Source organism: Paenibacillus urinalis (assembly GCF_028747985.1).
GTDB lineage: Bacteria > Bacillota > Bacilli > Paenibacillales > Paenibacillaceae > Paenibacillus > Paenibacillus urinalis.
This window is the reverse complement of record NZ_CP118108.1, coordinates 1,033,529-1,091,199: the sequence shown is the minus strand read 5'-3', so window position 1 is coordinate 1,091,199 and position 57,671 is coordinate 1,033,529. Positions and strand designations below refer to the sequence as shown.

The following is a 57,671-nucleotide window of genomic DNA, read 5'->3' as shown; positions in this document are numbered from 1 at the left end:
CTTATCCTTCCACCAAGCCGCAACCTTCTCATCGAGCGGGTCAGCCGTAGTTATCCCTGCAAGCTGAATCGGACTGGCATAATTGGCACTAAGAAACGTCTTAATCCCATACGCTCTAAAAATCCCCGCCACTTTCGCCACATCCGGCAAAAATTCCGGTGTGATCAGCCGTGTTTCCACCTCATGTACGTTCACGTTGTTAATCGCAATACCATTGATTCCAATCGACGCCATCAGGCGGGCATAATCACGAATTCGTGCATCATCAGTAACAAACTGATGATCCTTGAAGAAAATAGATCTACCCGCATAACCCCGCTCAATGGAACCGTCCATATTGTCCCAATGGTTCATCATTCTCAGCTGGTTCTTCGGATTCTCTATAATGTGAAGCTCACTTAAATTCTCTCCCATTTGTAGCAGACGAAGCAAATGGAATGTTCCATACAGCAGTCCTTTATCGGTCTTTCCCACAACATAAAGAGAATTTATTGCTGCACTGTTATCGGAAAAAGACTTTAGTACGTATCCTTCCTTATTAAGCTCTTGCGCCCATGGAGCTGCACCAAGTTCTTGCGGTAGCTCCTCATGGACGACAGCTAAACGAATACAGCCTGTTGTTAGCGTATCGGTAGAGTCCAGTACTTCAGGAAGTACACCGAACATTTCCGAGATGCCATATTGCAGCTCCCGAATGGCTGATTCTGTAATTTGAGAACGTTCCCTACATCCAATTTTAGAAATTTCAAAAGAACCCTGCCATGATGCCTTACTCTCGTATCTAAGCCAGCCGCGGTCCGCAGCAGAATGTGGAAGCTGTGTGTTCTGTGCCATGACGTGAAACTCCTCTCCCTTACCTTGCTTGAAATTGTGCCTAGCCTAAAGCGTTCCTCACACAAAATAATGCGGGTATTTCTCACGCAATATATCCTGATCTACAACGACAAGCCGCAGATGATTCTCCATCATTTTTCTGGCCTGTTCTCTCTCCTTCTTCACAATCAACTGATAGATCTGCTTGTGCTGCGAAATGATGTCCTCCCAGTTGGAATCCGATAGCAGCCGGAGCAGTCTTAGGCGATTGAAGTGAATGTTTAGCTGCTGAAGCATCTTCCAGGTCCGCTGCTTTCCGGTGCCGTGAAAAAGAATCTGGTGAAATTCTTCATCGAGCTCGAAGAGCTTCTGGTAGTTTTTCTTATCTGCACATACGTCCTGCATCGCAATGTTCGTTTCCAGCTTGAACTTGAATTCCTCAGGAAAATGCTCACAGCACAGCTCGACGATTTCCTTCTCCAGCTTCTCCCTGATAAATCTGCCTTCCTCTACATGAGCAAGATGAATTCGGGAGACCAGAGTACCGCTCTGTGGAATTATATCAAGCAGCTCCTCTTCAGCCAGCTTCATAAACGCCTCGCGGACCGGAGTTCTGCTGACATTCAGTTCATCGGCAATTTCTTTCTCTGAGATCTTCGTTCCTGGTGGAAGCTCCAGGCGTAGGATGCGATCCTTCAATAAATAGTAGGAATAGGCTCTGGTCGAGCCCTTGATCTTCTGCTCAGTCGACATACCGTTACCTCTTTCTTCGAAGCTATTTGGTTCCGTTCTTGTTATACTACCTGGAAGATGGGGGCAACTGGAATAAAGTGAACCGGCACATTCGGGAATTGCTGACGAATCCTGTCTGCGATTCGACTCATCCCCGGCTCCTCGCTGGCCGCATGCCCTGTGAGAAGCAGTGATTTGCTGCCTCCAAGGGTCATCGCATCCCGTATATATTCAGGGGTCTCCCATTCCGGTCCCTCGCCTGCAATAATGAGCTGCAGCTGTTCATTCTCATACAAGGGAATCAGGTGCTGACCTCCGCCTCTGTATCCTACTGTGATACCGATGCGTTCACATATAACATCCAGACCTCCAATAACTCTAACATGAGAGAGCTGAAGCTTCGCCTTGAGATGCTCCGCAATTTGCCTTACCGTTTGACCTGCCGGCAGATGAACAATCGATGCTGTGGACAAGTGCCGAATAGGGTATCCATCATAACCAATGGCTTCAATCAGCCCATCTGTAATTTCATCAGGAGAGTATCGGTGCGGATAATCATGAAATCGATAAACGGTTAGATGCCTCTCCTCAATAAGCGCCTGCTTGGCTTGGTATACCGGGTCTAACGTCAGCATTTCTTGTGCTCCTTCGTGATGACTGTAGAACAATCCCTCATGAGTAATAAACAGGTTGGCTCCAAGCTCTGCCGCTCTATTCAGTGCTTCATACGTTGCGGAGAAGGATACTGCAATGCCCTGGACGACTTCAGCAGAACGACCGCATACAATCTTGTCTACTGTCGATTCAAGCACACCAGCCGGCTCCTCCAGACTGCGGATCACATCCTGTACCGTGACATCCAATATTCTCACTCTCCAGTATCTTGATTATTGCAGTTCAGTTCGTCATCAATAAAAGAGGAGGCAGCCTTTTCGTAGGCGAAACGGCTGCCTCCTGCGATAACCTTAAACTTTTTGCTCGCCTGAACGTTTATTCCCCAGCTTTTTCCTTATATTCCTTGTACGTTTCATTCGCGATTTCTAGATATTGAGACACACCTTGGCTCTCCAGCTCCGATACGAAGGTATCGAATTCAGACAGATCCCGTTCTCCGAGAATGAACTTGAACGTATTTTGATCTGTGTAATCTTTAAGCGGAGTGCTGAGCAGAGTGACTCTTTCACGTTCTTCAACTGAATAAGGAATTGGCGGTTCAGCAGGAACGACATCCTTAACTTCCTTCATATCATTCTGGAATTTAAGCTCTTCTTCGCTGAACATGGAATGGAGCAGATCTGTCGTGCCTCCGTATGCAAATACACCGCCGGAGAAGCCGTACTCAATACGCAGATCCTTGGTTCCATCCGGGTTCAAACCATTATAGTTAATATCTTCTACAAGCTTGCGAACGCCATTCTCCTTCGTGAAGGTCTCGCCCTCTACGCCCCATTTTGCAAATTCCTGACCTTCGTCACTATAGTACAGCCAGTCAATGAATTGAATGATCGCCTCAAAGTTCTCGCTTTCTTTGGCTTTGGAAGAGATCATGACGCCGTTCTCCAATCTAGAACCGGACATCAGCTGCCCTGCAGGGCCGCCCGGCACAGTAATCTTCGCGATGGAATAGTTATCTTTACCGAGTGTCTTATCCATATCGTTACGATGCATTACTACCGTTTGAGAGTTGCCGTTGATTACAAAGGACTTGCCGGATACGAACTTTTGAATCGCCTGCTCATCATCCTGAGTGAAGCTTTCTTTGTCCAGAAGGCCTTCCTCTACTAGCTTATTGAAGTACTCCAGCATTTCTTTATATTCTGGTGTGGTTGCTGTATATACGAATTCATCCTGATCTTCCTTGTAAGTAAGTCCGTTGCCATAGCCCCAGCCGCCTTTGGTTCCAAATCCTGTTGCAGCAATATTCAGCGTGCTGTTGAATTTGAAGCGGTCAGAGAATGGAATGGAATCCGGATACTCTTCCTTCAGCTGCTTAAGTGCTGTATACAGCTCCTCCCAAGTTGTTGGAATGGCAATGTTATGCTTCTCAAAAATGTCCGTTCTCACAATAAGGGTATAGTCTGGCCATACTTCTTCATGGAGACCCGGAAGCAAATAATATTTACCATCCTCCTGCTTGAGTCCCTCAAGCTCGTCTTCCAGTCCCCATTTCTCCACCTTATCCTTATAGTTCGGCATAAGATCAACGTAATCGCTTACAGGAAGTGCTGCACCGGATGCGACGAATGGAGCTTCTTCTCCTGGATAGGTCTTAGGAATAATAAGCGGCGCATCGCCGGAGCTAATGAGGAGTGAGCGCTTCTGGCTGTAATCACTCATCGGTACAATGGTAGGCTCCAGAGTCACCCCTGTGATCTCCGTAATTTTCTTGAACAGCATCCAGTCTTGCTTGATCGGATAAGCCGGGTTGTCGTTGTACATAATCGATAGGTTAAATGGTTCGGTTGCTTTGAAGGTATCCCCTACGGCATAAGACTCCATTGCACCTTTGTTCTGAACTTCCGCTTCCTGAGTGCCAAGGCCGTTGCTGCATGCAGCCAGAGACAAGCTCAGTAATCCTGTGAGCAATACTTTACCCCATTTTTTCTTCATCTCAACATCCCCCTACGATTTGTAATCTCGCAATTAGTGGTTCTCTAAGCCTTGTGACCGAGAGATAGCAATCCTTACCCTTTGACAGATCCGAGCATGACACCAGAAACAAAGTACTTTTGAACGAAAGGATAAATCGTCAGTATAGGTAAAATGGTAAGAACCATGGTCACCGATTTGATGTTTGCTGATATCTGAGTCAAATTATCCGCAGAAGTCGCACCAACTGCCGCACCGCCTGTCGCTGCAGCGATCATATTCCGCAGATAGATGGTGACAGGGAACAGCTCCTTCTTATCCAGATAGATGAAAGCTGGGAACCAGGAATTCCAGTGTGCTACCGCATAGAAGAGAATCATTGTAGCCAGCACGGCTTTACTTAACGGAAGCACGATGCGGAGCAATATCCCGTATGTGTTCAGTCCGTCAATTGCAGCGGCTTCCTCCAGCTCCTCCGGCATATTCTCAAAGAAGGATTTCATTATAAGCATGTTATAGATGCTGATCGCACCTGGAAGAACAATCGCCCACATGGAGTTCGCCATTCCAAGGGTGTTAATCAGCACATAGTTCGGAATCAGACCGCCGTTAAAGAACATCGTGAACACAGCGAACACCGTCAAAAATTTGCGTCCCATCAGCCGCTTTCGGGATAAGGCGTAAGCAAAGATCGTAGTCAAGAACATCGATATCAGAGTTCCGACGACAGCGTATATGATGGTGTTCTTATAGTTGGTCCAGAACATGGAGTCGCTTGCAACCTTCTTGTAGGTCTCAATATTGAAGCCTCTCGGAATCAGATTGACTTGACCGGAATTAATATAGGCTTCACTGCTGAAAGATTGAGCAACAACGTTGAGAAAAGGATATAGCGTAATGAACACGATGAATATAAGAGCTGATGCGTTAAATACCTTAAAGACCTTATACGATACAGATTCCTTCATGTGGCTGCCTCCTTACCATAAGCTTCTTTCCGTTACCTTGCGTGAGATCGCATTGACGGATAATACAAGGATAAGTCCGATGATGGATTCAAATAATCCGATCGCTGTCGCGTAGCTGAAGTTACTAGATCCAAGGCCTACGCGATACAGATAAGTCGAGATCACGTCGGATGTCTCATAAATCAGCGGATTGTACAGGAGTAGAATCTTCTCAAAGCCGACAGCCAGGAAGCTGCCCATGTTCAGAATCAGTACAGTAACGATCGTCGGCAATATCCCGGGAATCGTTACATGCAGCGTCTGTTTCCATCTGTTAGCGCCATCAATTCTGGCTGCCTCATAGAGGGAATCATCGATCGTCGTCAGCGCAGCGAGATACAGAATTGCGCCCCAGCCCATTCCCTGCCATATTTCAGATGTGACATAAATGGTGCGGAACCAGTCGGCCTGCTGCATAAAGTTGATCGGGTCTCCACCGAAGAATTGGATCAGTGAATTGATCGAGCCATTCAAAGCCGTCAGCTGCAAGATCATCCCTGCGACAATAACAATGGATAAAAAGTGCGGCAGGTACGAAGCCGTCTGAACAAACTTCTTGAACTTCTTGTTCTTGACCTCATTAAGCAGTAGAGCGAATACGATCGGCATCGGGAAGGTCAGCAGCATCGTAAGTCCGCCAAGGATAAGTGTATTGCTAAATACTCGCCAGAAGGTTGGATCCTCGATAAACATGCGGAAGTAATGAAGTCCGACCCACTGCTCTCCAAAGATGCTGCCCCCGGGCACAAATCTTCTAAAAGCGATAACATTACCAATCATAGGCCCGTATTTAAAAATGAGCAGGTACAGAATCGGCAGAATTAATAGAGAATAGAGCTGCCAGTCTTTACGCAGGAGATAAAGGATCGTTCTCCGTTTACTTTTTCTCGCGACCTTCATCTCCGGTATGGGTGGATTTACAGTCTTCGGTTCCATAGCTTATTTCACTCCTATCCGTATAGACAAGTTAATAAACCGCTTTCAATTCTAAAATGAGCTGTTATTTACCCATTTCGTTCTAATCCGGATCTAGACCCCCTTCTGATATTGAAGCGCTTACAAATGTAGACTAAAATGATAATGTGAATTGATGCGACAAGTGGAATTGCGATCTGTAGCTGACATTGAAGCTGGATATCCAGCTGGGAAATGAAGCTATGAAAGTGAAGTGGCAATTGCATACTAGTCATACTAGTATGGTAGTTGCTCTTATTGTAATGAAGGTCCTTTATGAATTCAATACATTTTTATTAAATTTTGCTATATCTACTTTAAAACGCATAAAATGGGTAAATCTGAGCCATATAAAGACATGATTATGAAAAGACAAAAAAATAACGGCTTCGCGATCAGATCTGCGGAAGCCGTTATTCATGAGCTCTTATATGTTGTGATCTGCTATGTTAACAGATACAGGTTTTACGTTTCTTGAACAGCTTCCCCTTTTCTTCCACCCTGCGGATATACTCCTCTGCGAGCGGTATTTTGCAAGCTGTATTCCCCACATCCACATGGACTTTGCCAATCTCTTGCGCTACATCCCTTGCCTGCTCATGGAGTGGCTGGACATAGCTGCCCACGCTGATGACAAAGCCATTCATCACAGACCTCACCCAATTCTGTTCCTCATGTATCGTCGATCTTACACGTTCCAGCAAACCAGCCAGTTCTCCCAGATCAAGCTCATCGTCTGGTGTAATGGATACATAATTCGAATAGGTACTCCAGCCGGCCGTTGCAACCATCTCTTCGTCCGATTGGATCCATTTCATCGCCAGTTCTGTGGCATAAGGACTCTCTGCGGTCAACCACGCCACCGGATATTCTGCTATCATGTACCAGTACGCCTGCTGCACCCAAGCTTCCAGCAGCTCCTTCGAGACCAGCTTCGGATTCACGGTAAGCCCTGCCAAATACATGGCATCACTATTACCTGTGCTAAATAGAGACTGCGCTACCTCCTGATCCTTCTTCACTTCCTTTACGAGCTTCTTCTTCATGTCTCCCACTTTGACGCCGAAGAATGGCTCACGAGCCCCGTGCCGTAGGAATGTCTTCTTGGTCTGCTCTGTCCCCAGCTCCTCCAGCGTGCTCATCACTTGATCCAGTGTTAATGCTCCCACACCGCTTCACCTTCTATCCTGTCATATTTTTGTTCAATCGATTTATGTCATGGCCTCTTTCTTGATCTGACTGTGAAACAAATCACTGTAGAATCCTTCTGCGGCAAGAAGCTCATCATGTGAGCCCTGCTCAATCAAGCGCCCATCCTTCAGCACCAATATCTTGTCTGCCTGACGGATTGTATTTAAGCGATGGGCAATGACAAAGCTGGTTCTACCTTTCATCAGCCTTGCAAGACCTTCCTGAATTTTGATCTCCGTCACCGTGTCAATACTGCTCGTCGCTTCATCGAGTACAATAATCGCCGGATTTGCAAGCATGGCGCGGGCAATGGCAAGCAGCTGCTTCTGTCCTTGACTGATCCCGCTGCCGTCTGCACTCAGTACTTGATCGTAGCCCTTTTTAAGCCGGGTAATAAAGGAATGCGCATTCGCCAGCTTAGCAGCTTCCTCCACCTCTTCATCGGTCGCACTCAGCCGGCCGTAACGAATATTTTCCCTTATCGTTCCTTCGAACAAGAAGGATTCCTGGAGCACAAAGGACATATGAGAACGAAGGCTCTCACGCGATATCTTGGTTACATCCTGTCCATCAACAGAGATCTGCCCTTGATCAGGATTGTAGAATCTCGAGATCAGCTGGATCAGTGTGGTTTTGCCAGCACCGGTTGGTCCCACAAGCGCAACCATCTCTCCCGGCTTGGCAGAGAAGGATATGTCCTGGAGTGTTGCCCCTTTTTCCTCATAACCAAAGGACACTTGCTCAAATCTTACCGCCCCTTCGACATGATTCAGCTTCTCTGCTCCGACCTCGTCCTTAATCTCCTCATCCTCATCCATGACCTCAAATACACGCTCGGCCCCTGCAATGGCAGACAGAACGGTATTCCACTGATTCGCGAGATCATTAAGCGGCCGGGTAAACTGGCGTGCATACTCTGCAAAGATAATGATTACCCCGATGGTTATCATATCGTTAATGACCATGATACCGCCGATTCCGGCAATGATCGCAAAGCTCAGATTGTTCAGGCTGTTCATCAGCTTCGGAATAAACCCTGATATCGTCTGCGCCCAGAAGCCTGAGAGTCTGATCTTATCATTTTTCTCCTGGAAGGAGGTAATCACTCGTTCTTCCTGTGAAAAAGCCTTGATGATCCGCTGCCCGGATAACGTCTCCTCTATGTAACCGTTCAGATCACCCAGATTCTTCTGACGCTCCTTGAATAAAGGTCCCGTACGGCGGGTAATCCAGCGCATACCAAGTACCATCAGCGGAACGACGATAAATGTAAGCAAAGTAAGCAGCGGACTGAGTGTCAGCATAACGGTCACTACCCCCACCAGCGTGAGGATACTTGAAGTCACCTGAATAATGGACCCATTCAGCGTCGCACTGACATTCTCAATATCATTCGTGAGCCGGCTCATAATCTCCCCTTGCTGCCGTTTGCCGAAGAACGGAATAGGCAGCCGGTGCAAATGGGTGAATAGATCATACCGCATACGATAGACCGTTTCCTGAGCAACCTCAATCATCCATATGCTCTGCAGAAAGGCAAAGATCGGATGCAGCAGATACACTGCCCCTAGTGCACAGAGGAAGTAAATCCATTGCCCACCCGACTCTCCCACAAGATAAGTATCAATGGCAACACCAATCAGATAGGGACCGAGCAGGGCAAGCGCTGAGGTAAGAACGACCATAAACAGAACCAAAGTAAGCTTAAGCCGTCTCTTCGCAAGATAGGACCATATTCGCTTCAGCGTCCAGGACCAATCCTTGGCCTTGGCGGTCTTCTTAGCCGCTCCCTTCCCGAGCGCTGCTTTGTCCCTGAGTACCTCGGAAGGCGGCTGACGAAAGGGTTCAACCAGTTGTTTAAGCATGCTTAGCCTCCTGTCCGAATTGGGATTCATATATTCGTCTATACAAATCTGAATCTTGCAGAAGCTCTTGATGTGTCCCTTGTGCAATCAATCTACCTTCATCCAGCAGCAGAATCAGATCCGCCGACAAGGTTGATGAAATCTTCTGCGTAATCAGAAATGTCGTGCATGACAGCTCCGACAGCTCGTTAAGGAGTGCAGCCTCTGTCTTAACATCAAGTGCACTCGTGCTGTCATCGAGTATTAAAATTTGTGGATTCCGGACAAGGGCTCTTGCAATGGACAGACGCTGCTTCTGCCCACCCGACAAGTTAACTCCACGCTGGCCAAGCATCGTATCATAACCGTTCGTGAGCGACTCAATCGTTTGATGGATCTGGGCTTTGCGCGCAGCCTCCTTCACTTCTTCATCACTTGCCAGCGGATTTCCCCAAGCAATATTCTCCCTCACACTGCCTGTGAAGAGCACGGCTTCCTGGGGAACATACCCGATAAAGCCGCGCAGATCATCCACCGGATATTGCTGTACATTCTTTCCGTCAATACGGATTATCCCTTCATCCGGATCATATAAACGAAGGAGCAGCTGTACAAGAGAAGTCTTGCCAGAGCCGGTTGCTCCCATAATCGCAATACGCTCCCCTGCCTTCGCTTCGAAGGACACGTTCTCCAGCACATGAAGGTCGCTACCCGGATAGCTGAAGCTTACCTGCTCGTACTGCACACTCTGTTTTACAGCACAGTTCTTGCCTTCTGTTGATATTGCAGCAGTACGGCTTCCTTCCGCTGCCTGAACAGACTCGAACCCAGTCTGATCCGTATCGAGCACCTCACTAACCCGGTGACGCGATGCACTTGCCCGTGATAATGTAGCTACGATCCATGAGAGCATGGACAAGGAGCCCATCGTTCTTACCGCATAATTGACGACGGCTACAACCTCTCCCATCGTTGCATCACCTGTGACGTTAATATCATTTCTCCCGAACCATAGAATGGTCAGAATGCTTGTATTCATAACAAGCATAATGAACGGCATGGTCGTTTCTGCGAAACGCTGGGCCGCCATCGTTGAAGTCATCAATTGGCGAATCGAGCGTCCGAATCGTTCAATCTCATGGCCCATGCGGACGAACACCCGGATTAAACGAATGCCGATCAAATTCTCCTGTGCGACGCCATTGACTTCATCCAGTCTCTTCTGAACGGTGCGGAACATGAGGGACACTTTTTTCATAATGTAAAAAATAAACAGCAGCAACACAGGCACCGTAACCGCTAGAAATAATCCCAGCTTCACGTTGACAACCAGTGCCATGATGACGCTTCCGATCACGACGAGCGGAACACGGGTCGCAAACCGCAGCCCCATAAATACCGTGTCCTGAAGCTGGGTGATATCCCCTGTCAGCCGGATAATCAGCGAAGAGGTAGCGAACCGGTTGAATACAGCATAAGAGAACGACTGTACCTTCTTGTACAGAGATTCCCTAAGATCTGCGCCAAAGCCCTGGCTTGCATGGGCAGCATAGAACGAGCTTGAGATCCCGGCAGCAAATGCAATGAAGGCACTGATCAGCAGCACACCTCCCCAAGTCCACACCACAGAGAGATTCTCCTGCTGAATACCGTCATCAATAATCTTCTGGATCAGATAGGGCTGAATCAGCTCAACCATAAGCTCAAGCAGCAGCATGAACAATGCTGCAATTGCTGCGACCTTGTACTTCCGCAAATAACTGAATATTAGAGCCATGTACATTCCTCCGATGATTCACTGATTACTCCCAAAAATACACTCATATGTATATTATAACGTAGATTGATTGTTCTCTACCTCTCTATGAGCAAAAAAATAACCGCACCTATGCGTAGGGTGCGGTTATTCCAGTTCACGAATTCATCCATTCGGTTGATTTACGGTTTTTTTACAACAGGAATCCAGATCTCACTCCGATAATTCGGCAAGGAGGTATCCTTGCTCTCATTCCACAGCATCTCGGGTCCTGGCGCTGCTTCATAATTAGAAGAAGGGAACCAGTCTGCATAGATTCGGCCCCAAACCTCCTGCAGTTTATCCGGAAAATTACCCACCGCTTCAAACACGGCCCACGTTTGAGCAGGTACTTCAAGGACATGATAGTGCGAAGGCGGTGCCAGTGTCGTTGCTGCTCCAATATAATGATCCAGCTCTCCCTGCTCCTCCATTCTCCCCTCGGAGAATTGCGTTGAGGCACTGATCAAGCCTGCTGGCTCAATGTTGGATAATGCCTTAAGCTCTGTTATACGCTGTTCGTTAAGCTGGCTCCACATGGAAGCAATCTCTGGATTCACTCCGTGAAAGACGATAGGAACCCGCTTATACAGCCCGACAATGCGAAAAGCCTCTTTCTCTACAATTCGATAATTCATTTCTTCTCCTCCTCTAATTGACAAGTAGAAGCTCAGCTTGGGATAGGCTTTGAGATTTTTTCCGGTATGGAGGACTTCCGACGGCAGTATGCCATGCATGCTGTGAAAAGCACGAGTGAATGAATCTGGCGAGTTATATCCGTATTTGAGCGCTACATCAATAATTCTGAGCCCCGGCTTTGCCTCCATTAATTCCTGCCCTGCCAGCGTCAGTCTTCTGCGCCGAATATATTCAGAGATCGGAAGTCCGGCGAGAAAGGAAAACATCCGCTTAAAATGATATTCAGAGCAGCCCGCTGCCCTTGCTGCCTGTTTATAATCCAGCTCATCCAATAAATGTTCTTCCATATATTCCATTGCACAGTTCATGCCTGCAAGAAAATCCATACCCACACTGGCTTCCTCCTTCGCATTTAGATTAACAGGAACATAGAGAGACTCTCTCGACTTATGCTGCACGCATTGTGCAGGGTCTGCTTCAACCTTATCTTAGCAAAAAAGCTGTCCAAGCGAATCATCGTTTGGACAGCTCCTATTGAACCCTGAGGGATCGCCTATTGCTGGAAAATCAGCACTAGGGTACTAAGTATGCTATAGATTCAGCAGCAGCCATTACTTCTGCGCTCTTTGCTTCTCCAGTTCTCTCAGCTCGATCCGGCGGATCTTACCTGAGCTTGTCTTGGGAAGATCTGAGATAAACTCAATCCGGCGCGGATATTTGTATGGAGCGGTAATGCTCTTCACATGCTGCTGCAGCTCCTTAACAAGCGCATCTGAGCCTTCCACACCATCCTTCAATACGACAAAGGCTTTGACAATATTCCCGCGGGTTTCATCTGGACTCGCTACCGCCGCGCACTCCTTCACGGCTGTGTGCTTCATCAAGGCTTCCTCTACCTCGAATGGACCAATCGTATAGCCTGAGCTGATAATAATGTCATCACCGCGGCCTTCAAACCAGAAATAACCGTCCTCATCAAGGCTAGCCCGGTCGCCGGTGATGAAGTACTCTCCGAGAGTATTGGCCGGCTTGCGTTCCGGATCCAGATAGTAGCTGCGGAACAAGGCAGGCATTTCAATATGAACCGCGATATTTCCGACCGTGCCTGGTGCCACCGGCTGACCTTCATCGTCCACCACTTGTACGAGACCCGGCGAGATCGATTGCCCCATCGCACCCTTGCGGAATGGCATTCCCTTCAGATTCCCGATGAGCAGCGTGCTCTCCGTCTGTCCGTAACCGTCGCGAATCGTAATGTTAAAATATCGTTCAAAGGTGCTGATGACTTCCAGATTCAACGGTTCACCTGCCGATACCGCACTGCGAAGAGCAGACAAGTCGTATTGCTCCAGACCATCGGATTTGGCCATCAACCGGTACTCTGTCGGCGTACAGCAGAGCACATTAATCCGGTATTCCTGCAGCAGTCTGAGATATTGGGAGGAATCAAAGGAGCCGCTGAATACAAAGCCGGTTGCTCCATGTCCGAGTACAGATAGGAACGGACTCCAGATCCATTTCTGCCATCCCGGTGCGGCGGTTGCCCACACGGTGTCTTCCGGCTGAATATCCAGCCAAGGTGAAGTGATACGCAGATGGGCGTAACCCCAGCCGTGTGTATGTACAACCCCTTTGGGGTTGCCCGTCGTACCGGAGGTATAAGTCAGAATTGCAATGTCATCCCGGTGTGTTTCCACGGCTGCACGCATTTCAGGCTGATTCTCCATCAGCTGGCTCAGCATGGACCAGCCTTCTTGCTGTTCTCCTTCCTCAGCTGAGACAGCAATGCGGAAATCAAGCGCAGGCAGCGGCTCTTCGATCCGATTCACTTCATCTGTTACCGTAGACCATGCAATGACAGCCCTAGCCTTGGAATGATCCAGACGGTAAGACAGATCCTTCGATCGCAGCATTTCCGACGAAGGGATGATAACGAGTCCCAGCTTGAGACAAGCAATATAAATCGCATAGGCGATCACTCTTCGAGGTACCATGACCAGAACGCGATCACCCTTGGTCAGACCGAGACTCTCAAGTCCGCCTGCAATCTGGTTCGCCTTCTTGATCAGCGCTCCATATGTGATCTCTTCGTATTGATTGTGCTCATCCAGGCATTTGAGTGCAATCTTATCCTCACGATGCTGCTCCATTTCCGAAGTCATATTATATAGTTCAGGGGAAACCCAATGTTCATAATTCACGTTCATCTTCTCCTTCGTGACCATGTTGTTTGGGTTATTATAACATGTCCTAGTACCAGGTTCTAATCTTTTTACATCTTACTGAGACCAAGATGGGAATTATTGTAGACTGCTCTCTAATGGTCCACTTTTGCCTACCGTATTATGCAGGCTCTTCCCTTCCTTAATCTGGATTCTATGACCAAGGATGAGGAAGAGACGGCAAACATTAATTTCTGATCTTAGGACCAGATTTTCTTCAAAATAAAAACACCCTGCCCCCAACCCCGGAGTACCGAGCTTGAAGACAAGGTGTATGAACTTAGATCATATGTAGGCTTGCAAGAGTATCGCCCTGCTAGGACAGCATTCCCTTATATACACCGGGTACTGAGCCTTCAATAACTGTGGCACCCGTTGTTTTGGCATAGAAATCGACAGGTCCTGCTCCTCCAATCACTGCATAGCCATATCCATCCTGCTTCATGTAGTCAAGAGCATAGAGCAGCAGCATTTTGCCGATTCCGCGGCCACGTTCATGCTCATCTACTCCCGTTGGTCCAAAGAAACCTTTAACCGTTGCATCGTAGCAAGCAAATCCAAGCAGCTTGCCGTTCTCGACAGCAATTAGACAAGTGATGGGCGACTTGGCGAACGCAACCTCACATTCACTTACCCACCCTTTTCCAAAATGGGCTCCGACCCATTCACTTACAACATGCTTCTCCGGTGCAATCGCCCGGCGGATGGTGACTCCTGTTCGCCCCTCATAGCTGGCTCTCCCTTCCACCTCAGGCAAATCATACAGCTTAACGAGCATATCCGGCATAGTGTCCTCCCTATTCGTCTGTTTCGGTAAAAACAGAATGATGTGCTACCTAGAGTATAATGGAGATCTGCCTGCAAATGCTTGAGCTAATTCGCTCAAAATTTTCAAAAACTTGCTGTTTCGGGTCAATTCCATCATTTATTAGAAAGGTTCATGTGCATAATGTGTGGTCATTTCACAAACCATGATACAACAATCACCGAAGAAGGAAGGGGTCCCTCATGGAGAACACAGACAGCTACAAATTTGCCGAGCTGAATGATCAAGGGGATGCTGTAGAACTGATTCAACGTACTGAGGCGCTGCTAACTGAACAGTATGGAGCACCTATCACCCTTATAGCTTATGAAGTAGAAAAGGATAAGGATTCGGCTGCAGACTAACTTTCTTAGATTGACTTCTCTAGAAAGCAAGGGTCAGCATAATCATCATCCAGCGAACAAACTCGGAAGGATCAAATTCATCCCAATTAAATGATATTCCGTAATCGACTGAATAGTTAGGAGGCTCGGGAGCAGGTTCTTCAAGGTCATATTGCTCCATGAGTCTCTGCTGAATTTCCTTCGACGTTTCACTTTCCTCAAGACTTAACGGGCCATTGGTCGATTGATCAGCTGATACAGAAGCTGCGTGAGTCTGATCCGCTCCATATGCATCTGCATGAACACCCGATGCGAGGGAAGCGGATAATAGGAGCGTCATAATTACTGCGGTGCATTTTCTTTTTAACATCAAATGAGTTCATCCATTCTGTCTTCATACTTATGTAGTCGAATTCTATTTTAGCAGAAACCGGTAACTTGCACACTTAGGATAAATGAAGTAAACACAGACGAAATGGTCCTTTTTTCACAACAACAGGATCGCTATAAGATGTAGAACAGCAAGGTAAAGATATGCTTGATATACTGTGCCCACACAGTCAAATTGAGGTCCATTTGGAAGTTTGCTCCTAGATCTCCTATGAAGGATAATATTGAATCGTTAGTCGGGACTGGCTCTTCCAGTCCATATATCTCTCTAAGTCGCTCCTGTTCATTTTCTGACACGGCAGCAGCCTCTTTTCATTATTGGATAACATCCAAATTATACCATATAAGAAGACAAAAAAGGCCCTCATATCCCTATGAGTGCCTCGGTGACTCCATCATTTTTATTAACCCGCCTTCTAATTATCCTACCTTCTGTACCCTTGCTTTTCCTAAAATCCCTTTCATCCGGCTGCCGCATTTACAAGAGATGCTGTGCTTCAATATTTTTAATTCTCCGCCGCAGACAGGGCAAATTGAACGAACAGAACTCATATCCAAATGTAAATCCTCCTTCATTAAAGATGTTATGCCATTATTTAAATCATTCGATGCTCGGTATTGCCTTGTTCAAAAAGAACAGCTGGCTCCTGTCGCTGAATAGAATAGAATGTTGTATGCTATAGCTTGTTGCATAGAAATGCTTTATAAGCATGTGATATAGAAATTATTCATAAAAAGGAGCATTGAATTCATGAACACACCTGCAGTCCAGCTTCAACCGCCTTACTATGCCGTGATCTTCTCCTCCAAGCGTACAGAAGGGGATAACGGGTACGGCATCATGGCGGACAAGATGGTAGAGCTTGCTTCACGTCAACCCGGCTTTCTTGGTGTTGAATCGGCCCGTGATGAAGAGCTGGGAATCACTGTATCCTATTGGAAGGATCTCGAATCCATTCGTACCTGGAAAGAGCATTCAGCGCATCAGATCGCACAAGAACGAGGCAAAAAGGAATGGTATCGCTCCTTCTCGCTCCGGGTGGCCTTAGTGGAAAGGGATCGTTTTTTTGAAATGTAGCACGCTAATTCCATACATAGAATAACATCTTCTGTTTCAAAAACTCCTCATATTCGTAATATCTTAATATACTCTTCCCTAAACTCTCATACTAAGCTTCTGAATGAATGTTTTATGTAAATCAAAGAATACTATTTAAAGATGGCCCTTGTGACTAGAGGACAAAACAGGCCATCTTTTCTTTGATATTAAGATAATCTTTCCTTAAAATTTGAGTTAGCAGCTTAGCTAGCTCTGCATTTATATTTCCAGCCGGTTAATGATACCGTTTTCAAAATAGTGGTAAAGGTCTGCCTCAGCTGCAGTAAACAGAAAAGGAGCGTGAAGATATGGAGAAGCCCAGTAAGCGAACCGTGCTCATCGTAAGGTTTCTTCTAGCTTCACCCAGCCGTTATACCACTGTCCGTGAACTGTCGGATGCACTTGATGTCAGTGAACGAACAATTAAACGCGAGCTGCCCCTTACTGAAGTGTGGCTGGATGAACAAGGAGTCACCCTGACACGTAAACCGGGCTACGGACTTATGATCGAGGGCGACAGCGATACTCTCGCAGCACTTGAGGCTGAGATGGAGTCGATATCAGTAAGTCCTACATTCTCAAGAGAGGAGCGCCGCTACTTTATTATTTCGGAGCTGCTCCTTGCTTCTGAGCCGATTAAGCTGTATGCCTTTGCTTCCAGGTTCAAAGTAACGGAAGGGACACTGAGCAATGATCTGGATCGGATTGAGGAATGGCTGAGCGGCTTTCGTATTGAACTCATACGCAAACCGGGATATGGCGTATACGTTCATGGCAATGAAAAAGACGTCCGTACTGCCTTAATCCACCTGCTGCATGAGCATTTGGACGAATATGAATTAATCCATCTCATCAGGGATCGGGATAAAGAAAGTGAAGACAATCTGAGTAAAGTGCAGTCTCATATTCGCAATCGTCTCCTAAACCTGGTTGAGGAGAGCACGATTGTGCAGCTGGAGAAATATTTAACCGAGCTGGAGCAGCATATGCAATTGAAGCTGACCGACAGCGCCTTTATCGGCCTTGCCGTCCATCTGGCACTTGCAATTGAACGAATGAGGACAGGTCAACGGATTACCATTCCGGCACAGGTGCTTCAAGAATTGAAGCGTCACCCTTCGTTCAAGGCTGCTCAAATGCTGGTGAATCGGCTTGAGGATGCTTTTTCCCTGACCATTCCCGAGGATGAAACCGGCTATATTACGATGCATTTAAAGGGTGCGGAGATTAAGCTCGATGCCGAAAAGGAAGCGGATTATGAAAATGTCAGCTTTGAGCTGGTACGGCTGGCACGAGACATCCTGAAAAAGGCTGAGGCTCTCACCGGTCTTGAACTGAAGAGCAACAGCCGCCTCTTCTTTGGCTTCATTAATCATCTAGGTCCTGCTGTTGAACGGTTAAAGCTGGGTCTGGATATACGTAATCCGCTGCTTCGACAGATTAAAGAGCAATACGCAAGCGTGTACGACATTGCACGTAATTGCTCCAAAGTACTTGAAGATTATGTCGGGCTGCTCATACCAGATGCCGAAATCGGCTATATCGCGCTCCATCTTGGAGCCATGCTGGAATATGCAGAAGCCAAATACATGAAAAATTCTTTGCAGGTATTGGTTGTCTGTGCAAGCGGAATTGGCACTTCCAGTCTGCTCCAAACCCGAATCCGCAAGGAATTTCCAACGCTTCACATTGCTGCTGTTGTATCTGCTGCTGAAACAGAAAGCTATGAAGCTCAGGTTGACCTCATCATCTCAACAGTGGATCTCGTCAGCCGGCTGCCCGTCGTGCGCGTGTCCCCCTTGCTTGGTGAAAGAGACATCGAAAAAGTCAGAGCCATGCTTGAGGACACATCACCAGATACGGACCGGGTACCACTGAGTAAAGAGTCCTCGGCTTCACTCGCTGAATCACTGCAGAAGCAAAAAAGGCTGATTGAAGGCATTCAGGATCTGCTGAATAACCTCGTTATCCAGGATGGAGCTCACTTTGGTTCGATTGACGAGCTGATTGAGAGAATCGCCGGAAATTATGCCAAGGATGAAGCCGGGACGTCCCAGTTAATTCAAGAGCTGCACGAGAGAGAGAAGCTGGGTGAGACAATTCTGTCCCAGGAAGGTATCTTCCTGCTTCATTGCCGCTCAACCGTCGTTACGAAGCTGGCGCTGAGCGTTCTCCGATTCACTGAGCCGATCACGTATGGCTCGGATAAGGAGTCTCAATTGTCTGCAGCCATCGTACTGCTCGCTCCGCGCGGCAGTGACCGAACCTACCTTGAGGCGGCCAGTGAAGTCAGCAAGTCACTGATTGACCGTCCCGGCTTTGCCGCCCGCCTGACAGACGGCACATCGGCAGCATTAAGCCTGGATATCCAGGGCATTATGAAAGACCTGTATTTACGAAAAATAGAACAATATACAATGGAGGTAGAACAATTATGAGTACGCTCGAACAAAGCGCTCCGGCTCCGAAGAAGACCGGAGGAGTCAAGCAGGCCACACAGAAGTTCGGCCGGTTCCTCAGTGCCATGGTCATGCCGAATATCGGTGCATTTATTGCCTGGGGCTTCCTGACGGCACTCTTCATTGAAGCCGGATATCTGCCTAATGAAGATCTGGCTTCTCTTGTAGATCCCATGATTAAATACCTGCTTCCTCTGCTAATTGCCTACAGCGGCGGTAAAGCAATCCATGATCATCGCGGCGGTGTGCTTGGTGCCATTGCAGCGATGGGGGTTATTGTCGGTGCAGACATCCCGATGTTCATCGGTGCCATGATTATGGGCCCGCTCGCCGGTTATGTTATTAAGCAATTTGACAAGTATATTGGCAGCAAGACTCCTTCCGGATTCGAAATGCTCGTCAATAATTTCTCCGCAGGGATTATCGGTATGCTGCTGGCCATTGCCGGATTCTACGGCGTCGGTCCTGTGGTATCTGCCTTTACTGATTTACTGGCATCCGGAGTGGATGCAATTCTGGGCTGGGGATTGCTCCCGCTCGCATCGATCTTTATTGAGCCAGCCAAAATCCTGTTCTTGAACAACGCGATTAACCATGGCATACTCAGCCCGATCGGGATCCAGCAGGCTGGTGAGTTCGGTAAATCGATCATGTTCCTGCTCGAAGCGAATCCAGGTCCTGGTCTTGGACTGCTGCTGGCCTACTCGATCTTTGGCAAGGGCTCGATCAAAGGCTCTGCGCCAGGTGCAGCCATTATTCATTTCTTTGGCGGTATTCATGAAGTGTACTTCCCGTATGTCCTGATGAAGCCAATCATGTTTGTATCTGTCATCGTATCCGGTATGGCAGGGGTATTTACCTTCAGCCTGCTTGATGCAGGACTGATTGCAGCCGCTTCACCCGGCAGTATCATTGCTCTTATGCTCATGTCTCCAAAAGGAGGCTACATTCCGGTTATCGCAGGTGTGCTTGTAGCTACCGTGGTTTCCTTCCTGCTCTCCTCCCTCTTCCTTCGCAGATCTGCTGCGACAGACGAGGATCTTGACAAGGCAAAGGAAGCCGTATCGGATCTGAAGAACAGCAGTAAAGGCATCAGTACAAATGAAACGGCTGGTACTGCTGATCTGAGTAACAAAGCACACATTAACAAAATTATTTTTGCATGTGATGCAGGTATGGGATCAAGCGCAATGGGCGCTACTTCGTTCCGTAAAAAAGTGAAGAATGCAGGTCTACCTATTGAAGTTACCAACACGGCTATCGAAAATATTCCGCTGGATGCAGACCTTGTTGTCACGCAGCAGAATTTAACACCGAGAGCGAAGGCCAAAGCTCCAAATGCAATACACGTATCCATTGATAATTTTGTAAACAATCCGATTTACGATCAGCTGATTGAAGACTTGAAAGCAAAGGCTGAACAGCCTGACACTTCTCCTGTTCCGGAATACGCACAGGAGGATGTAACAGAAAGCCTGGATAAGACTTTCCCTGAGAATGCTGTGAATACAGAGAATAATGACGAAACCGATGGCAGCGGAGTGCTTCGCAAAGAAAATATCGTCCTCCAGCTTCCATCTGTAAGCAAAGAGGATGCAATCCGCCGCGCGGGTGAATCCCTCGTCTCCGCCGGATATGTGCAGCCGCATTACGTGGATGCCATGATTGAACGGGAAGGTGTAGCAACGACATATATTGGCAATGGTGTAGCGATCCCTCACGGTGTAGGTGAGGCGAAGAAGGAAATCAAGACGAGCGGAATCGTCATCCATCAGTATCCGGAAGGTGTCGAATTCGAAGGCGGCACGGCATATCTCGTCATCGGTATTGCTGGAGCAGGCCGTGAGCATCTGCAGATTCTTACCAAAATTGCTGAGGCTATCGAGGATGAATCTACCGTGACAAGACTGGCCAAAGTTACAGATCCAGACGAACTGTATAACACTTTCGGGGTATAAGACTTACATTAAACGCAATCTTCATATAAAGGCGGGAATAACAATGAAAAAAGCAATACAATTTGGGGCAGGTAATATCGGGCGCGGCTTTATCGGCGCCCTTCTCTCCCAGGCAGATTATCATGTCGTTTTTGCCGATATTAACGAAGAAATGATCAATGAATTGAACCACAAGAAGAGCTATCAGATCCACATCCTTGATCTGGAGCAAAGACAAGAGACGATTACCAATGTATCCGGCGTATTGTCCAATGGACCTGACATTGTAAATACGATTGAAGAAGCCGATATCATTACGACTGCAGTAGGTCCTAATGTGCTGAAGATCATCGCCTCAACCTTAGCTGCCGGTATTGAAGCACGCCGTGCTTCCGGACAAGGTACACTCAATATCATTGCCTGTGAAAATATGGTGGGTGCAAGCAGTCATCTGAAGGAACAGGTGTATACGCATCTGTCGGCTGAAGCAAGAGCTTATGCGGATGAGCATGTCGGCTTTGCCAACTGCTCCGTAGACCGGATCGTGCCTCCTTATGAGGGAGAGAACATACTAGATGTCGGCGTGGAATCCTTCTATGAATGGATCGTTGAAGAGCCTTCCCTCAAGGGGGAAACACCTCACATTCCAGGAATGAAGCTGACAGACAATCTGCTGGCTTATGTGCAGCGCAAGCTGTTCACCTTGAACACGGGGCATGCCATCACCGCTTATCTCGGTTTCCTGGCAGGAACAGACACGATCGAGGAGAGCATTAATAACGAAGCAATCCGTCCGGTCGTTCGCCAGGCGATGGAAGAAAGCGGCGAAGCTCTGATCAAGAAGCATGGATTTGATAAGGATGAGCATTACAAATACATCGACAAAATCGAGAACCGCTTCAAAAACCCATATATTCGGGATGAAGTCATCCGTGTAGGACGCGAACCGCTGCGCAAGCTAGGTAGAAATGACCGTCTCGTAGGTCCAGCCAACATGGCGATCGAATATGGGCTTCCGCATGAGGGGTTGCTGACCGGCATTGCTGCGGCCTTTCATTATGACAATCCGCAGGACCCGCAATCGCTTGAACTGCAAAGTCTGATCAAGTCCAAAGGAATTGAAGCTGCCATCACAGAAGTGACGGGAATTGCTTCTGGCAGTGAGGATCATCAGGCCATCCATAAGAAATATTTAGAACAAACCAAATAAGTTGTTATTAAGAACGCCCTTCTGAACTGTGGTTCAGGAGGGTTATTTTTATGATTACGCAGCTGGATATCCACTGTTTTTTGCATATCTCGCTTCTTTTGAACTATGGTAAACTGTTGAAAGAGCGGTATTACAATTATTGGAAGGGGTTTATTTCATTCATGCCTAAGATTCTCAGCTGTTATCCAGAAGGTAAATTGAAAGCGCTAACGATGAGTTATGATGACGGTGTCGTCTCAGACCGGCGTCTGGCCGCTGTTTTTAACGAAAATGGCATTAAAGGTACATTTCATATCAATTCAGGTATGTTCGGGGATACAAAATATCGTGCCCGTTTAACTGAGAAAGAAGCGCAGGAAGTCTATCAAGGTCATGAAGTCTCCGTACATACCGTAACTCACCCATCTATTGCCCGCTGTCCCAGAGAGCAGGTGCTCTATGAGATCATGGAGGACCGCAAAAACCTTGAAGCACTATTTGGTTATCCTGTCCGTGGCATGTCCTATCCTAACGGCTCCTATAGCCAGGAGATTATCGAGATGCTCCCTGTGTTCGGCATCGAATATGCACGTGTCGTACAGACGTCGGGCGGCTATCAGCTGCCGGAGAATTTTCTCGAATGGAAGGCGACCTGTCACCATAACCAGAACCTGATGCAGCATGCGGAGACTTTCGTTTCTCTACCGCGGAAGAACATTCACCTGATGTATGTCTGGGGCCACAGCTATGAATTTGATGATCAAGATAACTGGCATGTTATCGAGGAGTTCAGCAAATATATAGGTGGACGCGAGGACATCTGGTTTGCGACGAATATTGAAATCGTGGATTATGTGAAAGCATATAAGAGCTTAAGATTCTCGGCCGATCAGCATTTGGTGTATAATCCTTCTGCTGCGAGCGTATGGGTGCTGCTGGACGAACAGCCTGTTGAGATCAAGGGCGGCAGTATCACAACTCTATTCTAGTATTTGAGCCAATGACCTCTTCTCTATGCTCATCAAAGCTATACCTCGTTCTGAACCTCCTCCCCTTAAATAAAAGAATAAGGACATGCCGATGACAATATCGGCCCCTCCCCCTTCTCTTCCTTCCATGAACTTACCAAGCACAAGCGATGCCGTATAAATATAAACAAATCCAGACGATGCAACCACAAACTTCTATGTACGGCAGTTTATATTAAGTTTATTTACTTGTGCTAGAGTGAGAGCGATCAATTTAGGAGGGGGAATAACAGTTGAGAAGAATACTAAGTCCCATCACCGACTGGGTCTCAACCAAACGGGGGATGTGGATTACCATTGTGGTCTGGCTGGCAGCCATGATTGGCTTAAGCGCAGGCCCCATGCTGAGTGAGTACAAGGTGACCAACTTCCAGTCGCTCCCGGATGAAGCTCAATCCATCATAGCAGAGCAAAAATTAGCGGAAACGTTTCCTAATGAACAAGGAGCCCCAGGAATCCTCGTTTTTCATAACGAATCAGGGGTAATCGACGTTGATGAAGTGAGGCAGATTCTGAGTGGAATCATCTCGGCTAATATTGAAGGCGTCGATTCCATTGTCGATATCAGCGCATTGCCGGATCAGGCGCTGTCAGGCTTCACCTCGGAGGACGGATCCACCATGATCGTTCCTATGAGCCTGGAGGCTGGAATTGGCAACAGCCAATACTCAGAAATTAATGATGAAGCCTATGTAATCGGCAGTGAAATTGCCAAAGATCTTGACACCAAGTTTTATATCACCGGTCCCGCCGGAATTGCCGGCGATACCGTCAAGCTGTTTGAGCAGGCTGACCTCGTCTTGCTGCTTGCCACAATTGTTATCATCCTTATTTTGCTGATTGCCATTTACCGCTCTCCGCTTCTGGCCATCATTCCGCTGCTTGCTACGGTCATTGTATATCAAGTAGCGAATCAATCGATCGCTCTGATGGGTGCAGCCGGGCTGGAAATTAACAACTCGACGACCTCGATCATGAGCATCCTGCTGTTTGCGGCCGTAATCGACTACTCGCTGTTCGTATTCTCGCGCTATCGTGAGGAATTGAACAAATATGAAAGTAAATATACGGCGATGCAGCACGCCATGCGGGCAACGGGTGAACCCGTGTTTTTTGCAGGTGGTACTGTACTCGCAGCTATGCTCATTCTATTTTTCACGGATTTCCGCGATTATCAAAACTTTGCGCCTGTATTTGGGCTGGCCATGTTTATCATTATGCTGGCTTCCGTGACCCTGGTACCTGCCTTGTTTACGCTGTTCGGGCGTAAAGCTTTCTGGCCTAAGGCTCCTAAAATCGGGCAGGAGCATGAAATGAAGCACGGCATTTGGGGCCCGATCGCCAAGTTTGTCGTCAACAAGCCGCTGTTAACTGGCGGAATTGTCGCTGTCTTTATGGTAATTACGGCGCTGAATGTGTTTAACCTGAGATATGAATTTGACACGGTCAAGAAATTTCCCGTTGATTTACCTTCACGCGTAGGCTATGAAATCGTCGAAACGAAATACAACAAGGGCGAGCTTGCCCCTTCCACAATTCTGTTGGAATCCGAGGCTGCTCTGTCTGAGGATCAGATCAATCAATTTCTAGGGAAATTGGAGAACTACGAAGAGATTAACTCGGTTCGTACTTCTGGTGTCACGGAGGATACCACGGCTGCCAAGTTCAGTGTTGCTCTGACGATGAACCCCTACTCTACAGAGGCCATAGACTTTGTTGAAGAACTTCGCAGCCAATCCGAAGCAATCCTTAACGAATTATCCTTGCAGGGGGACGTTTACTTCGGCGGTGTCACAGCCAAACTAGTCGATGAACGGACTATAAACAATAGTGATATCGTTAGGGTCGTCATTCTGGAAACTATTCTGATTCTGGTACTTCTCATCGCATTAACTCGTTCGTTAAAAATGTCGATTTACATGATAGCGACCATTCTTATTTCTTATGTGTCTGCTCTGGGGCTTGGTCTATTCCTGGTGGATGTGCTGTTTGGATATGATGCAATCAGTACCCGGGTTCCCGTTTATGCGTTTATTTTCCTGGTGGCGCTCGGCATTGACTATAACATTATTTTGATTTCACGCTTTCTCGAAGAGAGAAAAACACGGAAAGTTAAAGATGCTCTCGAAGTAGCCATTCGCAATACCGGAGGCGTTATTTCCTCGGCAGGTGTCATATTGGCTGCAACGTTTGCCGCCCTGACGACGATGCCGATTGCCGATCTCTTTGTGTTCGGGTTTATAGTTGCGATTGGAATATTAATTGATACGTTTCTGGTAAGAGGTATGCTGCTGCCATCCTTAATCTTGTTCTTTGAAAAAGATAAGGATATGTAGCAACCCTCATCCTAAGCGCAGAAGGTATGGAGGGGATTCTCGTGAAAATTTTAGTCGTGGATGATGATTATGATATCCTGCAGCTCGTGACGATTCATCTAACCCGTGAAGGCTACGAGGTTATACAAGCCCAGAACGGACAGATTGCCCTTAAGCTGCTAGAGGAGACGGAGGTTAACCTGGCAATTGTGGATGTCATGATGCCCGGGATGGACGGCTTCTCCCTAACTAAAATTTTAACAAAAGAGCTGGAAATCCCCGTCATTCTTCTAACTGCAAAAGGACAGCTGGCCGATAAGGAGCAAGGGTTCAAATCGGGTACTGAGGATTATCTGGTGAAGCCGTTCGAGCCGAAGGAATTGCTGTTTCGGGTAGCTGTAGTTTTGCGGCGCTATGGCAGGGCCCTGGAAAGTATCCTGAAGGTCGGGAATGTAAAAATCAACCGAAACGATTTTGAAGTCGTGATTAATGAAGAAACGATTCTGTTTCCTCTAAAAGAGTTTGAGCTGCTGACGATGCTCGCAACCCGAGTTAACAAGGTTACACCCCGAACTCTTCTGCTCGATCAGGCGTGGGGCGAGGATTATGAGGGCAATGAGCAGACATTAAATACACATATGAACCGGATCCGCGAGCGGCTGAAGCGATATGGCGCTGCAATTGAAATTCAGACGATCCGCGGGGTCGGTTATAAGCTAGAGGCGACCGAATGAGAACCTTATACCGAGAGTTTATTTCAGCGATCCTGCTTATTCTAGGAATCAGTGTATTCATCGGATTTGTTCTGGCTAACATTGTTTACCTTGTATTCACCAAGGACGAAATGACCGAGCAAAATTTAGAGGTTGCCGAGCAAATTGTTTATGTTCTCGAAGAAATGCATGTGGAGTCCTCTTCCATCCGGCCCTATCTGCAGTCTGTTGGACAACTAGGCTATCAGATCTATCTTGTTGACCGAAATGGAAATGTCATTACCTTTGGCCAGCCCTTTGAAGAGAGCAGCCTGCCCGATCAGACGCTGGAGCGGGTACTGCAGGGGGAGAACTATATGGGCAAGGAAGGCTTTTGGAATCAGCTCTGGATGATGGGCCATTTCTCGAATGATATCAGAAACACGGTTGGTCTTCCCTTACAGATTGATGACCAGTCTTACGCATTGTTTATAAAGCCGAACAGCAAAATCTTGTTCTCTGATATTCATATGATGCTGGCCGGATTCATTGTTGCCATTGCCTTTGTAAGTGTGGTGGGTGTGATTATCATGACCAAGCGGCTTATTCACCCCATATCCGAATTATCGGAGGCGACCAAAGCGATTGCCAATGAAGATTTTACGTATACGCTGAAAATTAACCGGCAGGATGAGATTGGCCAGCTGGCCGATAACTTCCTGCGAATGCAGCAGCAGCTCATGCATAATGATGTTGCAAGAAAATCCTTCATCAATAATGTGTCTCACGACTTTCAGTCCCCTTTGATGAATATTCAGGGATATGCGGAGCTGCTCCTCAATCCGAAAATGGATGAAAAGGAGCGGCTTCAATATGCAGGCATCGTCAATGATGAGGCCAGAAGATTATCCAATCTGACGAAGCAGCTTCTGCTGATTACGTCCCTGGATCAATCTGGCTACCCCATAAAGAAGAGCTGGATCCGGCTGGACTTGCAGATTAAGGAATCCATTAAGAAGCATCAATGGAGCCTGCAGGACAGGAACCTGACCATTTCATACAAGCTAGACGAAGTCATGTTCTTCTCGGACCCGGAGCTGCTTGCGACCGTATGGGACAATCTACTTACGAATGCTATTAAATATAATGAACCAAACGGACATATCTTTATTTCATGTAGTACAGATCAGGATCAGATTATACTCACTTTTCAGGACAGTGGTGTGGGCCTGTCAGAAGAGTCAGCCGGGCAGGTGTTCGAGCGTTTCTTCCGGGTGGATACGACTCGCAAAAGAGACGGGACGGGCCTTGGCTTGTCCATCGTGAAGGAGATCATTACGTTATTAAACGGAAGCATCACGCTTGAGAGCGAGCTGTCGAAGGGCTCCACCTTTACCGTGATATTTCAGAAGGAAGGAAATGATTAATAATTGGAGAAAATCTGGAGCATACGATTAATACGCTTTGCAGCGTTGTTCGGCATACTCGGGACCTTTATCGGGTCCCAAATGTCCGGCAGTATGGATTATTCCATGAGACCGATTCATGCTCACATATTGCTGGTAGGCTGGCTGTCCGTGTTTGCCTGGGGAATTTTTTATAAGGTATACAAAGTAAAATCTAAATTACTGGTCGCTGTCCACAGCTGGCTGGCTATGCTGGGCGCATTCGGCTTAACGTTCGGGATGTGGATGTACAATTTAAATCCGTTCCTATGGGACGAGACCCTAGTGATGATTCTCTTCATCGTAGGTGGTTCGCTTCTGCTGGTTGCGTTCTTGTTATTTGCCATCATTACTTTTCTAATAGAAAAAGAATAGAATAATAATGCAGCCCTGACGCTCTTAATGAGATCGCTGCTATTCTTTTGTAATAGGATAAGAACATACTTAACCTGATGTTATGAGAATAATCTTTATCCCCTGCAATTTTGCAGGGGATTTGTGTTTTCTGCAGAATGAATAATGTATTCAATTCCCCTTTACATACGAATCTAATCCACTCTACTGCCTGCATACGAATTCAGTGCCACTCTACTGCATACTCAACAAATTACAGAATCTCCTTGTTTACAGGTATATACATTAGGTCTTAAGTCATACTGATTCATAAGAGCGAAAATGATTTAATACTAAGTAAGCGATTTCAAAAATATATCTTCATTTTTCTCTCCCTTCTACCGACATAGTTATTATGAACTAAAGCATGCGCGAATGGAGGAATCCATATGATTCAAGAACTACGAAAGGCCGAACGAAAAAGATACAATGTACACTTATCTCTAACGGACGGATCTACTTATTCCGGTATCGTAAGTTTGAATATGGGTCAAATGAAGCTTAGGCTAAAATATCGTGGAGGCATCGTTACCGTTCCCTTCCATGAGATCAAGCACTGCTCGACACTCATCCCCATGTCAGTATAGCCGCTACACAAGATGCAGGTTATTGAATGAAGAAACAGCTCATTCTTAATGAGCTGTTTCTGTGGTCAGTTGACGATCCAACCGACAATGTTGAAAATTCCACATTCCACTCCAACGAAATGATCCAACTTGAAGCTGCAGTTATTCTGCCTAGCTCCCGATAAAAAATAGTGCAGCTGCCCCCACGGCGAGCAGTATGAACGACACAACTGCGGTCCACCTTCTATACTCTATGTATCGAATGACATACACTAACGCCATCACTACAAAGAACCATCCCAGTGAGAACCCCGGATTCATGAAACCAATAACCAGCATGATAAAAGCAAGCACAGTCAGCCCTGCCTCCAGCTTTGCCAGCATCGGATTACGCTCCTTCTTGTCCTTCGGATTAAAAATTCAAATCACCTCCTCAGCGAATTTCATGATGTCATTTATTGACCGTCGTATCTATTAAATACACTCGATCCTCAAATCCGCCACGTAGTTTTTGTTTCTCCACCCTTTTGTTCTCCAATGCTTCAGGTGTTGAGCCATGTACCTTTGACAATGCCCTAATGACTTCCAGTACATCTGCCAGTTCAGCAAGAGCCTCTTCATCATGATCTGTTGCATAGTATTCCTCTATCTCTTCCATAAGCTTGATTCTCAGCTCAGCTCTATATTGTTCGTGATCAAGCACTGTAATTCTGCAAGAATCCCCCTTCGAAGCTATAATCGTGGGAATTTGATCACGTACAAGCTTATTATACGTTTTTTTCTCTCCGGCAAAAAAAGCTTCTGATTGTCCTTCATTCCCCACGATCACTACTTCATTGTCTTTCTCTTCGCTAAATACCGATGAAGATTCTGAATCCCATGGAATTCCTTAAATCGTTCTCCATTTTTGTATAAATCAATTTTATAGGCCATGCTCGAGTCTCCCCTTATGCTGAAGAATGTAGATCACCCGTGATTAAATCCAATTATACCATTTCCACATAAGGCTTTTTACCTGCTTCAAGTAGTCTACAGCTTTAACAAAAAAACAACCGTTCCCGACAAGCAGTATAGCGTAAAAAAACCTGCTATATGCCCGAAGAACGGTTGTTTGTAAGCATCATGCTTTTGACACGAATGCCTAACGTCTCAGTACTTTACTCATCGCCTCAAGGAGAGTATGGGAAGCATCGCATTTATACTCCCAGAACATGATGCCCGCAAGCTCCTGTTCAATGACATACTCACACTTTGCTGTGATAGATTCCGGATCATCGTAAGAGATGAACGTGCTGCCGTTGAACAAATACGGTGCCTTCGCCTCGTCATCCCAGTATCTCGTGTATCCATCATTATTGATATAATCTGCTGACAACTCCGTATAATCCGGTCCATATCCTCCGGTCGTCGCTGCCATCTGGTGCAGACCGTTATTCCGCGCCGGAACCCCTGCCCACTTGCGGGAATAGAACGCAGCTCCAATGACGATCTTATCCATGGGAACGCCTGCCTTGTGGAACATGCTCACCGAAGCATCCGTGCTGATCCGGTACAAGTCCCCTGTCGCCGTATAAAGACTCGTGTGATGCCCGGTCAGCACTTGGAAGCCTCCGCGCATGTCATAAGTCATTAGCTGCACGTAATCAAGATAGGGCACGATGTGCTCCAGCTCCGTACCGTCAATATAATATTGATCCGCACCGGCAGCAATGCTTAGCATGTAATGCCTGTTCTCCTGTTCACCCAGCTGATCCAGCTCTTCCCTGATCGTACTCAGCAGCTGCGTGAAGTTCTGCTTGTCCATGGGAGAGGCAGCAATGCCTGCCTGACCATAACAAGGGTATTCCCAGTCCAGATCTATGCCGTCCAGCGAGTAGCTCTTCACGACGCGGGCTGCTGATACTGCCAGCTTCAGCCTGCCTTCCTCGGTTGCTGCTGCTTCAGAGAAGCCGCCGCTGCTCCACCCGCCTACCGACAGAATGATCTTCAGATCAGGATGCTTCTCCTTAATGACCGGGATCTGTTTCATATGTAGCAGATGGCTGGTCTGAATCACGCCCTCCTGAATGACGCCAAAAGCAATATTAATGTGCGTCATCCGGCACAGATCCGTTTCCGTGACTTTATCCAGATCTTGATGACTGACATATCCGATGATCCATTTGTTGTTCATTTTCGCTTATCCTCCCGTCTGCTTCACTTCGCGAAGCTGCCGGTTCAGCTGAGAGCTGACCTGAATGGCTTCCCTTACGGCACCGATGCGATAGCCGGACGAAGCATAACGAATCTGACTTGCTTCATCCAGTACGACTAGATGGGGATACCCGGATTCTATGGCAGAAGGAGTTCGGAACAGCTCGGGCAATGAAGAAGGATCACCTTCAGCTATATGAACCTGTCTTGGAAGCTTCTCCAATTGCTCATTTCTCAATTTCATTTGGTTCCCCGTAGAGCCGGTGATTAATACGATTGAAATATTTCGTTCCGCCAGCTCCACCTTAAGATCGATCAGCTCTTTAATTAAGTGCATGGTCGGTTCTCTCTCAGGCTCAATCCAGGCAGCAAGGATGCCTCGATCCGTATCAGGCAGCTGCTTATTAGGCATAGCGGTTGCTGTACCATCCTGCAAACTCAGTGGAACATTACTGTTTACCGTCCCCAGAACGGGGATCTCTTCCTCACTGCTGCGGAAGGTGATATTAGCTTGGGTTTCCTTGCCTTCCTCCACTTCAAAGTAAGTACATCTTGCTCTCACAGTACCGTCTTTGAGACGAACTCCGGTAACCATACGGTAGTGGCCTGCTTCGACTTCCAGTGGCTCTGCAAACCAGTCCTTCTCGCCAAACGGAAAATGCAGAGTCACATATTTCCCTTGAACAAGCCGAGCGATAGAAACATTCTCATAATAAGCAGCTCCTGTCGTACCTTCTGGTGTCTCTCCCAGCTCAAGGCGCAAGGAACCCGTTCGCTCGTTCACCTCATCGTTACTGCCTAGATCCGCATAGATCCAGCTTCCCTTTTGCCAATACTGCGGTTTTCGCTCGTTCGGATGCAGACGAGAAGGAATTCCGAAGCTGCGGCACATGGCAACAAACAGGATAGCGAGAGAGTCCTCATCACCGGCCATCAAGCGGTAAGTCCCAGCGACTGTACCTTTACCTTTCAGATTCGGCAGATGTTCTGAATACAGATACTGTTCTTGCAGCTGTTCGGCCAGAAGCTCAGGCCGTTCTATAATGGAGGCTTGTTCATCCCGGCTATAGGCAGTCTGGAACTGCTCTCTGTATAGACCAAGCATCTCATAAGCTACACGCGGACAGAGCACATAAGGAATGAACAAGCTGTCAGGCAGCATATTTCGTAGCGGGAGAGCCCTTCTCAAATGTTCGTGAAGCACAGGACGAAATGTATCAATTAAATCCTTGCTATTCAGCGACTCCAGTAGAATAAGGGGCCACTCTCCATTCTCAGGAGAGCTTTCCTTGAGAAATTCCGCGATTTCGTGACTGTTGCCGCGAGCCTTCTGCATGACTTCCCACACTCTTGCCTCTGGTAAACCCAGCTGCTCAGCGAGATTTCTACTCTCGGCCGGGGAGACAAAGCTGCCTTCAAATGCTGCACGAATAGCAGCACCTTCCTTCATTCGTTCCTGATGCATGGATTCCGCCTGCTCCGTCAGCTCCGGGAGCACCTCGCCTTCCAGCTCAGGAGGAGGAACCATATCCAGATCCATAACGCCGCTCTCTTGTACCTGCGGATCAGAAAGATTCAGTATCAGCTCTACCTTGTCCGTCTCGGCAACACTCACCTTGCGCTCCTGCCAGTGATTCTGGTATACAGCACGAATCAGCAGGTCTCCGTAACCTGTCTTGAAGAAGACTTCCCCTCTCTCATCTGTTGTAAGCTCTGCAATCGGATAAAACTCCGCCATGTTATATAATTCAAACCGTACCTCCGCACCCTGCACGGCCATTCCATCCTGATCCTTGACTGTAACCGCGAGCTCCTTCGCAGGAGCATAGTTCTTAAGAAGATTCAACTCCGTAAACCACGGCTTGGCTATCGTAATATCCTCTGATCCATGGTAGCTGCCCAGCACCCTTGTGTTCATCAGCATTGAGCGTCGTGCCGGCGGTGTAAACCATCCTTGATTAAGGCGTGCTTCCGGTTCGCATGCACCAATATAATACCAAGTGCCATCCGCCCAAGCTTCTACCCAGGCATGATTATCATCACAATGGGCCCACCTCGGCGTATATACCTGACGAGCAGGGATGCCGATACTTCGCAGGGCAGTAACGGCAAGCGTAGATTCTTCACCGCACCTCCCCCGCGCACTTCGAATCATAGTCAGCGGCGAAGCGGTTCTCAGATCGCTGCCGATATAAGTTGCTTTTTCGTAGCACCAGTAATTGGTTTCTAGAATGGCGTCTTTCATGGATAATGAACGGGTACGATCCGCAAGCTCTGCATAAAATAGGTCCCGGCAATCCTCGATATTCTCGGTATTCACCCGCGCCGGCAGCACAAAATGCAGAAATATTTCATCAGGGACCTGCATCCCCCACGGAACCTCTTGCCGGATTCGTAATACGGACCGTACATGACTTAGAAACACCGAGCCTGGAACATCTGCAAGATCCTGCAGCGGGCTGTATGCATACACATACTTCAGCGCCCATTCCTCTTCTAAAGACATCGGCTCCTGAAAAACAGCAAATATCTCATCCGCTCTGGTTCTGACAAGCTGCTGCTTCATACGAAGCTGTTTCTCCATATCCTGCATTCTCTCAGGTGTAAGTGAAAATACCGAGGTATGTGTATTCATATCCGATAACTCTCCTTCCACAGTTTACCGTCCTCACGAATAATCCACGTGCCGCTTCCGTCTGCTGCCGCAGTCGTAATTTGGAACAAACGCTCCCCTGCATAAACCTCTGGATCGATCACCAGCTCCGAGGACCAGCCAAGCCGTGTTAAATCCTCCGTATAGCTCCCCGTCTGTTCTGCGAAATTACGCTGCAGGTAGTAGAGCTTTCTCAGCTCCCACTTTATTCGTTCATCCTCAGAGATACAGAACGCATCTGGACCCTCATCATCTGCAAATACGACATATCCCCACAGCTCAGGATAATGCATATTGATCAGTCCCATAGGGGACCAGACCCAGTTATCCTCCGGGTAAGGCTTGCCCGTATCCGGATGAATCACTTTGCGGTAAGCTCCATCAACAACCTCTGTCTTCCACTCCACCCTGGAGAAATTTACTCTCCAGAACTCACCTGGCAGCGGAGCGCGGTGTTCCTTCGCACATTCCTTCAGACTGGTCCAAGGTATAGCCACTTCAACAGACCATTTGCGGTTAACTGCCTCCGGATTATTGAGCTGGCCGTCAATATGCACCGCAGTTTTCAGCCCTTTCATGTCCCAACTGTCCAGTGGAGGGCCACCGTCTCGATAAGGCTTGATAAGGAGCAAATCCCACACCGTATTCAGAGCATTGATCTCAAACTCATAGTACCCGTGACTGTCTCCATCCGGATCAATAAAAATCTCGAAGTCATTGTCATAGAAGATCACCGAGTCACGTTCTGTCAGCGTAGCCCAGATGCTGTCCTCCCAGAGCTCAGCCCCTACATAAAAATAGTCATCGTCCCATAGCATCTTCACTCGTGTATCTTGCCTTGGCTGGGGACGGATATCGCCTTCAATATCGACAAACTTATCCGTCCACGCTGCTCTGTCCCAGAATGGCTTGTCGAGTCTTCCGTCAAGTGTTGCCTCCCCCTTCGCACGCTGGCAAATATAATGCTTCGGTTCATACGCTCCGATCTGAGGGACAGGTACCCCGCTTAGGCTCATGATGTCCCCTCCTCATCCAAAATTCCATCCTGCCAGGCCTGATAGATAAATTGTGAGAACAGACTGTTCGACCAGGCGAACCAGGATCTCGTATAATTGTGCGGATCATCGGCATGAAAGCCTTCGTGCATATATCCCGTATCCGCATCTGTTGCTTCCAGCATTTGTATAAGGGTCAGCTTCTCTTCAGCAGACCCCGCAGTGATTCCCTGCATAGACAGCGCCATATGCCAAATAAATCGGTCTGGCGTATGCGGGCTTCCTATCCCCCGTGCATGACTCCCTTCATAATAGAACGGGTTCTCCTTAGAGAGGGCGAACCGGCGTGTATTCTGATAAATCCGATCATCTGCAGTGCAGTATCCAAGATAAGGGATAGATAAGAGCCCCGGTGTGCCTGCATCATCCATCAGACAGTAGTTCCCGTATCCGTCTGTCTCATAGGCGTAGATCGGGCCGAATTCCGGATGGCGGTAAATACCGTATAGAGAAATGCCGCGGTCAATTTCGGCTTCCAGCTGTTTGAGCTCCTGTACAAAATGATTATCCCTGTAAATCCGTTCTGCCATTTCCTGCATATAGCGGAGCACCACAACCGCAAACATATTTCCGGGAATGTTATAGTGAAAATCACAGGCATCATCACTGGAGCGGAATCCAGACCATACCATCCCTGTATAGTTGACCGGCATACCGAGTCCCTCATTTGCGAGCGTATCTTCAGATATCCCGTTATGACGCATGAATCGATAGGGAGATCTCGCTTCATGATGCTGCTCGGTCCGGAAGAGATCATATATAATCCGCATCGCCGACTTGAACTCAGCATTATAGACCGCCGTATCTCCTGTCTCTTGCCAATAACGATAGGCAAGACGCATCGGGAAGCAGAGTGAATCAATCTCGAATTTGCGTTCCCACACCCATGGGGACATTTCGGTTACGTCAGCTGTGTTCCAATGCCAATCGCTTGCTGATTCATTAAATGCATTGGCATATGGGTCCAGATGAATATACTCGACATGCTTCTTAATGAGACCGCTTATTATTCTTCGAAGATCGGCATCCTCCTTCGCGAAGGGTACATAATGAATGACCTGTTCGACTGAATCCCGAAGCCATGATGCCGGTATGTCTCCCGTTATAACAAATGTCGTCCCGTCATCCATCAGCTTGACCGTTGTCTCCAATGTATTCGGGAAACAATTTCGAAACAGCCTGGAGAGCTTGGGCCTGTGGGAGAGCGCCTGCTCCGCCTCACCCAGCACCTGCTGGATAACTTCAGGCAGCGGAATTTTTGGAATGTGTATGCTTGGTAGTTGAAAAGAATCCATGAAAGTATAAAGCTCCTTTCTCGACCGTATCGTGAGGTATCTTAACCATGCAGCCCTAGTACCGCTCACCCATTTAGTTATGAGTGACCACCGCACCAGAACCGCCGTACATTTCAACTTCTTCATCGAACTCCAGCTTGACGACGGTAGTCAGCTCATGCGTATCCTCATGTGTCAGATGAATCCAGGTTGTACCCGGAATTTGAAACCACGGAACTCCGCCATGAATTTCGTACGTCAGCTCCTTGCCCGAATGGAGCACCGATGCCTTCTTAATTTTGTTACACAGCCCTTTGAGACAAATACTGCCCTTCGGATCTCCATGCACAAATAAGTAAAGCGTCTTACGATCTGCGGAGAGCGTACTCCCTTCACCGTAGTAACGGCTCATAATTCCTTCCCTTGTCCCGTATACTGCTTCCTCATGAGCTCTGATCCACTTCCCAAGCCCGAGCAAAATAGCTTCCTGTCTGTCGTCAATGTTACCGTCTTCTCTTGGTCCAATACCCAGCAGCATATTACCGCCCATCGAGATACAGTCGCAGAACATACGGACAATCTGATGCAGTGATTTGTAATGCTGATCCGTCGGCACATAACCCCAGGAGGTATTGATCGTCGTACAGAATTCCCACGGTCCTTCCGGACGCGTAATCGGCAGCCCTTGCTCCGGAGTCTTATAATCTCCGTGTCCCGCAAGGCGTGAATTGATAATGACATCGGGCTGCAGGGATTTCAGGTAATGCTTGAATGCAGGAAGATTCCACTGCTCCGCACTCCGTTCCCAATCCCCGTCAAACCACAGCAGGTCTACCTGGCCATATCCGGTAAGCAGCTCTTCAAGCTGATGATTGTTGAACTCAAGAAATTGGCTCCACTTCGCCTCGTCCTGAATTCCGTTTACCGGATAAGAATACTTATTCACAGAAGCCTTGTCCTCTGGCACCTTGCCCCCTTCATATACACTTGGATAATCCGGATGAGACCAGTCGATCAGCGAATAGTAGAGTCCTAGCTTTAGTCCCTTGGCCGTAATGGCATCCGAATATTCCCTTACAATGTCGCGATGCGCAGGCGTGCTCTTCACCGTATTGAGGTCACTGTACTGTGTGTCCCACAGGGCTACACCATCATGATGCTTAGTAGTGAGCACCGCATACTTCGCTCCCGATTGTTCGATGAGATCAGCCCAAGCCTCGGCATTAAACTGGGAGGCTGTAAAGCCGTCCAGCTGCTTCATATAGTCGTCGTAAGTCATTCGTCCGTTATAAAAGGACCACGATTCCGCAACTCCGTCTACCGCATAAATTCCATAGTGAATAAAGATTCCCAGCTTCGCATCCTCAAACCACTTCTGCATATGGATCTGCACCTCTCGATTTATGAGATTCTGAATACATGAGCGATCGGTGCGGCACCGGTCAGCTCGCCTTCCGGCAATTCAACTTCAATCCCTTCCCCTGTCTTCGTAAACTGGATCTCCTCAGCTCCCGCCACCAGATCAACCCGGGCAACATCCTGATTATTTAGTGGCAGCACCACCGTGGGTTTAACCTCCTGTTTCTCATCCTCATAGAGATAAAAAGCATAGGTCTGCTCATTTTTTTGCGTAAAATGAATATTACCGATCGAATAGGGCTCACAGACCCTTGTTCCATATATGGATTCGCCGTAAGCCTTCAGCCATGTCCCCATGCCCTCAATCCGGGAGATGGCTGTTCTGGACAATCGGCCGTCTGGCTGAGGTCCGACATTCAGAGCCAGATTTCCTCCCTTTGCAACAATCTCAATCAGCATATGAATCAGCTGCCGTACGGTTTTGTAGTCATCGTCGTAGCGGTAAGAAAAGGAGGTTCCCATCGTTATACAGCTCTCCCAAGGCACATGAAGTGCACGTTCCGGCATCGTCTGCTCTGGTGTGATCAGGTTCTCGTATGGTCCCCCCACCGTTCGATCTGCAGATAGTAGCCAAGGCTGTAATTGACGGGCCTTCTCCACCACTTCGCCGATGCGGATATTTTGAACCCTGTAATCGTTAACCCATCCGGCATCCAGCCATAGAACATCGATTCGTCCGTAGTCTGTCATCAGCTCCATAATCTGCTCATGCGTAAACTGTACAAATTCCTCCCATAGCCAAGGGTACTCCTTGGGGTTATAGCTCGGACCACGGGATGTCTTGATGCCTCTCTCCATGCCTTCCGTCCAATAATAAGGAGAATGCCAGTCTGCCTTGGAGAAATAAGCCGAGATTCCAAGCCCTCGCGCACGGAATGCCTCAAATAGATGCTTGGTAATATCCGCATACTGATGCCTTGAGAAGGGACAATCTCTCCCAGTAATCCGATATTCGGTTGTACGGGTATTCCACATACAGAACCCATCATGATGCTTCGTTGTAAAGTTCAAATATTTAAATCCATTATTTGCGGCCAGCTCTGCCCATTTCTCTGGTTCAAAACGAATCGGGTTGAAGGTTTTGTTCAGTTCGAAATACTCCCGTTTCATCTCTTCACCGTCAATATCCCAATCAATATCGGCACGAGACCAATCTGCATCCTCATCACTAAGAGCCCAAGACTCCACAATGCCAATCTGAGAATAAGGACCCCAGTGCATCATCAGTCCGAGCTTCTGATCCTTGAACCATTCCAAACGTTCCAGCAATAACGGATCTTCAGGCTTGACCCACTTATCCTCGCTGCTGTAATTATGAACGCCCTGCTCTACGGCAGGTGAAGCTTCTGTCTGCGTCTGATCTTGACTCATCATGTATTCCTCCTATTTAGCGAGATTTGTATGTCCAAATCTTTTTTTTATTGCTATCATGTATAAGAAATGACCATTTCATAGGAAAAGGAGGCGGCATTTCACCTTGAGAATGGACTATTTCAAATCCAAGCTGTTTCTGAAGTACATCCTGTCCTATCTGTTCATTCTGTTAATCCCTCTCGTACTCATGACTGTGTTTATTTATGAAAATGCTGTAGAAACCCTCCGTACTGAAATTGAAAGCTCTCGTCTTGCCCAACTCTCTCAAACGAAAGTAACCATTGATGGCCGAATGAAAGAGCTCAGTGACATTGCTTCACGGATCTCTTATGACGATCGGCTCTCGTCTTATCGTGTGAACAATACACGTACCAGCCCGGAAGCGATTCGCGCTCTGGATCAATACAAGGCGACCAGTTCCATGATTGATGAAATTCATTTATACTTCCACAACGACAAACGCATATACTCCAGCAAGGGTCTGACTGACTTTGAAGTATTTGCAGACAACTTCAGCTTTGCAAGCTGGGACAAGCCGTCCTTGTATCGTGATCTGAATGAAGTGAAGCATCCGACGGTAAGACCTGCTGACCTGGTAACCAGGATCGGAGGTGTGCAGGATCGCAAGCTGGCCTTTCTCATTCCGATTACACCCAACAGTCTTAATCCTCATGCCACCGTTATGTACTTCATTAAGGAGGCAGAGATAACGAATCTGATCGACTCGATCCTTGGCAACTATCAAGGTCTCACCTTCGTTCTGGATGCAGAAGGCCAAGTACTGGCTGCGAATCGTCAAGGTGATACCCTGAGCCAGGAAGCTTCACAAATCTTGTTTAAAGAAACGGCTCCAGGCATCCATGAACAAACACTGGATGGAAAAGAGCATTCCATTGTATCCGTTCAATCCGAATCCAATGGATGGACTTATATGACGGTCATGCCGAGCTCCCAGTTCTTCAGCAGTGTGATCGATGTCCGCAGCGTCATGATTATGATCAGTGCGCTCGTGCTGCTAATCGGAGCTGTCATCGCGCTTGTTCTGGCACGAATGCAGTATCGTCCGATCTCGTCGCTGGTCGAATTCGCATCCTCACGTTATCCTGAGACTCAGAATAATGGAAAGCACAGCTACCGTAACGAGCTGGAACGGATTCGCTCTGCCCTGCAGGATTACAGCTCCCGCATGGATATCCAGGAGCCTTTTGCCCGGAATCACTATCTGTCCACACTCATAAAGGTTGGAAATACCGAGCATCTGTCTCCTGAACTTACGCAGCTGTTTGATCTTAATCTAAATAAACAAAGTCTGTTCGTGATGGTTATCGGCTGGAATGAAGCTAAGCCCTCTAATATGGATCATCGCAGCCGTATTATTCATCACCTGGCTCGCTTTGAACTGCCCGAGCTGCAGGCAACGGGTTATGGAGTAGAACTGACGCAGCTGGATCAATTCGCTATTATTATTAATTTTGATACCGTCGAAGCACTGGATGAACTGGCGCAAATGAAGCAGATTACTGAACAAATACGCAGCATGCTGATGAATACATTTGCCATAACACCTATGATCGGTACAGGCAGCTGTTACCATCATCTTCATGAGCTGAATCAATCTTATATCGAGGCTTGCTCTGCCTTTGATCTACTCGTTCCAGGGGAATTCGGGTCTGTAGCGCTGTTTGCAGACTTGTCGAAGACACCAAGTCATTCCTTCTGGATACCGAATCATGTTCAGCTCAAGCTCACACAGAGCCTTAAGCAGGGCAACTATGAGATTGCTTCCCAGATGATCCGCTCGTCAGTGGACAGTCTTACGACTTCCAAGCTGCCAGCCCTTCTCGTTCGCTGCATCAGCTTTGATCTATTGAACACCATATTAAAGACCGCTACTGAACTCGGAGAGCATCATATGCTGCAAAGAATCGCACCAGGCATGGTATTCAGCAGCTCACTTAAGGAGCTGGAATCTGTTCTGCTCTCTCTTGCCTCCCAGGTCTGTACCGAGGTGGAACAGGATTCGAAACAGGAAGAACAGTCCTTAATTGACCGAATTATTGAGTATATCGATACTCACTTTACAGATCACAACTTGAGCCTGGATACGATTTCCTGTGAATTTGAAATCTCACCATCCCATGTCAGCCGTTCATTCAAGGACAAGACAGGCATCAATTTCGTTCAGTACATTTGGCAGAAACGGCTCGATCGAATGATCCATCAGCTGAAGACAACCGATACACCGCTGAAGGATCTCATTCAGGAGGTCGGTTATCTGGATACACCGAACTTTATCCGTAAATTCAAGAAGGAAACCGGGCTAACGCCAGGACAATATCGCAAGAGCACCGCAATACCGCTAATGATGAAGAAAGCGGATCCGCCAGCTAGTGTGCGAAAAAAGCCAACATCCGTAAACTACGGTCTTTCGTAGAGGATGCTGGCTTTCTTCTTTTTTCACACTAGAGCAAGAGAATCGGTTTTATTGTCCTGCAGCATTCCATGTATCGTATACTTCCTGATAAATCTCCTGGATGCGCTCCCCGCCCATCTTCTTCACCTGCTCCACGTAGCTGTCCCAATTGGACATAGGCTCTTCCCCGGTTACAAACTTTGCTTCCATTTGTGTTACATACGTGTTGAGGTCGGAGAGAAGTGCTGAGGCTTCATCCTGCTGCTCATTCGTCAAGTAAGCATTCGGAAAAGGTGCTTTACCGATTGGTACGAGCTTCTCCTCATTCTCCTTGGCAATCCAATCATCAAAATCTGTTCTAAGGCCATTGGTCAGCTCAGGAGTGTTATATCCAGGAGTCAGCATGCCAAAGTTTGGCGTAATCGTCCCTCTGTACTCCTCGCGATCTCCACCGCCTGGAACAGGAAGCCACTCTTTTTCATACGTATCCTTATTGGTATACTTCCACAGTGTTCCTTCAGGGCCTTGGTTGAACAAGGTCTGCCCTTCAATCGTATACAGGTAGTCAATCCAGCGCATAGTCGCTTCCGGATGCTCATTCACACTCGTAATCGCAAAGGTTCCGTTAGCAGACAGTCCTGGATGCATTCCATAGACTGGAGAGCCCTCAATCTCGCTCGCAACCGGAGTCATCAGCGGATTATTCATCGCGTCATTCGGATCTCCGCCCAGGGTGAAGTAGGAGTAGTAATCATTAAAGACCGCAATCTGATTATTTTCTCCTTTGGCTTTCTTCTGCTCAGGCGTCTGAGAGAAGGTCTCATGATCCAGCAGTTCCTCTTCCCATAGGCGGTTCATGAATTCCAAATAACCCTTGTAGCCTTCCTGCATCGGACTATAAAAAACTTGATCCTGCTTATCTACATAAACGACCGGATCATACATGCCCCAGAAGCCTAGGAAGTACATCCGCAGATCATCCAGCTTGACCGACGTCAGCGGAATTTCGTCAGCCTGACCGTTGCCGTTCGGATCCTCTGTCTTCACTCTTTTCAGAAATTCATACAGCTCCTCTGTTGTTCCCGGAAGCTTGTCTACACCAAGTGCTTCCAGCATTTTGCCGTTATACCACATTGGACTGCGGTACCAGACAGCAGCACTGTCGATGAATGGGAGGGCGTATATATGTCCATCAGGTGTTGTAAAGGATTTGCGAATGTCGGGATTCTCATCGAACAACTTCTTAATGTTCGGTGCATAACCCCCATCAATGTAAGGCTCGAGCGGGATAAGAGAACCTTGAGTCCCGTAAGTCACTTGCTCTGCCGGTGTGAGATCTGCTGCGTACAGAACATCTGGCAGATCACCACTCGCAAATACAAGGTTCTTCTTCGTTGCGAAGCTGTCAATCGGTGTAAGCTGATATTCGAACTTAATGTTCGTGAGCTTCTCTGCTTCCTGCAGAACCGGCATATTGCTCCAGTCCGCTACACCAGCATCCTGGGACATCATGGTCATCGTGATCGGCTCGTCCACAATCGGAAAGCCTTCCTTCTTAACACCAGTCTCCTCCGGGGTACCGGGCTCCGCCGTCTCGCCTGATTCAGATGGTGAGGTTCCGCATGCGGCAAGCATGCTTGCGGAAAGGATCAAACTGAGAAGAACCGCTGACTTCTTACGAACTCTCTTCATGACAACAACTCCCTTTTCTGATGGTTTATATGGTAACGATCAGCCCTTTACGGAGCCAATCATAACACCCTGTACAAAATAGCGTTGCAAGAATGGATAGATAATGATGACCGGCAGCGTAGAGACGATGATAACGGCATAGCGGACAAGTGCTGCTACCTCCGCTTTGTTATTGAGCGCTGTAGCGGATGTGCTGTCCATCATGCCAGAGCCTTGGGCCGACATTTCCTGCAGAACGAGAATCTGTCTTAACACGAGCTGCAGTGGATATTTATCTGAATCATTGAAATAGATCATGGCGGAGAAGTAGCTGTTCCAGTGTCCTACCCCATAGAAGAGCGCCATGACGGCAATGATTGGCATCGAGAGCGGTAATATAATCTTGAAAAACAGCTTCAAATTTGAGCATCCGTCGATTTGAGCTGCTTCATGAAGCTCGCCTGGGATCGTCCCCTGGAAGAAGGTGCGGGAGACAATAATGTTCCATACCGACGCAGCGGAAGGAAGTATCAGCGCCCACATGCTGTTGATCATGCCCAGTTCCTTGATCAGCAGATAGGTTGGCACCAGGCCTCCTCCGAAGAACATCGTGACCATGAACATCCCCATAAAAAAGTTTCTTCCTACAAAATCTCTTCTGCTGAGTGCATAAGCTGCAGGTATAGTGACCATCAGATTCACCGTAGTACCGACTACGGTATATAGAATGGTGTTTGCGTAACCTGACCAGATTCGTGTATCCTGAAACACGCGCTGATACCCCTCAAAGGTAATATCTTTGGGAAAGAGCCACATCGCTCCGGAAGCAACGGCTTTTGGATTACTGATCGAAGCACTGATCATATAGACCAGCGGATAAGCGACAACAAGGAATGCAATCGTGACATAGAGATAATTTAGTGCCAGAAAAATTTTGTCTTGTCTCGTTTCTTTAATACCGGTTAGCATTGTCCAGCCCCCTCCTCTACCACAGACTATTCTCACTTGTCCTGCGAGCGATCTGATTGACCACAATGAGCAAAATGGCATTGATTACAGAATTGAACAGCCCGACAGCCGTTGAGAAACTATACTGCGCATTCTCAAGACCTGAACGATATACAAAGGTGGAAATAACATCCGAGGATTCCATATTCAGCGGATTCTGCATGAGGAGAATCTTCTCAAAGCCGACACCGAGCAGACTTCCCATGTTGAGAATGAGCAGAATGGTCATCGTTGGCAACAGTACAGGAATGTTAATGTTCCATATGCGCTGCAGCCTGTTCGCCCCATCAATGATAGCTGCCTCATGAAGACCGGGATCTGCAGCTGACAATGCAGCCAGATAGATGATCGTTCCCCACCCGGCACTCTGCCATACTCCCGACAGTACATAGACCGTCTTAAACCAGGCTGGACTTGTCAGAAAGGCTGGAGCATCAAAACCAAGCCATTCAATAAAATGAATAAGAATCCCCGTTGAAGGTGAAAGGAATGAGATAATCATCCCGACCATAACGACCATGGAGATGAAATGAGGTGCGTAAGTGATGGTCTGGGCGAGCTTCTTGAAGCGCTTATGCTTCAGTTCATTGAATGCCAGCGCCAGAATAATCGGGATTGGGAAGCCAACAGCCAGCTCATATAAACTGATCGTCAGCGTATTCCACATTAAATCCCAGAAATAATAAGAATCAAAGAATCGAATAAAGTGATCAAAGCCGATCCAAGGGCTGCCGAATATCCCGCGAACCGGATTGTAATTCTTGAACGCGATCTGGATGCCGTACATCGGTCCGTAATGGAATATAAGAAAATACAAAAATGCCGGTGCAATAAACAAATACAGCTCCCAGTTTCTCCAGATCTTCTGCCATTGCTTTCTGCTGCTTTTTGGTTTCGACATGGTCTGTTGTCTTCTGACCGTCTTGATCTCCTGCACACAGGTTCGCCTCCTTCTGTCATCACTCATCTTGGTCTTGCGCCAGGGGCAAGCCTCCAAATACAAATCCTGCTATGTCAGTTTTGTTGGCGCAGCTTTAGGATAACGATAGTGGATAACGCATCATTTCGTAAACATGTCATTTTGGCACATGGCAAAAGCGTTGATATATCAAGGTTTTTTCAGGTTGTGACCAATCATTTACAATTCAAAAATGTGTTATTTTCGCACAAAAGAAAGCGTATACATATGTAAAAACGGAAAAATACCAATAGAAAATGACCGTCTATTTTGATCTAACTTTACATATATTTTACTTCATTTTATTTGTAAGCGATTTTACGGTGTAAAAGTAAGTGACATTCGTACTTAAAAAAACAAAAAAATATCTTCGGCCCGTAATTAACTTAACATGACCGAAGATACTGTCCAAGACTATTTTATTTTTATCGTCTTAATTTCATAGGGCCGGAAGCTGAGATCAATGACTCGCTCCTGATGATTCAGCACACTCCGTTCTTTCTCCAGTGCATCGGATTCAAACACCTTGCTCAGCTTGCCAGGCCAGTTAAGACTTGCCTGTCCACTTCCACCAGAAGCTTCATACATTCTGACAATCCAGCCTGTACCGTCTTCTGCCGGTTTGAGTGTATCCAGAATGACATGCTGACTATGAAATGGAAGCAAAGAATATACTTCTGGCAAAGTTCCTGAAGAATTAGGGCGTGCCTTACTCACCTGAATATCGGTATTCAGCTCCGCTGCCTTGCGAAGGGTTCCTGCCTGCTGCCAGCTTCCTTGATGCGGATATAGCGAGTAAGTAAAGCTATGCTCTCCCAAATCCGCTGTGAGATCCGGCCACTTCGGAGCTCGCAAGAGAGATAAACGAATCGTGCTCTCCTGAATGTCATATCCGTATTTGCAGTCGTTCAGCAGGCTGACGCCGTATCCATGCTCTGACAGATCAACGAAGCGATGTCCGCACACCTCGAACTGTGCTTGTTCCCAGCTCGTATTCCGATGAACTGAACGCTCAATGGTGCCGAAAGGAATCTCGAATACCGCCTTGTTTGTCACGACTTGCACTGGGAACGCAGCCTTAAGCAGCTTATGCGCTTCATTCCATTCCACATGGGTCTTGAAGTCAATACGCTTGTCGTGATGATAAAAAATAACGTCCTGCCAAATCGTCGACTGGCTCAGCTTCCAAGTGAACCGGAATATGTCCTGTACCTTGCCATGACTGAGCAGCTGTCGATGGACTAGGATCGGATCATCCGCCTTCTGCTGTTCATACCGAGGATCAATATCCCAAGCATCCCAATAGGTCGGCCGGTCGTGATACAGCTCCAATCGGTTGATCTGCTCTCCTGGCCTTACAATTTCACGTGCGGCTTCCTTATCCCATAGACTTGTTATTTCTCCATTTGCTCCAAATGTCACGGAATAATAGGTCGTTTCCCACTGATCAGGGAATTCTGCGGGTGGAGACGATGCCTGTTCCTGAGCAAGGTCGCTCCCGTTCACGATTTCCTTCTCTTTTAACCAAATGGTTCGATAACCAAAGGCTGGAATATCCTTCACAAGCACATGTAGACGCGAAGCTGGTTGTCCCTGCTCCTTCTGCTGCTTATCCTGCTCTTGCTCGCTATCCGGCTGATCATCCTGCTCGCTATCCGGCTGCTCATTCCGTTCATATTGCAGAACCTGACCCGTCTCATCATAAGGAATCATATTTGCACCATGTACATCAATGTCCACGATCGCATCTCTGGCCCATCCAAGACTGTTACATACGACATAGGGAATTCCATCTCCATCAAGGGAAACGTGCTCTGCGATTTGCTGCAGACGTTCAGCTAAGACTTCCGAGCCGATGTTAAAAATCTGCTCATACTCCTCAGAAGAGGTATCGTAAGTTTCCGTAATGGCAGAGCCAGGGATGATATCATGGAATTGATTCAGCAGAATCAGCTTCCACCCTTGCTCTAAATTGACGGATTCCACATACCCATCCTTATCCCCTCCCGCTGCCAGCTTACTCAGGCTGTGCCATACTTCAGCCTCTCTATACAGAACTTCAGCCTTTCGGTTAGCCCGTTTATTCCTGGCATGTGTCGTATAGGTACCTCGGTGCAGCTCCAGATATAGATCGCCATGCCATTTGGAAAGCCGGCGCCGGACTTCTTCTGTCGTCTGGAAGAATGCTGCTGCGGTGCTGTACCGAACCTCCGGCTGGCCAACGAGCAGCTCACTGCGGTCCATGTATTCCAGCATCTCCCGGGTTACCCCGCCTCCGCCGTCTCCATGTCCATAGAGCAGCATCTGCTGTGGATGAACAGCACGCTGCCGATAAGACTCCCAGTGCTCTTGTATATCCTTCGGCGATGTATCCTCGTTCAGTCCATGATTGAGATAAGAGAGCATCGGTGTACCATCAATACCGACCCATTGAAACAGATCAAACGGAAATACATTGGTGTCATTCCAGTTCAGCTTGGTCGTCATGAAATAATGAATACCGCCATGCTTCAGAATCTGGGGCAAGGAGGCACAATAACCAAACGTATCAGGGAGCCACTCGATCTCCGAAGTACGTCCGAATTCTTGTTCATAGAATCGCTGTCCATAGAGCATCTGCCGCATCAGCGACTCACCACTCGGAATATTCAGATCCGGTTCCACCCACATCCCCCCGACCAGCTCCCAGCGGCCTTCTTTAATGCGCCGTTTGACCCGTTCATATAGTTCAGGGTCATGCTCTTTCAGGAATTGATACAGGATCGGCTGACTCTGTGCGAATTGGTACTCAGGATACTCATCCATCAATCGATCCACGGTGGAGAAGGTTCGGCTCGTCTTACGTACCGTTTCCCTGACCGGCCAGAGCCAGGCAATATCAATGTGTGACTGACCGACCATATGCTCTATCCCTTCCGCACTTCCACCGATCTGCTTCACTAGAGCAATGAGCTGCTCCTCCAGCTCCCTTATCCGGCTTCCTTCACGAATGTCAGCTTCACTCATTCCGAGATAACCATCCATCGTCCGGAACATCGCTTCACGTAGTCTGACTCTCCGCATATCACTCTCTGCCAGCTGCTGCGCCGTGCCCAGCAGTGTTCGAAGGGTATACATTAAGCTCTGAACTGGACGATTCACCTTAACTAACAGGCTCGTTATGCTGGAGATCGGTGCAGGCCTGTTCGCCTGATGGTTCAGCGGGTCAATTGGCTCTGGGATCGGGTCATAGAGCTCAATCGTTAATTCCAGCTTTGAATTCTTCTCGGCATATGCCGGGTCAAGTGTCACATAGGTATGGTTCCGATCCAAGCCCTGATAAGAAGCCCCATTGACTCTCAGTAGTCCTTCCCCGCTCCCGGCGTTAAACACAAGGCCGATCCCTTCCTTCCCCCAAGTCTCAGGCCAATCCAGCTCTTTTCTGAAGAAATAGGTGATTCCGTGCTGACCGGGAAACTGCGTAAGTGCTGTCCCCTCTGGAAGGGAGGTCTCCTCATCATATTCCCCAGGCATGTGATACGTTGTGCTCGTCATCTTCCAATCGTTAATCTCAGTACTCTCCAGCCACTGTCTCTCTGATAGTTCCCGAATCATTCTTTGAATTCGCTGCATTTCGCTTAACCCTCCAGTACAGTAAGTTCTGTGCTCAGCGTGTCATTTACATGTCTGCCAATCCTGATGTGAAAAAGTCCTGGCTCAACATCCAGTTTATGATCTGCTCCAACATACTCCAGTTCTCGGCGTCCAATAGCGAACGTTATGCGTCTCTCCTCACCCGGTTCAAGCTCTATCTTGCGGAACCCTTTCAGCTCAAGCTCCGGTCTTGTATACAGACTTGCTGCATCCGAAATATACAGCTGAATAACTTCTGCCCCTCGGCAATCTCCTGTATTCTTTACAATGACTTCGGCTTCGACCGTATTATCTATATACATCTCGGAAGCAGACAAACGAAGATCGCTATATGTAAACGAGGTGTAGCTGAGTCCGTAACCGAAGGGATACTTCGGCTTACTGTCCTCCTCCAAATATCTTCTCCCGCGTGAGCGCTTGCCCCGGTAATGTACGGGCAGCTGACCGACATGCTTCGGTATCGAAACCGTCAGCCTTCCTGATGGATTAACATCACCAAATAATATACCGGCTGCAGCATGACCTCCCTCCTGTCCAGGGTACCAGGCTTCGAGAATGGCATCCGCATGTTCATCAAGCCAGGGCTCTGTTATCGGACGGCCATTAATATAAATAACGATCAGCTTCTTGCCCAGCTTATGAATCTCCTGCGCCAGCTGCAGCTGTACACCCGATAAAGTCAAGGTCATCCGGTCAATTCCTTCTCCACAGTCCATATCATTCCATGTATCTGTAACGACAGAAGCGCCGGTCCGAAGATCAATGGTCCCTTCTCCAAAATCTCTTGCGCTCGACCCGCCAAGCACAAGCACAACTGTATCTGCCTGGGCCGCACAGGCAAGAGCCGCCTCGAAGCCTTCACGGCTGTCTCCTTGAATTCGGCAGCCCGGCGCATACAAGACCCGCTCGGGATGATCAGCAAGCTTGGCCTTGATTCCGTCCAGCACTGTCGTTACAGCCCCATCCGGCTGTGGAGAAGTATAATCACCGAGCTGATTATAGGCTTGATCCGCATTGGGCCCGATGACGGCGATTACACCGTTCGTCCTTGAGAGCGGCAGGGTCTGGCCCTTATTTTTGAGCATAATAATTCCTTCGGCTGCCACCTGTCTTGCCAGCTGCTTATGCTCTAAGCTGCCGATGACCTCCCTGGCCTTCTTAGGGTCGCAATATGGATGATCGAACAGACCCAGTCTGAATTTCAGCGTCAGTACCCGCCGCACCGCACGATCCAGTACTTCTGTATCTACCCTTCCTGTCTCTACGGCTTCTCCCAAATACTTCGCAAACATCTCACCGGACATCTCCATATCAATACCGGCTGTGATCGCTTGAACTGCGGCAGACAGTCCATCCTCCGCGGTATCATGACCCCAGGCCAGCATGTTGATCGCACCACAGTCAGTAATGACCATACCGTCGAAGCCCCACTCTGTGCGAAGAATGTCCTCCAGCAGTTCTTTATTCGACGTGCACGGTGTACCATCAATTTCATTGTAAGCCGGCATAATAGAAGCGGCTCCTGCTTCGACTGCCCGGCGAAACGGATACAAATCGACCTCTCGCAGCTCGCGCATTCCCATATGAGCAGGACCGGCATTTCTTCCGCCTTCTGAGCTGCCATACCCGGCAAAATGCTTCAGCGTAGCAGCAACACTGTTCTGTTGCTCGAGTGAATCGCCTTGTAGTCCTTTCACGGAGGCCACAGCAAATTCACCAATCAGATAGGGGTCCTCACCGAAGCATTCTTCTGTTCTCCCCCATCTCGGATCACGCACCACATCAAGCACAGGCGAATACGTCACCGCTCCGCCCTGACTTCTCGTCTCCAGGGCAACAGCACGGCACATTTCGCTGTACAGCTCGGTATTCCATGTGCTGCCGATTAACAGGGGGACGGGAAATACAGTCGCACCAATGGCCATATGACCATGAGAGCATTCCTCTCCGAACAAGATCGGAATGCCGAGCCGCGAGTGCTGGATCGCATAACGCTGAATTTCATTGACCGCTTCTGCCCCCAGCTCAGGTGATAGTCCGTTCTCTATCGTTACCTCTGTCCACGGGTCTGCCCTGAGAACACCATAGAGAGAGCCAATACCGCCTTTTTGCACCTGTGTTCGAAATTCCTCTGTTAAATTAATCTGACCTTCTGCGTTCTCGTACACTTTCCAGCCGAACGGCTGCACCAACTGTCCGATCTTCTCTTCCATCGTCATTTGCTTCAGCAGATCTTCCGTACGCTCTGTCACCGACCTTGCTGCATCTTTATAGATCATCATGCCAGCTCATCTCCTCTTTGTCTGTCGCATCAGCACTCAGCACTCACATCAAATCTCTTCTTATAAGAGAGACTCTTAAAGTCTATCCTTGCGAACACCATATCAGCTTTGATCTGACTGTAGAAGATAAGAGCAAAAATAACATATGGGCCGAAAATAACACACTTACAAGATTGTTTAAGATCCATTCCAGCCAGCAGCTCAAGTAAAGACCAAATTATGCAGTATCCTGGAACGCAAAAAAAAGTCCGGCTCTCCGCCGGACTGCAATTGAGATATAGTCGATTCATGTATACAATTCACGATCAATAGTTAGCTAAATTATTTCACACCGTTGTACACAAACGCCTTGATAATCGAACGCTGTGCGAAGAAGAAGACGACGAGGATCGGCAGAACCAGAATAAGATTGGCTGCCATAAGAATATTCCAAGTCGCGACGCCCTCCGTCTGACGAATCTTCGCGATCCCGAGCGGCAGCGTTCTTGCCGTTTCATTCGTTGTCATGACAAGCGGCCAGAAATAGTCGTTCCAGTGACTGATGAAGCTGAACAGAGCGATCGTGATCAGTGCTGGACGCGCCATCGGAATCATCAGCTTCCACATAATCTTCCACTCCTTGGCCTTGTCGAGTCTGGCTGCTTCAATCAGCTCCTCGGGAACCTGTTTAAAGGACTGGCGGAGCAGGAAGATACCAAAAGCACTGGAGGCAAAGGGCAAAATCAGACCCAGATGTGTATTCAGCATGTTCCAGGAGCTAAGCTGCAAATAGACGGGCAGAAAGATCAGCTGGGATGGAATCATCAAGGTAACCATCACAAGTCCGAACAAAATCCCCGAGCCCTTGAACTGAAATCTCGCAAAGGCATAGGCTGCAGGGATAATTGTCAGCATTTGCAGGATCAGGATCCCGACAGCGATGAATACACTGTTCATAAAATAATGGAGAAACGGACCCGAGTTCCAGGCCTGAATGAAATTTTGCCACTGTGGATTATTCGGTATCCAATCCGGAGGAAAGATCATCGTCTCCGGCAGTGTTTTCAGAGATGTTGAGATCATCCACGCAAAGGGCAGTGCGAAGATCAGGACCAGGATCAGCAGGCCAATGACGTTGACGACCTTCAGGACGCTGTTCATTGCGCTCAGCCCACTCCAGCTCTTCTGTTTGCCCGTTCCCTCTGCAGTCTCCCTCGTTCTAGCTGTAGGATCTATTGCATTCACTTCATTTCCTCTCCTTCCTCATGCTTACCGGTAATGGACGCGTCTTGATAACATACGGAAATAAATGATGGTAAGCAGGCCGACAATGATAAGCAGTATGACACCCGCTGCAGATGCGTAACCGATCTTGAAGAAGCGGAAGCCGTATTCATAAATGTAATAGACCAGCGTATTGGTCGAATTCACCGGTCCGCCCTGTGTCATAATGGCAATGGTTTCGAACACTTGGAACGAACCGATCATGCTCATAATCGCCAGGAAGAACAGCGTTGGTGACAACATGGGCAGCGTCAGCTTCCAGAAGGTCCGCAGCGGCTTGGATCGATCGAGCGCAGCGGCTTCATAAATACTTGGCGGTATGCTCTGAAGTCCTGCGATAAAGACAAGTGTATTAAAGCCGATCCCTTTCCACACCGCCACCAGAATGAGTGACATGAGAGACGTATCCGGATGCGACAGCCAATCCAGCGGCGCCATGCCAAACAGCCCGATAACCCAGTTAAGCAGCCCGTATTCCGGATCCATCAGCCAGCTCCACAGCAGGGAGATCGATACCAGAGAAATGATATGCGGACTGAAGATTGCACCCTGAACAAACCCATAGAACAGTCCCGAGCGGTTAAGCCACAGTGCGATCAGCAGTGAGAAGCTGAGCGTCAGTGCCACGGTGGCGAAGGTGTAAATTGTCGTATTCAGTAGAACCTGCATAAACTCCGAATCCGACAAAAGATCCGAAAAATTTTGCAAGCCTACATAATTCTTCGTCGGACTGACAAAATTCCAATCAAAAAAACTAAGATAGATCATATAAAAAATTGGATAGATAAAGAACACACCGAAGATCACCAGGGAAGGAGATATCATTCCATAAGGTCTAAGCTTCTCCCATAAACGAGATGTCATGCTACAGCCCTCCACCGATCGAGATCAATTCCGGAGCATTCGGCTTCGTGCCTTCATTCCCTTGCCTGATTTCATACTGCTTCAGTCTCTGGCCTTCGGTATTAAAATAGTACAGGCGCTCATACGGAACCGTAATGCTGACTCTGTTATCCGGTACAAGCGGCTCTAGAAAGGTCTTGATCGAGAACATGCCGAATGGAGACCCAATCTGATAGATATTCTCTGCACCCAGACTTTCCCGTGTCATGACCTCTCCATCCAGACGAAGACCTTCCGAAGAGGAATCCTGTGGATTTAGGAGAGCATGCTCCGGGCGGAAGCCGAAGCTTGCTATGTCCTGTGATTTGCCTTGTGCCGAATGGAGCTTGAATCCCTTATACGGGAGCACGTTCATAGCCGGAGTACCAATAAACTGGGCTGCAAACACATTCGCCGGATCGTTGTACAGCGTCATCGGCGATGCTGCCTGCTGAATGACGCCTTTGTTCATAATAACGATCTCATCTCCCATAGACATGGCTTCCACTTGGTCATGAGTGACATATACAAAGGTCGTGCCAAGCCGTTTATGCAGCTGAATCAGCTCGGTCCGCATCTGGTGACGCAGCTTCGCATCGAGGTTCGAGAGCGGCTCATCCAGAATGAACACCTGCGGCTTCTTAACCATGGCACGCGCCAGCGCTACCCGCTGTCTCTGCCCGCCGGACAGCATCTCCGGCTTCTTCTTCATATAATCGCTGAGACCTACAATCTCAGCGATGTCCTTGATAAGCTTCTCCCGTTCCTTCTTCGGCACCTTACGGTTAACCAATCCAAACTCAATATTGTCATATACGTTCATTGTCGGGTACAAGGCATAATTCTGAAATACCATGGCCACATCGCGGTTGCCTGGAGCAACTCCGTTGACACACATGTCATCAATCCAGATCTCACCCTTTGTCTGCTCATCCAGACCTGCAATCATCCGCAGTGTCGTCGATTTACCGCAGCCCGAGGGTCCGACGAGGACGGTGAAGGAACCGTCCCGAATCGTCAAATCCAAATCCTTGATAACCTCTTCTTCCTTAAAAAACTTACTGATTCCCTTCAGCTCGATTCTGCCCATACTAGAGCCACCTCCCGTTTATTTGCTGAGCAGCGCGTTTGCTTTCTCAGCCGCTTCATCCAGCGCCTGCTGAGGCGTCACATTGGCGTCGAGAATTGTTTTTTCAATTGCGCTCTTCATGATTTGTGCAACTTCCGGATAAGCCGTCTCCATTGGACGAGGTCTTGCATATTCAAGCTGGTCCACAGCTACTTTATATTGCGGATATTCTTTGTACAGGGACTGCATTTCTTCAGTCTCCAGTGCAGACATACGAGTTGGCAGGTATCCTACATGCTCACTTTGATAAATCGTACTCTCGGTCGTTGTCATGAATTTGATGAACTCCCATGCTGCCGCCTGCTCCTCCTCTGTGAGCTTGGACGTCATCACGAGCTGACAACCCCCTGTTGGTACACCATAGGATTTATTGGCTGGCATAAAGGCAGTATCGAATTCAAAATTGTTCCCTTCCGAAATATCAATCGCTCCAGCTACACCAGCAGTAGAACCGAATTTGAATGCCGACGTCTGGTTAGCCCAGTCCTTGTCAGCCGTTGCTCCTGCCTCATCCCCTACCGGGATTTTGATCAAGCCTTCGTTCGCAAGCTTCTTCCAGAATTCTACCGGCTCAACACCTTCTGGCGAATTGAACAGTGCCGATTTACCGTCTTCAGCCAAAATTTGTCCTCCGGATTGGGCAACAAGTCCTTCATAGAACCAAATATCGACCGGCATGGTCATCAGTGAGATCCCTTTTTCCTTGAGCGTACGTCCGTATTTCTCGAATTCTTGCCAGTTCTTTGGTCCGGCAGGATCAAGACCTGCTTCTTCAAGCACAGTTACGTTCATATACATGATTGGTGTGCTGCGCATGAAGGGCAGTCCGTACAGCTTATCGTCTACATATGCATTTCCCATAAGGCCGGGGTTAAAATCATCCATCTGTACTTCCTCAGCATCCTGCTCTGCTAAAGGACCAAGCTCTTGGATCATTCCGTATCTGGCAAACGTTGCAGTTGATGCGATCTCCAGGTCAGACACGGCAGGTGCATCCCCTGCTGCAAAGGCTGCCTGAACCTTGGCATGCAGATCGTCATAATTTCCTTGGTATTCAGCAATGACCTCAATCTCATCCTGGGATTCATTGAAGCGTTTAACCAGCTCCTGCTTTGCCTCTTCGATCTTGTCTCCGAAGGCATACCAGTATTTGATCTGAATCTTCTCCCCTGTCCCTTCACTTGCACTTGCCGAGCCTGCCCCCGCATTCGTTGCCGAGCTTCCTCCGGATTCACCGCCGCAGGCGGACAGCATAACCGCCATCCCCAGCATCAGTGATAAGAAACCGCGTCTTTTATTGCTTTTCATTTTCTATTTCCTCCTAATCGTTTTAAAGCCGCTCTTAGACATGACAAAAGAAACCTGAACGAAACCATTCAAGGCTCTATACAAGGCCTCTCTGGTCTGTTCAGGTTTCTCCATCACTCCAACCCACTGGCTATTTACTTGTCTATTTATAAGTGGATGCTTGTCTCTTCATCCTGCACTTATCTTATCTCTTCTTTGTTAACGGCATTAATTGTAATTGTTAAACATGAGTTAAGTTAAAGGATTCCTTCCACAGGGAGGCACTCGACGAGGAAACAGCTGTTGCCCCATACTTGAGACATTCCTTGGCATGTCTGCGCTCGGTGAGCAGTCCTCCTGAAATAATGGGCAGCTCTGTCATCGCCCTCACTTTACCCAGCACTTCAGGAATACGGGCCGGCATGATCTCAATGACATCAGGCTGTGCCTGATCCAGCGATTGAGCAATGTTATCAAGCCCTTCCGAATCGATGAGGAAAAAGCGCTGAATCGTCAACAGTCCAAGCTTCTGTGCCTTTTTGACCACCTGAATCTTCGTCGTAATGATTCCGTCCGGTTTAATCGCATTTGCGAGGTAATCCAGCCCTGGCTGGTCATAGGATAAGCCCCCGATCTTCTCAACATGCACGAATACCGGAATTTCGTGCTTGCGAAACAGATCCACATAGCCCTTGATGACCCCAATGCTTCCTGTCAGCAGGAATACACAGCTTAAACAATCTTTATGCTCAAGCGCCGTCTCCAGCTGTCTCGCATCACGAATGGATGCCACATTTCGATAAGCTTCAAGCCTCTCAAGCAGCGTGCTGACCGAAGCTTTTGCCTTGGTGCTGGTCAGGTTCTTCCTTACATAAGGCTGCTTGATAGCACTCATCTGCTCTTTAGACATGACCTTGACCAGGTGCTGCTGCGTCTGCAGATACGAATACATCCTGTTCATTCGTCAGCATCACACGGCAGCCTCTCTCAAGCTCTGTTCCTCTTGCATGGGCGGACGGGGAGAAATGCTTCATGTGAAGATGGATTTCCGGGAGCTGCTTAGGAAGCTCCGCATCTTCAATGTCGACTGCCGTGACGTCGATATAATCGTCTCCCAGCTCCACCATCCGGAATGCATGCTCATCCAGGCAGGCGGACAGCTGAACAAACGTCCAATTATTCTGCTTGGTAATGGAATCCACATGTGTATGTCCGTTAAAATAAACAGCCGTTCCTTGCTTCTTGCTTAAGATCCGCCACATATCAATAGATGGGTCGATTGAACCCTTATCCCGATCTGAGCCCGTTGTCGTCAAATGAATTGGATGGTGAGCGAACACCAGCATCGGCTTCGTGCCTGAGCTGACAATGACATTCTCGAACCAGCTTAGCTGCTCCTCATCCATCCATCCTCCCCAGTTGGTCAGATCCATCTCTCTTGTCGTATCCAGAAACACAAGAATTGCTTTGTCCATCGTAAGTGCCTGGTAGCGGGCTTGTCCGGTCAAAGTGAGCAAATCCCTCTTGGTCTGGGAATATGTATCATGATTGCCAAGCACGTGGAAAAAGCTTGCGTCATATTGTTCAATAATGTCATACACTTCATTAATTTCTCTCTCTGTACCGAAATTCGTGAGATCACCCAGCGATATATGCATATCGGCTTCAGCGCTCATGAAATGGTGCAGCATCTTTTTATAAAACGCATCTCTTGCCGTAACCCACGCCTCAGTACTCTCGTCCGCTTCGTGGTAATGCAAATCTCCCAGGATCGCCAGCTTCATGTTCTAACACTCTCCTTATGCGTTTGGTTAGGTCAAGTATAGGAAGAGAATGTTATCTGGAAGTCACATCCAATAGCTGTTTATGTAAAAATTTAAATATTAGATCAATAAAATAGCGAATCTTCCGCTTTAATGGAGATTCGCCGTTTAGCTCATTAACCTTATGCTTGCATTACACTCGTTTCAATCTGGATCGTTGTTCTTAGCCCGAGGGCATTCATGACGGATTGAATCTTCTCTGTTGTGGCCCCGCTGTACTCATTGCGTTCATCCCTTGATACCTGTGCCTCGGACACACCTAATCTTTTGGCAAGCTCAGCCTGCGATATATTCATAAAGATCCGGTATGCGATCAGGTTCTTTCCGAGATCCGTTATGCTCTCCAGCGGACCGAATGATCCCTTCTTGATCTTCTCATAGTCGTAAATCTCTTCAGCCAGTTCCTCTTTAAAAGACAACAGCGGACGAAGGGCCATGTCTGTCTGTTCTTTGCTCATCCCGATGCTCTGATAACGCAGCTTCTCATTCGCGATATAGGCCTTATGATCCTTCATTTTTTCCAAAGCTCTTCGGTAAGCGGTTTCAGTCTTGATCATTTACACTCATTCCTTTACTCCTCATACTTGTGATGCTTTTGTCAGCAGATCATATAAATATGTATGGCTTAATATGCTCAGAATATACGTAAATCGAGCGATTTTTATTAACATTTTTGTTAATAATTATATGGCAGAATAAACAAGCGGTCAATAATGAAGGGAATGAAAAAAGCCTGTCCTCACCTATAGGGACAAGCTCTCAGATTATGTATAGTGATTGCTGCTTACGATCTACGTCTTACCGAATAAGGTATTTCTTTGAGCAGTACTCCTAGCAGGAGAAAACATAAATAACTAAACATTACGACCATATCCATACTTTTTACCATTATTTTCTCCTCCAATA

General features: G+C 47.8%; 47 protein-coding genes (1 of these 47 cut by a window edge). 12 read left to right on the top strand and 35 right to left on the bottom strand.

The window, feature by feature from the left end; all coding sequences use genetic code 11:
- The 12 genes from PUW25_RS04820 to PUW25_RS04765 all read right to left on the bottom strand — a co-directional run.
- On the bottom strand, positions 1-834 hold the beginning of the coding sequence (locus PUW25_RS04820; protein ID WP_274338530.1) for an alpha-glucuronidase family glycosyl hydrolase. Its footprint begins 1,248 nt before the window's first position; 834 of the gene's 2,082 nt are visible here — the first part of the coding sequence; its start codon is at positions 832-834; the stop codon falls past the left edge of the window.
- A gap of 57 nt (positions 835-891) precedes the next feature.
- Positions 892-1,566 carry a GntR family transcriptional regulator gene (locus PUW25_RS04815; protein ID WP_047913432.1) on the bottom strand — a complete coding sequence of 225 codons (675 nt, stop codon included), beginning with the start codon at positions 1,564-1,566 and terminating at the stop codon, positions 892-894.
- A 41-nt stretch (positions 1,567-1,607) separates the two neighbouring features.
- Positions 1,608-2,417: a Nif3-like dinuclear metal center hexameric protein gene (locus PUW25_RS04810; RefSeq protein WP_337999911.1), complete on the bottom strand. Its 810-nt coding sequence runs from the start codon at positions 2,415-2,417 to the stop codon at positions 1,608-1,610.
- Between the two features lie 118 nt (positions 2,418-2,535).
- Positions 2,536-4,155, bottom strand: coding sequence for an ABC transporter substrate-binding protein (locus tag PUW25_RS04805; protein WP_047913430.1), 1,620 nt, complete (start codon positions 4,153-4,155; stop codon positions 2,536-2,538).
- A 74-nt stretch (positions 4,156-4,229) separates the two neighbouring features.
- Positions 4,230-5,102 (bottom strand): carbohydrate ABC transporter permease, encoded by an 873-nt coding sequence (locus PUW25_RS04800; RefSeq protein ID WP_047913429.1) that lies wholly within the window; start codon positions 5,100-5,102, stop codon positions 4,230-4,232.
- Positions 5,103-5,114: 12 nt separating this feature from the next.
- Positions 5,115-6,077, bottom strand: a complete 963-nt coding sequence (locus PUW25_RS04795; protein WP_047913428.1) for an ABC transporter permease — start codon at positions 6,075-6,077, stop codon at positions 5,115-5,117.
- A gap of 467 nt (positions 6,078-6,544) precedes the next feature.
- The gene (locus PUW25_RS04790; RefSeq protein WP_274338271.1) at positions 6,545-7,237 is read right to left on the bottom strand and encodes a DNA alkylation repair protein; all 693 of its coding nucleotides are present in this window, start codon (positions 7,235-7,237) and stop codon (positions 6,545-6,547) included.
- A 69-nt stretch (positions 7,238-7,306) separates the two neighbouring features.
- A complete protein-coding gene (locus tag PUW25_RS04785; protein ID WP_274338178.1) occupies positions 7,307-9,151 on the bottom strand; it encodes an ABC transporter ATP-binding protein in 1,845 nt (614 codons plus the stop codon).
- Positions 9,144-10,907 (bottom strand): ABC transporter ATP-binding protein, encoded by a 1,764-nt coding sequence (locus PUW25_RS04780; protein ID WP_274338177.1) that lies wholly within the window; start codon positions 10,905-10,907, stop codon positions 9,144-9,146. The genes PUW25_RS04785 and PUW25_RS04780 overlap by 8 nt, the downstream gene beginning before the upstream one ends.
- Positions 10,908-11,068: 161 nt before the next feature.
- Positions 11,069-11,950, bottom strand: a complete 882-nt coding sequence (locus PUW25_RS04775; protein ID WP_047913491.1) for an AraC family transcriptional regulator — start codon at positions 11,948-11,950, stop codon at positions 11,069-11,071.
- A 225-nt stretch (positions 11,951-12,175) separates the two neighbouring features.
- Positions 12,176-13,726, bottom strand: coding sequence for an acetate--CoA ligase (locus tag PUW25_RS04770; RefSeq protein ID WP_370510376.1), 1,551 nt, complete (start codon positions 13,724-13,726; stop codon positions 12,176-12,178).
- A gap of 376 nt (positions 13,727-14,102) precedes the next feature.
- Positions 14,103-14,573 (bottom strand): GNAT family N-acetyltransferase, encoded by a 471-nt coding sequence (locus tag PUW25_RS04765; RefSeq protein WP_047913425.1) that lies wholly within the window; start codon positions 14,571-14,573, stop codon positions 14,103-14,105.
- Between the two features lie 221 nt (positions 14,574-14,794).
- Between PUW25_RS04765 and PUW25_RS04760 the strand changes: the two genes are divergently transcribed.
- Positions 14,795-14,956, top strand: a complete 162-nt coding sequence (locus PUW25_RS04760) for a hypothetical protein (RefSeq protein ID WP_193746099.1) — start codon at positions 14,795-14,797, stop codon at positions 14,954-14,956.
- 19 nt (positions 14,957-14,975) lie between these two features.
- Here the strand turns inward: PUW25_RS04760 and PUW25_RS04755 are convergent, their stop codons facing one another.
- The 3 genes from PUW25_RS04755 to PUW25_RS04745 form a co-directional block, all read right to left on the bottom strand.
- Positions 14,976-15,305: a hypothetical protein gene (locus PUW25_RS04755; RefSeq protein ID WP_047913424.1), complete on the bottom strand. Its 330-nt coding sequence runs from the start codon at positions 15,303-15,305 to the stop codon at positions 14,976-14,978.
- A 134-nt stretch (positions 15,306-15,439) separates the two neighbouring features.
- Entirely contained in the window at positions 15,440-15,622 is a 183-nt protein-coding gene (locus PUW25_RS04750) for a hypothetical protein (RefSeq protein ID WP_047913423.1), read from the bottom strand.
- A 123-nt stretch (positions 15,623-15,745) separates the two neighbouring features.
- Positions 15,746-15,883, bottom strand: coding sequence for a hypothetical protein (locus tag PUW25_RS04745; RefSeq protein WP_193746098.1), 138 nt, complete (start codon positions 15,881-15,883; stop codon positions 15,746-15,748).
- Positions 15,884-16,076: 193 nt separating this feature from the next.
- Between PUW25_RS04745 and PUW25_RS04740 the strand changes: the two genes are divergently transcribed.
- The 10 genes from PUW25_RS04740 (at position 16,077) to PUW25_RS04695 (ending at position 28,469) form a co-directional block, all read left to right on the top strand.
- Entirely contained in the window at positions 16,077-16,403 is a 327-nt protein-coding gene (locus tag PUW25_RS04740; RefSeq protein ID WP_274338176.1) for an antibiotic biosynthesis monooxygenase family protein, read from the top strand.
- A 329-nt stretch (positions 16,404-16,732) separates the two neighbouring features.
- Positions 16,733-18,862 carry a BglG family transcription antiterminator gene (locus PUW25_RS04735; RefSeq protein WP_047913421.1) on the top strand — a complete coding sequence of 710 codons (2,130 nt, stop codon included), beginning with the start codon at positions 16,733-16,735 and terminating at the stop codon, positions 18,860-18,862.
- The gene (locus PUW25_RS04730; RefSeq protein ID WP_047913420.1) at positions 18,859-20,841 is read left to right on the top strand and encodes a PTS mannitol transporter subunit IICBA; all 1,983 of its coding nucleotides are present in this window, start codon (positions 18,859-18,861) and stop codon (positions 20,839-20,841) included. The genes PUW25_RS04735 and PUW25_RS04730 overlap by 4 nt, the downstream gene beginning before the upstream one ends.
- A 43-nt stretch (positions 20,842-20,884) precedes the next feature.
- Positions 20,885-22,030 (top strand): mannitol-1-phosphate 5-dehydrogenase, encoded by a 1,146-nt coding sequence (locus PUW25_RS04725; protein WP_274338175.1) that lies wholly within the window; start codon positions 20,885-20,887, stop codon positions 22,028-22,030.
- A 161-nt stretch (positions 22,031-22,191) separates the two neighbouring features.
- The gene (locus PUW25_RS04720; protein ID WP_274338270.1) at positions 22,192-22,998 is read left to right on the top strand and encodes a polysaccharide deacetylase family protein; all 807 of its coding nucleotides are present in this window, start codon (positions 22,192-22,194) and stop codon (positions 22,996-22,998) included.
- A gap of 323 nt (positions 22,999-23,321) precedes the next feature.
- Complete coding sequence (locus PUW25_RS04715) at positions 23,322-25,373, top strand: MMPL family transporter (RefSeq protein ID WP_370510375.1); 2,052 nt, start codon at positions 23,322-23,324, stop codon at positions 25,371-25,373.
- 41 nt (positions 25,374-25,414) lie between these two features.
- On the top strand, positions 25,415-26,086 hold the full coding sequence (locus tag PUW25_RS04710) for a response regulator transcription factor (RefSeq protein ID WP_047913416.1): 672 nt from the start codon (positions 25,415-25,417) through the stop codon (positions 26,084-26,086).
- Positions 26,083-27,471, top strand: coding sequence for a HAMP domain-containing sensor histidine kinase (locus PUW25_RS04705; protein ID WP_205053995.1), 1,389 nt, complete (start codon positions 26,083-26,085; stop codon positions 27,469-27,471). The genes PUW25_RS04710 and PUW25_RS04705 overlap by 4 nt, the downstream gene beginning before the upstream one ends.
- A 3-nt stretch (positions 27,472-27,474) precedes the next feature.
- Entirely contained in the window at positions 27,475-27,864 is a 390-nt protein-coding gene (locus tag PUW25_RS04700) for a hypothetical protein (protein WP_047913414.1), read from the top strand.
- Between the two features lie 407 nt (positions 27,865-28,271).
- Positions 28,272-28,469: a hypothetical protein gene (locus tag PUW25_RS04695; RefSeq protein ID WP_047913413.1), complete on the top strand. Its 198-nt coding sequence runs from the start codon at positions 28,272-28,274 to the stop codon at positions 28,467-28,469.
- A gap of 150 nt (positions 28,470-28,619) precedes the next feature.
- On the opposite strand, the gene PUW25_RS04690 is transcribed toward PUW25_RS04695, so the two are convergent.
- From PUW25_RS04690 to PUW25_RS04655, 8 genes are all read right to left on the bottom strand, one after another.
- Positions 28,620-28,832, bottom strand: a complete 213-nt coding sequence (locus PUW25_RS04690; protein ID WP_047913412.1) for a hypothetical protein — start codon at positions 28,830-28,832, stop codon at positions 28,620-28,622.
- A gap of 67 nt (positions 28,833-28,899) precedes the next feature.
- Positions 28,900-29,271 (bottom strand): nucleoside triphosphate pyrophosphohydrolase, encoded by a 372-nt coding sequence (locus tag PUW25_RS04685; protein WP_047913490.1) that lies wholly within the window; start codon positions 29,269-29,271, stop codon positions 28,900-28,902.
- A gap of 318 nt (positions 29,272-29,589) precedes the next feature.
- Positions 29,590-30,621 (bottom strand): glycoside hydrolase family 18 protein, encoded by a 1,032-nt coding sequence (locus PUW25_RS04680; RefSeq protein ID WP_205053996.1) that lies wholly within the window; start codon positions 30,619-30,621, stop codon positions 29,590-29,592.
- A 6-nt stretch (positions 30,622-30,627) separates the two neighbouring features.
- Positions 30,628-33,276 carry a transglutaminase domain-containing protein gene (locus PUW25_RS04675; RefSeq protein ID WP_274338174.1) on the bottom strand — a complete coding sequence of 883 codons (2,649 nt, stop codon included), beginning with the start codon at positions 33,274-33,276 and terminating at the stop codon, positions 30,628-30,630.
- Entirely contained in the window at positions 33,273-34,310 is a 1,038-nt protein-coding gene (locus PUW25_RS04670; RefSeq protein WP_274338173.1) for a carbohydrate-binding family 9-like protein, read from the bottom strand. The genes PUW25_RS04675 and PUW25_RS04670 overlap by 4 nt, the downstream gene beginning before the upstream one ends.
- The gene (locus PUW25_RS04665; protein WP_274338172.1) at positions 34,307-35,644 is read right to left on the bottom strand and encodes a glycoside hydrolase family 125 protein; all 1,338 of its coding nucleotides are present in this window, start codon (positions 35,642-35,644) and stop codon (positions 34,307-34,309) included. The genes PUW25_RS04670 and PUW25_RS04665 overlap by 4 nt, the downstream gene beginning before the upstream one ends.
- Before the next feature lie 73 nt (positions 35,645-35,717).
- The gene (locus PUW25_RS04660) at positions 35,718-37,004 is read right to left on the bottom strand and encodes an alpha-L-fucosidase (protein ID WP_274338529.1); all 1,287 of its coding nucleotides are present in this window, start codon (positions 37,002-37,004) and stop codon (positions 35,718-35,720) included.
- 20 nt (positions 37,005-37,024) lie between these two features.
- Entirely contained in the window at positions 37,025-38,413 is a 1,389-nt protein-coding gene (locus tag PUW25_RS04655) for an alpha-L-fucosidase (RefSeq protein ID WP_274338269.1), read from the bottom strand.
- 112 nt (positions 38,414-38,525) lie between these two features.
- Between PUW25_RS04655 and PUW25_RS04650 the strand changes: the two genes are divergently transcribed.
- Positions 38,526-40,850, top strand: a complete 2,325-nt coding sequence (locus PUW25_RS04650; RefSeq protein WP_274338619.1) for a helix-turn-helix domain-containing protein — start codon at positions 38,526-38,528, stop codon at positions 40,848-40,850.
- Between the two features lie 48 nt (positions 40,851-40,898).
- Here the strand turns inward: PUW25_RS04650 and PUW25_RS04645 are convergent, their stop codons facing one another.
- From PUW25_RS04645 to PUW25_RS04590, 12 genes are all read right to left on the bottom strand, one after another.
- Positions 40,899-42,521 carry an extracellular solute-binding protein gene (locus tag PUW25_RS04645; RefSeq protein ID WP_047913404.1) on the bottom strand — a complete coding sequence of 541 codons (1,623 nt, stop codon included), beginning with the start codon at positions 42,519-42,521 and terminating at the stop codon, positions 40,899-40,901.
- Positions 42,522-42,560: 39 nt separating this feature from the next.
- A complete protein-coding gene (locus PUW25_RS04640) occupies positions 42,561-43,469 on the bottom strand; it encodes a carbohydrate ABC transporter permease (RefSeq protein WP_047913403.1) in 909 nt (302 codons plus the stop codon).
- 16 nt (positions 43,470-43,485) lie between these two features.
- Positions 43,486-44,409: an ABC transporter permease gene (locus PUW25_RS04635; RefSeq protein WP_047913489.1), complete on the bottom strand. Its 924-nt coding sequence runs from the start codon at positions 44,407-44,409 to the stop codon at positions 43,486-43,488.
- Positions 44,410-44,880: 471 nt separating this feature from the next.
- Entirely contained in the window at positions 44,881-48,078 is a 3,198-nt protein-coding gene (locus PUW25_RS04630) for an alpha-mannosidase (protein WP_274338170.1), read from the bottom strand.
- 5 nt (positions 48,079-48,083) lie between these two features.
- Complete coding sequence (locus PUW25_RS04625) at positions 48,084-50,381, bottom strand: glycoside hydrolase family 3 N-terminal domain-containing protein (protein ID WP_205054004.1); 2,298 nt, start codon at positions 50,379-50,381, stop codon at positions 48,084-48,086.
- Between the two features lie 321 nt (positions 50,382-50,702).
- Positions 50,703-51,521 carry a carbohydrate ABC transporter permease gene (locus tag PUW25_RS04620; RefSeq protein WP_205054298.1) on the bottom strand — a complete coding sequence of 273 codons (819 nt, stop codon included), beginning with the start codon at positions 51,519-51,521 and terminating at the stop codon, positions 50,703-50,705.
- Between the two features lie 108 nt (positions 51,522-51,629).
- Positions 51,630-52,508: a carbohydrate ABC transporter permease gene (locus tag PUW25_RS04615; protein ID WP_052512246.1), complete on the bottom strand. Its 879-nt coding sequence runs from the start codon at positions 52,506-52,508 to the stop codon at positions 51,630-51,632.
- A gap of 1 nt (position 52,509) precedes the next feature.
- Positions 52,510-53,616, bottom strand: coding sequence for an ABC transporter ATP-binding protein (locus PUW25_RS04610; protein ID WP_205054005.1), 1,107 nt, complete (start codon positions 53,614-53,616; stop codon positions 52,510-52,512).
- 18 nt (positions 53,617-53,634) lie between these two features.
- Positions 53,635-54,963 (bottom strand): ABC transporter substrate-binding protein, encoded by a 1,329-nt coding sequence (locus PUW25_RS04605; protein ID WP_205054006.1) that lies wholly within the window; start codon positions 54,961-54,963, stop codon positions 53,635-53,637.
- A gap of 220 nt (positions 54,964-55,183) precedes the next feature.
- Complete coding sequence (locus tag PUW25_RS04600) at positions 55,184-55,903, bottom strand: glycerol-3-phosphate responsive antiterminator (protein ID WP_274338169.1); 720 nt, start codon at positions 55,901-55,903, stop codon at positions 55,184-55,186.
- Positions 55,845-56,726: a metallophosphoesterase family protein gene (locus PUW25_RS04595; protein WP_205054007.1), complete on the bottom strand. Its 882-nt coding sequence runs from the start codon at positions 56,724-56,726 to the stop codon at positions 55,845-55,847. The genes PUW25_RS04600 and PUW25_RS04595 overlap by 59 nt, the downstream gene beginning before the upstream one ends.
- 161 nt (positions 56,727-56,887) lie before the next feature.
- Positions 56,888-57,322 (bottom strand): helix-turn-helix domain-containing protein, encoded by a 435-nt coding sequence (locus tag PUW25_RS04590; protein WP_205054008.1) that lies wholly within the window; start codon positions 57,320-57,322, stop codon positions 56,888-56,890.
- Between the last annotated feature and the right edge of the window lie 349 nt (positions 57,323-57,671).

Coding starts and splice junctions, on each gene's coding strand:
- PUW25_RS04815 (WP_047913432.1), bottom strand. CDS start 1,566: ATGTCGACTGAGCAGAAGATCAAGGGCTCGACCAGAGCCTATTCCTAC.
- PUW25_RS04805 (WP_047913430.1), bottom strand. CDS start 4,155: ATGAAGAAAAAATGGGGTAAAGTATTGCTCACAGGATTACTGAGCTTG.
- PUW25_RS04800 (WP_047913429.1), bottom strand. CDS start 5,102: ATGAAGGAATCTGTATCGTATAAGGTCTTTAAGGTATTTAACGCATCA.
- PUW25_RS04795 (WP_047913428.1), bottom strand. CDS start 6,077: ATGGAACCGAAGACTGTAAATCCACCCATACCGGAGATGAAGGTCGCG.
- PUW25_RS04790 (WP_274338271.1), bottom strand. CDS start 7,237: ATGAGCACGCTGGAGGAGCTGGGGACAGAGCAGACCAAGAAGACATTC.
- PUW25_RS04785 (WP_274338178.1), bottom strand. CDS start 9,151: ATGCTTAAACAACTGGTTGAACCCTTTCGTCAGCCGCCTTCCGAGGTA.
- PUW25_RS04780 (WP_274338177.1), bottom strand. CDS start 10,907: ATGGCTCTAATATTCAGTTATTTGCGGAAGTACAAGGTCGCAGCAATT.
- PUW25_RS04775 (WP_047913491.1), bottom strand. CDS start 11,950: ATGGATTTTCTTGCAGGCATGAACTGTGCAATGGAATATATGGAAGAA.
- PUW25_RS04770 (WP_370510376.1), bottom strand. CDS start 13,726: ATGACTTCGGAAATGGAGCAGCATCGTGAGGATAAGATTGCACTCAAA.
- PUW25_RS04765 (WP_047913425.1), bottom strand. CDS start 14,573: ATGCCGGATATGCTCGTTAAGCTGTATGATTTGCCTGAGGTGGAAGGG.
- PUW25_RS04760 (WP_193746099.1), top strand. CDS start 14,795: ATGGAGAACACAGACAGCTACAAATTTGCCGAGCTGAATGATCAAGGG.
- PUW25_RS04755 (WP_047913424.1), bottom strand. CDS start 15,305: ATGTTAAAAAGAAAATGCACCGCAGTAATTATGACGCTCCTATTATCC.
- PUW25_RS04740 (WP_274338176.1), top strand. CDS start 16,077: ATGAACACACCTGCAGTCCAGCTTCAACCGCCTTACTATGCCGTGATC.
- PUW25_RS04735 (WP_047913421.1), top strand. CDS start 16,733: ATGGAGAAGCCCAGTAAGCGAACCGTGCTCATCGTAAGGTTTCTTCTA.
- PUW25_RS04730 (WP_047913420.1), top strand. CDS start 18,859: ATGAGTACGCTCGAACAAAGCGCTCCGGCTCCGAAGAAGACCGGAGGA.
- PUW25_RS04725 (WP_274338175.1), top strand. CDS start 20,885: ATGAAAAAAGCAATACAATTTGGGGCAGGTAATATCGGGCGCGGCTTT.
- PUW25_RS04720 (WP_274338270.1), top strand. CDS start 22,192: ATGCCTAAGATTCTCAGCTGTTATCCAGAAGGTAAATTGAAAGCGCTA.
- PUW25_RS04715 (WP_370510375.1), top strand. CDS start 23,322: ATGTGGATTACCATTGTGGTCTGGCTGGCAGCCATGATTGGCTTAAGC.
- PUW25_RS04705 (WP_205053995.1), top strand. CDS start 26,083: ATGAGAACCTTATACCGAGAGTTTATTTCAGCGATCCTGCTTATTCTA.
- PUW25_RS04695 (WP_047913413.1), top strand. CDS start 28,272: ATGATTCAAGAACTACGAAAGGCCGAACGAAAAAGATACAATGTACAC.
- PUW25_RS04690 (WP_047913412.1), bottom strand. CDS start 28,832: ATGCTGGCAAAGCTGGAGGCAGGGCTGACTGTGCTTGCTTTTATCATG.
- PUW25_RS04680 (WP_205053996.1), bottom strand. CDS start 30,621: ATGAACAACAAATGGATCATCGGATATGTCAGTCATCAAGATCTGGAT.
- PUW25_RS04675 (WP_274338174.1), bottom strand. CDS start 33,276: ATGAATACACATACCTCGGTATTTTCACTTACACCTGAGAGAATGCAG.
- PUW25_RS04670 (WP_274338173.1), bottom strand. CDS start 34,310: ATGAGCCTAAGCGGGGTACCTGTCCCTCAGATCGGAGCGTATGAACCG.
- PUW25_RS04665 (WP_274338172.1), bottom strand. CDS start 35,644: ATGGATTCTTTTCAACTACCAAGCATACACATTCCAAAAATTCCGCTG.
- PUW25_RS04660 (WP_274338529.1), bottom strand. CDS start 37,004: ATGCAGAAGTGGTTTGAGGATGCGAAGCTGGGAATCTTTATTCACTAT.
- PUW25_RS04655 (WP_274338269.1), bottom strand. CDS start 38,413: ATGAGTCAAGATCAGACGCAGACAGAAGCTTCACCTGCCGTAGAGCAG.
- PUW25_RS04650 (WP_274338619.1), top strand. CDS start 38,526: ATGGACTATTTCAAATCCAAGCTGTTTCTGAAGTACATCCTGTCCTAT.
- PUW25_RS04645 (WP_047913404.1), bottom strand. CDS start 42,521: ATGAAGAGAGTTCGTAAGAAGTCAGCGGTTCTTCTCAGTTTGATCCTT.
- PUW25_RS04640 (WP_047913403.1), bottom strand. CDS start 43,469: ATGCTAACCGGTATTAAAGAAACGAGACAAGACAAAATTTTTCTGGCA.
- PUW25_RS04635 (WP_047913489.1), bottom strand. CDS start 44,409: ATGTCGAAACCAAAAAGCAGCAGAAAGCAATGGCAGAAGATCTGGAGA.
- PUW25_RS04630 (WP_274338170.1), bottom strand. CDS start 48,078: ATGCAGCGAATTCAAAGAATGATTCGGGAACTATCAGAGAGACAGTGG.
- PUW25_RS04625 (WP_205054004.1), bottom strand. CDS start 50,381: ATGATGATCTATAAAGATGCAGCAAGGTCGGTGACAGAGCGTACGGAA.
- PUW25_RS04620 (WP_205054298.1), bottom strand. CDS start 51,521: ATGAACAGCGTCCTGAAGGTCGTCAACGTCATTGGCCTGCTGATCCTG.
- PUW25_RS04615 (WP_052512246.1), bottom strand. CDS start 52,508: ATGACATCTCGTTTATGGGAGAAGCTTAGACCTTATGGAATGATATCT.
- PUW25_RS04610 (WP_205054005.1), bottom strand. CDS start 53,616: ATGGGCAGAATCGAGCTGAAGGGAATCAGTAAGTTTTTTAAGGAAGAA.
- PUW25_RS04605 (WP_205054006.1), bottom strand. CDS start 54,963: ATGAAAAGCAATAAAAGACGCGGTTTCTTATCACTGATGCTGGGGATG.
- PUW25_RS04600 (WP_274338169.1), bottom strand. CDS start 55,903: ATGAACAGGATGTATTCGTATCTGCAGACGCAGCAGCACCTGGTCAAG.
- PUW25_RS04595 (WP_205054007.1), bottom strand. CDS start 56,726: ATGAAGCTGGCGATCCTGGGAGATTTGCATTACCACGAAGCGGACGAG.
- PUW25_RS04590 (WP_205054008.1), bottom strand. CDS start 57,322: ATGATCAAGACTGAAACCGCTTACCGAAGAGCTTTGGAAAAAATGAAG.